This is a genomic window from Paraburkholderia sp. GAS42 (genome assembly GCF_050436565.1).
Classification (GTDB): Bacteria; Pseudomonadota; Gammaproteobacteria; order Burkholderiales; family Burkholderiaceae; genus Paraburkholderia.
Map to the genome: position 1 here is coordinate 115007 of NZ_JBNDML010000009.1, position 57671 is coordinate 172677.

At 61.0% G+C, this 57671-nt stretch carries 50 protein-coding genes and 1 pseudogene (2 of these 51 running past the window's edge); 29 read left to right on the forward strand and 22 right to left on the reverse strand.

The features are described 5' to 3' along the window. The 7 genes and pseudogenes from P3T16_RS15470 to P3T16_RS15500 form a co-directional block, all read right to left on the reverse strand. On the reverse strand, nucleotides 1–159 hold the 5' end (the start) of the coding sequence (locus tag P3T16_RS15470; protein WP_429255841.1) for a glyoxalase. It extends 777 nt beyond the left edge of the window; only the first 159 of its 936 coding nucleotides appear in the window; its start codon is at nucleotides 157–159; its stop codon lies off the left edge, out of view. Nucleotides 160–207: 48 nt separating this feature from the next. Beyond that, complete coding sequence (locus tag P3T16_RS15475; protein WP_429342936.1) at nucleotides 208–435, reverse strand: hypothetical protein; 228 nt, start codon at nucleotides 433–435, stop codon at nucleotides 208–210. After that, a pseudogene (locus P3T16_RS15480) lies at nucleotides 332–961 on the reverse strand (YoaK family protein); the annotation flags it as partial. The gene P3T16_RS15475 and the pseudogene P3T16_RS15480, both read right to left, overlap by 104 nt. Then, nucleotides 943–1179, reverse strand: coding sequence for a DUF1427 family protein (locus P3T16_RS15485; protein WP_429255843.1), 237 nt, complete (start codon nucleotides 1177–1179; stop codon nucleotides 943–945). The gene P3T16_RS15485 and the pseudogene P3T16_RS15480, both read right to left, overlap by 19 nt. After that, nucleotides 1167–1310, reverse strand: coding sequence for a hypothetical protein (locus tag P3T16_RS15490; RefSeq protein ID WP_429255844.1), 144 nt, complete (start codon nucleotides 1308–1310; stop codon nucleotides 1167–1169). Before P3T16_RS15490 ends, P3T16_RS15485 begins: the two co-directional genes overlap by 13 nt. Nucleotides 1311–1323: 13 nt before the next feature. Continuing rightward, complete coding sequence (locus P3T16_RS15495) at nucleotides 1324–3201, reverse strand: amidohydrolase (RefSeq protein ID WP_429342937.1); 1878 nt, start codon at nucleotides 3199–3201, stop codon at nucleotides 1324–1326. A 101-nt stretch (nucleotides 3202–3302) separates the two neighbouring features. Further along, nucleotides 3303–3938 carry a hydrolase gene (locus P3T16_RS15500; protein WP_429255846.1) on the reverse strand — a complete coding sequence of 212 codons (636 nt, stop codon included), beginning with the start codon at nucleotides 3936–3938 and terminating at the stop codon, nucleotides 3303–3305. Between the two features lie 442 nt (nucleotides 3939–4380). Here P3T16_RS15500 and P3T16_RS15505 point away from each other — a divergent pair, with 442 nt between their 5' ends. The 7 genes from P3T16_RS15505 to P3T16_RS15535 all read left to right on the forward strand — a co-directional run bounded on the left by P3T16_RS15505 (nucleotide 4381) and on the right by P3T16_RS15535 (nucleotide 14173). Further along, complete coding sequence (locus P3T16_RS15505; protein WP_429342938.1) at nucleotides 4381–4581, forward strand: hypothetical protein; 201 nt, start codon at nucleotides 4381–4383, stop codon at nucleotides 4579–4581. A 170-nt stretch (nucleotides 4582–4751) separates the two neighbouring features. Continuing rightward, nucleotides 4752–7097, forward strand: a complete 2346-nt coding sequence (locus P3T16_RS15510; RefSeq protein ID WP_429342939.1) for an FdhF/YdeP family oxidoreductase — start codon at nucleotides 4752–4754, stop codon at nucleotides 7095–7097. After that, nucleotides 7090–8502: a cytochrome ubiquinol oxidase subunit I gene (locus tag P3T16_RS15515; RefSeq protein ID WP_429342940.1), complete on the forward strand. Its 1413-nt coding sequence runs from the start codon at nucleotides 7090–7092 to the stop codon at nucleotides 8500–8502. Before P3T16_RS15510 ends, P3T16_RS15515 begins: the two co-directional genes overlap by 8 nt. 30 nt (nucleotides 8503–8532) lie before the next feature. Further along, entirely contained in the window at nucleotides 8533–9522 is a 990-nt protein-coding gene (locus tag P3T16_RS15520) for a cytochrome d ubiquinol oxidase subunit II (protein ID WP_429342941.1), read from the forward strand. Nucleotides 9523–10106: 584 nt separating this feature from the next. Beyond that, nucleotides 10107–11828 carry a ubiquinone-dependent pyruvate dehydrogenase gene (poxB, locus tag P3T16_RS15525; RefSeq protein WP_429342942.1) on the forward strand — a complete coding sequence of 574 codons (1722 nt, stop codon included), beginning with the start codon at nucleotides 10107–10109 and terminating at the stop codon, nucleotides 11826–11828. Between the two features lie 92 nt (nucleotides 11829–11920). After that, nucleotides 11921–13195 (forward strand): MFS transporter, encoded by a 1275-nt coding sequence (locus tag P3T16_RS15530; protein WP_429342943.1) that lies wholly within the window; start codon nucleotides 11921–11923, stop codon nucleotides 13193–13195. Between the two features lie 186 nt (nucleotides 13196–13381). Beyond that, nucleotides 13382–14173, forward strand: a complete 792-nt coding sequence (locus P3T16_RS15535; protein WP_429342944.1) for a phosphate/phosphite/phosphonate ABC transporter substrate-binding protein — start codon at nucleotides 13382–13384, stop codon at nucleotides 14171–14173. Nucleotides 14174–14186: 13 nt separating this feature from the next. Here P3T16_RS15535 and P3T16_RS15540 read toward each other — a convergent pair whose 3' ends face one another. From P3T16_RS15540 to P3T16_RS15555, 4 genes are all read right to left on the reverse strand, one after another. Further along, nucleotides 14187–16196, reverse strand: coding sequence for an acetyl/propionyl/methylcrotonyl-CoA carboxylase subunit alpha (locus P3T16_RS15540; protein WP_429342945.1), 2010 nt, complete (start codon nucleotides 16194–16196; stop codon nucleotides 14187–14189). A 71-nt stretch (nucleotides 16197–16267) separates the two neighbouring features. Then, entirely contained in the window at nucleotides 16268–17053 is a 786-nt protein-coding gene (locus P3T16_RS15545) for an enoyl-CoA hydratase/isomerase family protein (RefSeq protein ID WP_429342946.1), read from the reverse strand. Between the two features lie 23 nt (nucleotides 17054–17076). Next, nucleotides 17077–18684, reverse strand: a complete 1608-nt coding sequence (locus tag P3T16_RS15550) for a carboxyl transferase domain-containing protein (RefSeq protein WP_429255856.1) — start codon at nucleotides 18682–18684, stop codon at nucleotides 17077–17079. Between the two features lie 33 nt (nucleotides 18685–18717). After that, on the reverse strand, nucleotides 18718–19899 hold the full coding sequence (locus P3T16_RS15555; protein ID WP_429342947.1) for an isovaleryl-CoA dehydrogenase: 1182 nt from the start codon (nucleotides 19897–19899) through the stop codon (nucleotides 18718–18720). 263 nt (nucleotides 19900–20162) lie between these two features. Here P3T16_RS15555 and P3T16_RS15560 point away from each other — a divergent pair, with 263 nt between their 5' ends. After that, nucleotides 20163–20957, forward strand: coding sequence for a TetR/AcrR family transcriptional regulator (locus P3T16_RS15560; protein WP_429343018.1), 795 nt, complete (start codon nucleotides 20163–20165; stop codon nucleotides 20955–20957). 98 nt (nucleotides 20958–21055) lie between these two features. Further along, nucleotides 21056–21598 (forward strand): ankyrin repeat domain-containing protein, encoded by a 543-nt coding sequence (locus P3T16_RS15565; protein WP_429342948.1) that lies wholly within the window; start codon nucleotides 21056–21058, stop codon nucleotides 21596–21598. Nucleotides 21599–21731: 133 nt separating this feature from the next. Here the strand turns inward: P3T16_RS15565 and P3T16_RS15570 are convergent, their stop codons facing one another. After that, nucleotides 21732–22040, reverse strand: a complete 309-nt coding sequence (locus tag P3T16_RS15570) for a hypothetical protein (protein ID WP_429342949.1) — start codon at nucleotides 22038–22040, stop codon at nucleotides 21732–21734. A 172-nt stretch (nucleotides 22041–22212) separates the two neighbouring features. On the opposite strand from P3T16_RS15570, the gene P3T16_RS15575 reads away from it, so the two are divergent. The 3 genes from P3T16_RS15575 to P3T16_RS15585 all read left to right on the forward strand — a co-directional run bounded on the left by P3T16_RS15575 (nucleotide 22213) and on the right by P3T16_RS15585 (nucleotide 24891). Further along, on the forward strand, nucleotides 22213–23079 hold the full coding sequence (locus P3T16_RS15575; protein ID WP_429342950.1) for a sigma-70 family RNA polymerase sigma factor: 867 nt from the start codon (nucleotides 22213–22215) through the stop codon (nucleotides 23077–23079). A 91-nt stretch (nucleotides 23080–23170) separates the two neighbouring features. Beyond that, a complete protein-coding gene (locus P3T16_RS15580) occupies nucleotides 23171–23704 on the forward strand; it encodes a MarR family winged helix-turn-helix transcriptional regulator (RefSeq protein WP_429342951.1) in 534 nt (177 codons plus the stop codon). Further along, on the forward strand, nucleotides 23701–24891 hold the full coding sequence (locus P3T16_RS15585; protein WP_429342952.1) for an MFS transporter: 1191 nt from the start codon (nucleotides 23701–23703) through the stop codon (nucleotides 24889–24891). The genes P3T16_RS15580 and P3T16_RS15585 overlap by 4 nt, the downstream gene beginning before the upstream one ends. A 22-nt stretch (nucleotides 24892–24913) precedes the next feature. On the opposite strand, the gene speB is transcribed toward P3T16_RS15585, so the two are convergent. The 3 genes from speB to P3T16_RS15600 all read right to left on the reverse strand — a co-directional run bounded on the left by speB (nucleotide 24914) and on the right by P3T16_RS15600 (nucleotide 28139). Beyond that, a complete protein-coding gene (gene speB / locus P3T16_RS15590) occupies nucleotides 24914–25879 on the reverse strand; it encodes an agmatinase (RefSeq protein ID WP_429342953.1) in 966 nt (321 codons plus the stop codon). Between the two features lie 129 nt (nucleotides 25880–26008). Next, a complete protein-coding gene (locus P3T16_RS15595) occupies nucleotides 26009–27499 on the reverse strand; it encodes an aldehyde dehydrogenase (protein ID WP_429255864.1) in 1491 nt (496 codons plus the stop codon). A gap of 88 nt (nucleotides 27500–27587) precedes the next feature. Continuing rightward, entirely contained in the window at nucleotides 27588–28139 is a 552-nt protein-coding gene (locus P3T16_RS15600; RefSeq protein ID WP_429255865.1) for a cupin domain-containing protein, read from the reverse strand. A gap of 413 nt (nucleotides 28140–28552) precedes the next feature. Between P3T16_RS15600 and P3T16_RS15605 the strand changes: the two genes are divergently transcribed. The 12 genes from P3T16_RS15605 to P3T16_RS15660 all read left to right on the forward strand — a co-directional run bounded on the left by P3T16_RS15605 (nucleotide 28553) and on the right by P3T16_RS15660 (nucleotide 42541). After that, nucleotides 28553–28759, forward strand: coding sequence for a hypothetical protein (locus P3T16_RS15605; protein WP_429255936.1), 207 nt, complete (start codon nucleotides 28553–28555; stop codon nucleotides 28757–28759). A 313-nt stretch (nucleotides 28760–29072) separates the two neighbouring features. Further along, on the forward strand, nucleotides 29073–29861 hold the full coding sequence (locus P3T16_RS15610) for a gamma-glutamyl-gamma-aminobutyrate hydrolase family protein (protein ID WP_429342954.1): 789 nt from the start codon (nucleotides 29073–29075) through the stop codon (nucleotides 29859–29861). Between the two features lie 48 nt (nucleotides 29862–29909). Beyond that, the gene (locus tag P3T16_RS15615) at nucleotides 29910–31244 is read left to right on the forward strand and encodes a glutamine synthetase family protein (protein ID WP_429255867.1); all 1335 of its coding nucleotides are present in this window, start codon (nucleotides 29910–29912) and stop codon (nucleotides 31242–31244) included. A gap of 36 nt (nucleotides 31245–31280) precedes the next feature. After that, entirely contained in the window at nucleotides 31281–32705 is a 1425-nt protein-coding gene (locus P3T16_RS15620) for an aspartate aminotransferase family protein (protein ID WP_429342955.1), read from the forward strand. 73 nt (nucleotides 32706–32778) lie between these two features. Continuing rightward, nucleotides 32779–33900 carry a polyamine ABC transporter substrate-binding protein gene (locus P3T16_RS15625; RefSeq protein ID WP_429255869.1) on the forward strand — a complete coding sequence of 374 codons (1122 nt, stop codon included), beginning with the start codon at nucleotides 32779–32781 and terminating at the stop codon, nucleotides 33898–33900. 211 nt (nucleotides 33901–34111) lie between these two features. Continuing rightward, nucleotides 34112–35266: an ABC transporter ATP-binding protein gene (locus tag P3T16_RS15630; RefSeq protein ID WP_429255870.1), complete on the forward strand. Its 1155-nt coding sequence runs from the start codon at nucleotides 34112–34114 to the stop codon at nucleotides 35264–35266. After that, nucleotides 35263–36237: an ABC transporter permease subunit gene (locus P3T16_RS15635; RefSeq protein WP_429255871.1), complete on the forward strand. Its 975-nt coding sequence runs from the start codon at nucleotides 35263–35265 to the stop codon at nucleotides 36235–36237. The genes P3T16_RS15630 and P3T16_RS15635 overlap by 4 nt, the downstream gene beginning before the upstream one ends. Continuing rightward, on the forward strand, nucleotides 36234–37145 hold the full coding sequence (locus P3T16_RS15640; RefSeq protein WP_429255872.1) for an ABC transporter permease subunit: 912 nt from the start codon (nucleotides 36234–36236) through the stop codon (nucleotides 37143–37145). The genes P3T16_RS15635 and P3T16_RS15640 overlap by 4 nt, the downstream gene beginning before the upstream one ends. 37 nt (nucleotides 37146–37182) lie before the next feature. Continuing rightward, nucleotides 37183–38769: a DUF3138 family protein gene (locus tag P3T16_RS15645; protein ID WP_429342956.1), complete on the forward strand. Its 1587-nt coding sequence runs from the start codon at nucleotides 37183–37185 to the stop codon at nucleotides 38767–38769. Nucleotides 38770–38837: 68 nt separating this feature from the next. Further along, nucleotides 38838–40130, forward strand: a complete 1293-nt coding sequence (locus tag P3T16_RS15650; RefSeq protein WP_429342957.1) for an NAD(P)/FAD-dependent oxidoreductase — start codon at nucleotides 38838–38840, stop codon at nucleotides 40128–40130. Beyond that, nucleotides 40127–41434, forward strand: coding sequence for an NAD(P)/FAD-dependent oxidoreductase (locus tag P3T16_RS15655; protein ID WP_429342958.1), 1308 nt, complete (start codon nucleotides 40127–40129; stop codon nucleotides 41432–41434). The genes P3T16_RS15650 and P3T16_RS15655 overlap by 4 nt, the downstream gene beginning before the upstream one ends. Nucleotides 41435–41530: 96 nt before the next feature. After that, complete coding sequence (locus P3T16_RS15660; RefSeq protein ID WP_429342959.1) at nucleotides 41531–42541, forward strand: DUF2891 domain-containing protein; 1011 nt, start codon at nucleotides 41531–41533, stop codon at nucleotides 42539–42541. A 40-nt stretch (nucleotides 42542–42581) separates the two neighbouring features. On the opposite strand, the gene P3T16_RS15665 is transcribed toward P3T16_RS15660, so the two are convergent. Both P3T16_RS15665 and P3T16_RS15670 read right to left on the reverse strand, forming a co-directional pair. Next, nucleotides 42582–44021: an MFS transporter gene (locus P3T16_RS15665; RefSeq protein ID WP_429342960.1), complete on the reverse strand. Its 1440-nt coding sequence runs from the start codon at nucleotides 44019–44021 to the stop codon at nucleotides 42582–42584. A 180-nt stretch (nucleotides 44022–44201) separates the two neighbouring features. Beyond that, the gene (locus tag P3T16_RS15670; RefSeq protein ID WP_429342961.1) at nucleotides 44202–44555 is read right to left on the reverse strand and encodes a DUF1428 domain-containing protein; all 354 of its coding nucleotides are present in this window, start codon (nucleotides 44553–44555) and stop codon (nucleotides 44202–44204) included. 180 nt (nucleotides 44556–44735) lie between these two features. Between P3T16_RS15670 and P3T16_RS15675 the strand changes: the two genes are divergently transcribed. The 5 genes from P3T16_RS15675 (at nucleotide 44736) to P3T16_RS15695 (ending at nucleotide 51654) form a co-directional block, all read left to right on the forward strand. Further along, nucleotides 44736–47102: a DNA polymerase II gene (locus tag P3T16_RS15675; RefSeq protein ID WP_429342962.1), complete on the forward strand. Its 2367-nt coding sequence runs from the start codon at nucleotides 44736–44738 to the stop codon at nucleotides 47100–47102. Between the two features lie 395 nt (nucleotides 47103–47497). Further along, a complete protein-coding gene (locus P3T16_RS15680) occupies nucleotides 47498–48493 on the forward strand; it encodes a sugar ABC transporter substrate-binding protein (RefSeq protein ID WP_429342963.1) in 996 nt (331 codons plus the stop codon). Nucleotides 48494–48611: 118 nt separating this feature from the next. Beyond that, the gene (locus P3T16_RS15685) at nucleotides 48612–49589 is read left to right on the forward strand and encodes an ABC transporter permease (RefSeq protein ID WP_429255881.1); all 978 of its coding nucleotides are present in this window, start codon (nucleotides 48612–48614) and stop codon (nucleotides 49587–49589) included. 18 nt (nucleotides 49590–49607) lie between these two features. After that, nucleotides 49608–50405 carry an ATP-binding cassette domain-containing protein gene (locus P3T16_RS15690; protein ID WP_429255882.1) on the forward strand — a complete coding sequence of 266 codons (798 nt, stop codon included), beginning with the start codon at nucleotides 49608–49610 and terminating at the stop codon, nucleotides 50403–50405. Between the two features lie 28 nt (nucleotides 50406–50433). Then, nucleotides 50434–51654 (forward strand): ROK family transcriptional regulator, encoded by a 1221-nt coding sequence (locus P3T16_RS15695; RefSeq protein ID WP_429342964.1) that lies wholly within the window; start codon nucleotides 50434–50436, stop codon nucleotides 51652–51654. 33 nt (nucleotides 51655–51687) lie between these two features. Here P3T16_RS15695 and P3T16_RS15700 read toward each other — a convergent pair whose 3' ends face one another. The 5 genes from P3T16_RS15700 to P3T16_RS15720 all read right to left on the reverse strand — a co-directional run. Continuing rightward, nucleotides 51688–52539: a carbohydrate ABC transporter permease gene (locus P3T16_RS15700; RefSeq protein WP_429255884.1), complete on the reverse strand. Its 852-nt coding sequence runs from the start codon at nucleotides 52537–52539 to the stop codon at nucleotides 51688–51690. Nucleotides 52540–52550: 11 nt separating this feature from the next. Next, a complete protein-coding gene (locus tag P3T16_RS15705; protein ID WP_429343019.1) occupies nucleotides 52551–53462 on the reverse strand; it encodes a carbohydrate ABC transporter permease in 912 nt (303 codons plus the stop codon). A gap of 110 nt (nucleotides 53463–53572) precedes the next feature. Continuing rightward, nucleotides 53573–54835 (reverse strand): ABC transporter substrate-binding protein, encoded by a 1263-nt coding sequence (locus P3T16_RS15710; RefSeq protein WP_429342965.1) that lies wholly within the window; start codon nucleotides 54833–54835, stop codon nucleotides 53573–53575. 27 nt (nucleotides 54836–54862) lie between these two features. Then, on the reverse strand, nucleotides 54863–56824 hold the full coding sequence (locus P3T16_RS15715) for a beta-galactosidase (RefSeq protein ID WP_429342966.1): 1962 nt from the start codon (nucleotides 56822–56824) through the stop codon (nucleotides 54863–54865). Nucleotides 56825–56833: 9 nt separating this feature from the next. Then, nucleotides 56834–57671, reverse strand: the 3' portion of a protein-coding gene (locus P3T16_RS15720) for an ABC transporter ATP-binding protein (protein ID WP_429342967.1). The gene runs 350 nt beyond the window's last position; the window shows 838 of its 1188 coding nt (coding positions 351–1188); its start codon lies off the right edge, out of view; it ends in the stop codon at nucleotides 56834–56836.

Here is a 57671-nt window from a genome sequence, read left to right on the forward strand (position 1 = left end):
CGTGTCGTACTGCGGACCGACCGACACGACGGGCACGCTCTTGCCCGCGTTCTGATGCTCGGCATCGGCGAAAGCCGGCGAGCCGGCCAGCGCCACGCCGAGCGCCGCGATCGACACGACGGCGGCCCGTAACAATCGATACATCTTGACGGTACTCATAAAAACACTCCTTGCGGGTGATGGATGCCGCAGCTTCGCGCGATGCAATCAGATTCCGACTTGCGGCGTGCCCGTCTTGCGCGCCAGCACAGCGAGCAGGCATAACGTGGCGAGCGGCAGCAGCAGCGCCCAGAATGACGCGAGCAGATATCCCGCCGCGCCTGCACACGCGCCCATTGCAAAACCGGCGATGGGCGGCAGCGTGCGCAACAACCGGCTGCGCGCCGCGCGCCGCGCGCCGCGCTTCCAGGTCGCCGGATGAGAACAGCAGATCAAATGCGTCGATCACGGCCTGCGTGACGTTGCCCGTCATCACCGTGTTCGCGACGACAGAGCGCGCCGTCAAACGCCCATGCGCGTTTTGCACGCCCATCGCTGCTGCGCCGAGCAGGCCGCAGGCGATGGTCATCGGCGCGTCGGCATCGGTGACAGGCACAGCCAGCTCGCCCACAGCCATGTAGCCCGCCAGCAGCGCCGCCTGCAGCATATATAACGCGCATGCGCGCGCGCCATGTCCGCGATGAGGCAGCCTGTTGTCGAGCACGCGAGCGAACACGATTCCCGCGATGAATGCGGGAAACGCGAGCCACTTGATCAGCAGGCCATGCCCGGCGTTCGCGAGCTCCGAGCCGATGAGAATGAAGTTGCCCGTCACGTGCGCGGTGAGGAGACCGAACAGCGCAACGAAGCCGAACGTATCGACATAGCCCGCTGTCAAGGCCAGCCACGTGTCCTCGCCCGGGACGTGATCGAGCGGGTGCGCCGCGAGCCGCGCATCTGCGCCTACTGGTCGCTGCTGCATGACGAGGTCGGCTTGCCGCTGGCGACGGGCGGCGCGTTTTGAGTTTGCGCAACGGGCGGGCGTATCTGCGCCTGCACGAGCGGAATCGCATGCTCGCCGATGACGATGCCAAGCAGCCCCGCGAGCGCGATCAGCGGCGGCGCGGGCGATTGCACGCGCACGAAGTAATACAGCAGGCCGACCACGAGGCCCGCGCCCAGTGAAATCAGATATGGCATGGCTCACTCCTCATGCGCAGTTCAGGCCTGCCGTAGCCCGGACGCATGCGTCCATGCACGAGCAGCACGAGCACGCTCGCTGCGACGCGCAGGAACAGCAGCGCGGCGGCGGGGGCGGAAAGGCGGTTCATTGCCTGCTTGCGCCTAGAACGCGAAGCAGCTGCAACCGAGCGCGCCCCAGAACGTATTCGCGTCGCTGGCGGGCACGTTGCTGCGCCACGCCCACGCATGCGCATGACGATGCACGCCACACAGGTTCACACACGCGTCGTTGCACGACTGCTGCAGCGACGCCGTGGGACGATAGCGCGCATAGCCGCCGTACTCCGCGACGGGCGACCACGTCGGGCTGACGGGCAGCGCGGGCGGGCCGAACCTTTCGAACTCGTCGGCAGCGTAGACGACGCGGCCGTTGACCACCGTCAGCACCGAAGTCAGATGCTTGATGGCGCCTTCGTCGATCGTGAAATAGTCGTCGCTAAGCACCGCGAAATCGGCAAGCTGGCCAGGCACAAGCGCGCCCTTCTTCGTCTCGTCGTTCGAGAACCATGCGCTGCCCACCGTATATCGGCGCAGCGCCTCCATGCGATCCAGACGGTCCTGCGCCGCGTACATCGGCGTGCCGCCCACCGTGCGTCCCGAAACGAGCCAGTACAGCGAAACGAACGGATTGAAGCTCGCGACGCGCTTCGCGTCCGTCCCCGCGCCGACGGGCAGCCCTGCCGCGAGCATCTGCCGAACAGGCGGCGTGTGCGCGATGGCCTCGGCGCCATAGCGGGCGATGAAGTATTCGCCCTGATACGCCATCCGGTGCTGGACGGCGATGCCGCCGCCCAGCGCGGCAATGCGTTCGATATTGCGCGCAGAAATGGTTTCGCAGTGGTCGAAGAACCAGCGCAGGCCGTCGAAAGGTGTGCCCTGATTGACGCGCTCGAATACGTTGAGAAAGCGCTCGATCGACTCGTCGTAGGTTGCGTGCAATCTGAACGGCCAGCGGTTTTGCACCAGCAGTCGCACGACAGCTTCCAGTTCGCTCTCCATTGCGCCCGGCAGGTCGGGACGCGGCTCCAGAAAATCTTCGAAGTCGGCGGCGGAGAACACGAGCATTTCGCCCGCGCCGTTCATCTTCAGGAAATCGTCGCCGTCGCCGGGCTTTGTGAGCTTGACCCACTTCGCGAAGTCTTCGATTTCCTTCTTCGCGTTCTGCGTAAACAGGTTGTAGGCGATACGCACTGTCAGTTCGTTGCGCTTTGCGAGCTCCATGATGACCGCGTAGTCGTCGGGATACGCCTGATAGCCGCCGCCCGCATCGATAGCGCTCGTCACGCCGAGCCGGTTCAGTTCGCGCATGAACTGGCGTGACGAATTCAACTGGTCGTCGAACGGCAGCTTCGGTCCTTTTGCGAGCGTCGCGTACAGCAGGCCCGCATTCGGACGCGCGATCAGCATGCCCGTCGGATTTCCACGCCGATCGCGCTGAATCTCGCCGCCCGGCGGATTCGGCGTTTCGCGGTCATAGCCGACAGCGCGCAGCGCCGCGGCGTTGAGCAGTGCGCTGTCGTAGAGGTGCAGGATAAAGACAGGCGTATCCGGCGCGATCGCGTTGATCTCTTCAAGCGTCGGCCCTCGCTTCTCCGCGAACTGGAATTCGTTCCATCCGCCGACGACGCGCACCCATTGCGGCGCAGGCGTGCGCGCGACCTGCGCACGCAGCATCTCGAGTGCATCGCGCAGCGACGGCACGCCATCCCAGCGCAGTTCGAGATTGAAATTCAAACCGCCGCGAATGACGTGAAGATGCGAATCGTTGAGGCCCGGAACGACGGTGCGCCCCCTCAAATCGATGCGACGGGTGGACTCGTTCGCCCATTGCATCATGTCGTGATCGTTGCCGCTCGCGACGATCACGCCTTTCGCGACAGCGAGCGCAGTCACGAACGAACGCTTGTCGTTCTGCGTCGCGATCTTGCCGCTATAGATCACTATGTCCGCAATGCGGGTGGGCCGAATAGACGCGGTCATCGTCGCTCTCCCTGGTCGTGGTCAGGCGCATCTCACGCGCGACGACAGCGGCGTCGCGCGTGAAAGCATGGTGTGGGAATGCTTGGGGCGATCAGCCCCGATCAGCCCGCCTCGCTCGCGTGTTCGCCGAGAATCTGCTTCGCATAGCGCACGCCAATGCCATACGAGGTGTGCGCCTTGAAGATATCCATGGCGCCGTCGTACGTTTCGCCGCGCGCCCAGTCGCGTTGCAGTTCGCACATGAACTGCACCGACGTCATCGGCACGGCGCCTGCCTGGACGACGCGCTGCACGGCACGCTCATGGGCTTCTTCGGTGATGTCACCGCAGGCATCCGTCGGCACGTAGATCTCGAAGCCTTCGGCCAGCATCTGCACGGTCGGGAAAGCGACGCACACTTCCGTCCACAGACCGGCGATCACGATCTTCTTGCGGCCCGTGGCCTTGATCGCATCGCGAAAGCCCTTGTCTTCCCACGAGTTCATCGACGTGCGATCGATCGGTTTCGTCTCCGGAAACACCGACTGAACTTCCGGCAGCAGATGGCCGCTAAAAGAATCGGCGGCGACCGTCGTCAGAACGGTCGGCACCTTGAAGAGCTTCGCGCTCTTCGCGAGAATCTGGACGTTGTGCAGGATGGTCGAGCGCTCGTGCGAGTGCGTGCCGAAGAACATCTGCGGCTGGTGGTCGATAAGCGCGAGTGCGCATGTGTCGGGCGTCAACAGTTCATAGGCCATGAATAGCTCCATTTTGCGAGAATGCGAGGGACCCGCACGGTTTCATGAAGGCAACTGTGCCAGCGTCCGGTTAGTGGATGAGTTCAGTCGACGTTGCATCGGTGAGGCAAGCGTCCACGGAAACAACATATAACGTTGCGCTCGATCGAGACATTGCATGTTTATGTAATCGGAGGCACGTCCAGGTGCCTGGCCTCGTTGTTGAACAAGTGTCGAGCGCCGATAGCCTCGCTGGGCTGATTCCAGATTCATGTAATAGCCGTCCTTTGCCCCGACAACTATTATCAATAACATGGCACAACGAAACGTTCAGTTCAGTCACTACGGCTTGGTGATTGCACTGCGGACCTCGACGTGACCGCGGGCTAGCGAAACGCAACCGTCCGAATTCATCCATGCACTGGCTTTGATCTGCACGGACTGATCACAGGAGTATGCCGAGATGAAACTCGACGCGACTACTTTCCGGCAACTGCGTCGTCTTGCTCCAGTACTGGACGACGTACTCAACGCGGGCGAGGTTGAGTATCCACATCAGGCCGTGAATCTGGCTGCACTGGCAGCCTTGTGTTCGCAGCTATTCCAGACATACGAGCTCCGCAGGCCAGTCGGGATGGAGCAGGCACGCGTCGACGCGAAATAGGTTGGCCGTCGAATGCAATCCGCAGTCGGTGGAAAACACCGACGACAGCGCAAACGACGGGTAATCGGGTGACGCTATCGAACCGGCCGGCCTTGTGCAATTTGCGCGTAACAGTTCGCCGTGAAAGTAAGGCCCCTCGGGCTTTTTTGAACTGCCACAGGAAAACAGACATGGGCAAAAGGAAAGTAATCCGCGTCTACAGCGACCCTGCAGGCGGTTGGGGCGCGCTCAAGGCAACAGGCGAAGCGCTCGCGCTTCAAGGCATCGCGGTTTCCGGCGCGACGACACTATTGCATATGAATCAGCCGGAAGGCTTCGACTGTCCTGGCTGCGCGTGGCCCGACCCGAAGCACACGTCGTCGTTCGAGTTCTGCGAGAACGGCGCAAAGGCAGTCGCGTGGGAAGCGACGGCGAACCGCTGTACGCCGGAGTTCTTCGCCGCGCATAGCGTGTCCGAACTCACCGCATGGGATGACTACGACCTCGAAATGGTCGGACGCCTCACGCATCCGATGGTCTATGACCGCGCATCAGATCGCTATCTGCCCATCAGCTGGGAAGATGCATTCGCGCTCGTGGGCCGCCACCTGAATGCGCTAGATCATCCCGATCAGGCCGATTTCTACACGTCGGGCCGCGCGTCGAACGAAGCCGCGTTCCTCTATCAACTTTTTGTCCGTGAATTCGGCAGCAACAATTTCCCCGACTGCTCGAACATGTGCCACGAAGCAACGAGCGTCGGCCTGCCGCAATCGATCGGCGTCGGCAAAGGCACGGTCCTGCTCGAAGACTTCGAGCACGCCGACGCGATCTTCATCTTCGGACAAAACCCCGGCACCAACAGTCCACGGATGATGAGCGACCTTCATTCGGCCTCGCGGCGCGGCGCGAAGATCGTGTCGCTCAATCCGTTTCGCGAACGCGCGCTGGAACGGTTCGCTTCGCCGCAGAATCCGATCGAAATGGCGACGCTTGGTTATACCCCCATCAGCACCTTCCTGTACCAGGTACGTGTCGGCGGCGACGTCGCGGTGCTCAAGGGAATGATGAAGGCCATCGTCGAAGCCGACGACGCCGCGCTTGCCGCCGACGTGCCACGCATCCTCGACATTGAATTCATTCAGGGCCACACGCAGGGCGTCGAAGCGCTGCTGGACGACCTGCGCGCGACATCGTGGGACGCCATCGAGCGGCACTCGGGTCTCCCGCGCGCCGACATCGAGAACGCGGCACAGATCTACATGCAGGCGAAGAACGCGATCCTCGTCTACGGAATGGGCATTACGCAGCATCATCGCGGCACGGAGAACGTGCAGCAGATCGCGAACCTGGCGCTGCTGCGCGGCAACGTTGGGCGACTGGGCGCCGGCATTTGCCCCGTGCGCGGACATTCGAACGTGCAGGGCAACCGCACGGTCGGCATCACGGAAAAACCGTCGGCGCAGCTGATCGAAGGGATCGAGCGCGCCTTCGGGTTCCGCGCGCCGGAAGGCCACGGCCACGATGTGATTGCAACGATCGACTCGATGATGCGTGGCGACGCAAAGGTTTTCATCGCGCTGGGCGGCAATTTCGCAGCGGCGATTCCCGACTGGTTCCGTGTGCAGGCGGCGATCCGCAAGCTCGACCTGACAGTGCACATTGCGACGAAACTCAACCGCAGCCATCTCGTGCACGGCAAGGATGCGCTGATCCTGCCATGCCTCGGCCGCACGGAGATCGACATTCAGGCGGAGGGTCCGCAATCGATCACCGTCGAAGATTCGATGTCGATGGTGCACGCGTCCGCAGGCCGCAACGAACCCGCTTCGCCGCATCTGCTCAGCGAACCGGCCATCGTCGCGGGCATCGCGCGCGCGACGCTCGGCAAAAAATCCCGCGTGCCCTGGGAACACATGGTCGCGAACTACGACCGTATCCGCGATGCGATCGAAATCGTGTTCCCCATCTTCCAGGCGTTCAACGAGCGCATCCGCGTGCCGGGCGGCTTTCATCTCGCATCGACGGCGCGCGAACGCGTGTGGGCCACGCCGACGGGCCGTGCCAATTTCCTCCTCTTCAAGGGGCTCGACGAGAACCCCTGGCACAACGACCCCGAAGCGCTCTGCCTCACGACGATGCGCAGCCACGATCAGTACAACACCACGCTCTATTCGCACTCGGACCGCTATCGCGGCGTGTTCGGACAACGCGACGTCGTGTTCATGAACCAGCGCGAACTGGAAAAGCGCGGACTGCATCCGGGCGAGCGCGTCGATATCGTCGCGCTTTCGACGGATGGCATCGAGCGCATCATCCGCAGCTTCAAGGTGGTCGAGTATTCGCTGCCCGACGGCTGTTGCGGCGCGTACTACCCCGAAGCGAATCCTCTCGTGCCGCTCTACGCGTTCGACCCGAATAGCCGCACGCCGTCATACAAATCTTTGCCGGTGAAAGTGGTGCGTGCCGCCGCCGTGGGCCCGGATTCCGCGACGCGTGCAGTCGCCCTGCAACGCGAGGAGCCCCACCATGCCTGATCATGTTCTCGACCTGTCGCGCGCGCAGTTCGCGATGACGGCAGTCTTTCACATCCTCTGGCCGATCCTGACGATCAGCCTCTCCGCGTTCCTCCTGCTGATCGAAGCGCTGTGGATCAAGACAGGCGACGTGATGTACTACCGGCACGCGCGTTTCTGGAGCAAGCTGCTGGCGCTGAACTTCGCGGTCGGCGTGGTCAGCGGCATTCCGATGGAGTTTCAGTTCGGCACCAACTGGGCGGGCTTCTCGCAGTACAGCGGCCAGTTCATCGGCAATATTCTCGGCTTCGAAGGCGCGATGGCCTTCATGCTCGAAGCGGGGTTCGTCGGTGTCATGCTGCTCGGCTGGGGACGCGTGCCGCGCGGCGTCCATCTGTTTGCGACGGCGATGGTCGCGCTCGGTTCGAGCATCTCGGCTTTCTGGATCATGGTCGCCAATTCGTGGATGCAGACGCCGGCGGGCTATGCCGTCGTCAACGGCAAGATCGAGGTGACCGACTATGTCGCCGCGATCTTCAACCCCGACATGGTGTGGGGCGTGTCGCACATGTGGGTCGCGGCAATCGAAACAGGCATGTTCGTGATCGCAGGCATCTCGGCATGGAGCCTCTTTCGCAAGCGCCAGCCCGAGTTCTTCGCGCGTTCATTCAAGATCGCGCTCACCTTGCTCGTCTTTGTTGCGCCGCTACAGATCTGGCTCGGCGATTCGAGCGGCGTGAGCGTGTTCGAATCGCAGCCCGCGAAGGGCGCGGCAATCGAAGGCCACTGGCACACCAACCCGCCGGGCACGGGCGCATCGTGGTCGCTGCTCGCATGGCCAGATCAGAAGGCGCAGCGCAACGACTGGTCGCTGGAAATCCCCGGCATGCTGAGCGTCCTCGGCACGCACTCGCTGCACGGTCACGTAAAGGGTCTCACCGACTTCAAGCCCGAAGACCAGCCGCCGATGATTCCGCTCCTCTACTACGCCTTCCGCGTGATGGCGGGGATCGGCTTCGCTTTCATGTTGCTCGCGTTCTGGACGGCGTACGCGTTGCGCAAGACGCGCGGCAGCCTATATGCGCTGCTTGCGCAACGCAAGCTGTTGCTTGCCTGGGTGCTGTGCATACCGCTGCCTTATGTCGCCGTCGAGGCGGGATGGATCGTCCGCGAAGTGGGACGTCAGCCGTGGGTGGTCTATGGGCTGCTGCGCACGAATCAGGCGGTATCGAGCGTGGCCGCGACGTCAGTCTCGCTCAGCATGGCGATGTTCTTCGCGTTCTATGTCGTGCTGCTCGTCACGTTCTTCGTCCTCGCGCGCCGCTGGCTGCGCAAAGGCCCCGATCTGACCAGTGTGCCGCCCGCCAACGTCACCGCACGCGGCGCTTCCGCCACGACCACCCCGCCCCCCACTTCCGGCTATTGATGCCGCTTACCCAGCTCACGAGGTTGCCTCATGGATAGCTCTGCCCATTCGCTGCTGGCCTATATCTGGTTTGGCCTGCTCGGCCTGATGCTGGTGTTCTACGTTGTCGCAGACGGCTTCGATCTCGGCATCGGCATTCTCAGTCTGCTGCGCTCGCGGCGCACGGATCGCGACGTCATGGTCCAGTCAATCGGGCATGTATGGGACGCCAACGAAACATGGCTGGTCGTGCTTGGCGGCGGGCTGTTTGGTGCATTTCCCATCGCGTACGCACAGCTGATGCAGGACCTCTATCTGCCCATCATGGCGCTGATCGCCGGGCTCATCATGCGCGGAGCCACGATCGAATTCCGTCATAGCGTCGAGCACGGTCCGCTGTGGGACAAGGTGTTCGGCTTTGGCAGCCTGATCGCGGCGCTCGCGCAGGGCGTCGTGCTCGGCAAGGTCATCACGGGTTTCGTGCCGGGCGAGTTGAACAGGGCGTTCATCGTCGTGGCAGCGATCGGCGTCGTCGCGGGCTATGCGTTGCTGGGCGCGACGTATCTGGTGGCAAAAACTGTCGGCATGATTGAGCAATGGGCGCGGCGCATAGCGTTGCTGAGCGCGGTCCTGACGGTTGTCGCCGCAGTGCTGCTGACGGCTGCGACCCGGTTCTTCGGTGGCGTCGGCCTCGAACGCTGGTCGCAGCCGGGCGTCATGCATGTGCTGATCGCGCTCGGCCTCGCAGCAGCGCTTGCGTTCGCCTTCATCATGACATCGCTCTATCTTGGCGCGGCGCGCGGTCCGTTCCGCGGCGCGGTGGCCCTCTTCATCGTGTCGTTCGTCGGTCTAGCGGTGAGCCTGTTCCCGGACTTCGTGCCCGGCAAGCTGGGCATCATCGAGGCCGCTTCCGATTCTCGGACACTCGCGTTCATGCTCGCCGGTATCGGGCTGATCTTTCCCGTGATGATCGGCTATAACCTGTACCAGTACTACATCTTTCGCGGCAAGGTGGTTGGCGAAGCACATGCGGGCGATTGATCTGCGCCATCCCTTATTAGACAACTTTATCGGCTGCGGTAGTGACAGTCCAACCACGCGATACGGCGAAGCATTCCTGGAGTACGGCACGATTGCACGCCGCGTTCATATGATGTCTGGACAACGCGAAGTACTGCCGGATCGTGCCGAACCATGAGAGAAATGCCTGCGTGCCTCACCGGCCCGCTGATATACCCTGTCACGCCTGGCGCGAGCAGTTGAAAGGCTGGCTACTGGAAGACCTCGCGACGTCAGCCTGGATATGGTCACGCCTCGCCCTTTGATCAAGCGTCCGGAGAAACAACATATACCGTTGTGCCCGGCCGAGACATTGCATGTTTATGTAATCCGGGGCACGTCCAGGTGCCTGATCTCTGCTCAACAAGCGCCGAGCGCCAATAGCCCCGCTGGGCCGATTCCAGATTCATGTAATAGCCGTCCTTCGCCCCGCCAACTATCCTCAAGAACATTCAGGTTTTCATCGTCCCATCTCAAAGGACGACGCGCTCACGCGGGATGTGTCTCTTTTGTCTCTCAGGGAAGCATCCGGCTTGTAGTAATTTTCTAATCTATGGAGATATGAAATGGCAACGATAGCTGCCGACTACATGGTTGGTGCACTGGTAAATGCGGGAGTGAAGCGTGTGTTCGGTGTGGCGGGGGATTCGCTTAATGGATTCACGGATTCTCTGCGCCGGGATGGTTCGATTGAATGGGTTCACATGCGGCACGAGGAAAGCGCGGCTTTCGCCGCTGGCGCCGAGGCTCATCTCACGGGGCAACTCGCAGTCTGCTGTGGGAGCTGCGGTCCGGGGAATCTGCACCTGATCAACGGCTTGTTCGACTGCCATCGCAGCGGTGTTCCTGTTCTCGCGATCGCCGCGCATATCCCAAGTACGGAAATCGGCACCGACTATTTTCAGGCTACGCACCCCGAAGTGCTGTTCAAGGAATGTAGTCACTACGTCGAACTCGTTCACAGTCCCGACCAGCTACCGCAAATTCTGGGCCGCGCCATCCGGACGGCAGTTGCGCGTAACGGCGTCGCTGTCGTCGTCGTACCTGGAAATGTGGCACTCGGGTCTCTCGCAAAACCTGTGCCGAACTGGAGCGCGCCTGCCGCTCCTGTGATTCGCCCATCGAACGACGACGTCGCGGAACTCGCACGTCTCTTGAACCGGTCGTCGCGAGTGACGTTGCTTTGTGGGGCGGGTTGCAAGGATTCCCACGCGGAAGTCGTAGAACTCGCCCGCAAGCTGCAAGCGCCAATCGTGCACTCGCTGCGAGGAAAGGAGTACATCGAATACGATAACCCGTTCGATGTGGGAATGACGGGCCTCATCGGTTTCGCCTCCGGTTATGCCGCGATGAAGAGTTGCGACATGCTCCTGATGTTGGGTACCGACTTCCCTTATCGACAGTTCTACCCTGAGGGGGTGACCATCGCGCAAGTCGATACAAGGGCGGAAGCGCTCGGCAATCGATGCCCGATAGAGCTCGGCGTATTGGGAACAGTCAAGGATACGCTCAATGAACTTCTTCCAATGATTCAGGAGAAAGCGGACAGCAGCTTCCTGAATCACGCGCTCGACGACTATCGCAAGGCTCGCAAGAGTCTGGATGCGCTGGCGGAGCCGGAAGCGGGCAGCAGCATCATCCATCCGCAGTACGTAACCCGGCTCGTCAGCGAACTCGCAGACGAGGATGCCATCTTCTCCTGCGACGTCGGCACCCCCGTCGCATGGGCAGCCAGATATCTGAAGATGAACGGCAAACGACGACTGGTTGGTTCGTTCAATCACGGCTCGATGGCCAACTCGCTGTTGCACTCGATTGGCGCGCAGGCGACTTTCAGGGACCGACAGGTGATCTCGATGTCAGGTGACGGCGGCTTCAGCATGATGATGGGTGAATTTCTCACGCTGATTCAGACAGGTTTGCCGGTCAAAGTCGTCGTGCTTAACAATGGAACGCTGGGTTTCGTGGAAATGGAGATGAAGGCCAGTGGGTTCATTGATACGGGATGTGACCTGAAAAATCCGAACTTCGCCGCAATGGCCAATGCGATCGGAATCAAAGGCGTGCGCGTCGAGCACCCTGCGGAGCTGGAAGGAGCCCTACGCGAAGCATTCGCCCATCCGGGTCCGGCTCTCGTCGACGTAGTGAGTGCACGCCAGGAGCTCGTGATGCCTCCTGCGACCACCGCTGACCAGACTTATCACTTTGGGCTGTTTATGCTTCGTGCCGTCATGGACGGTCGAGGCCAGCAGCTCATCGATCTCGCGAAGGTCAATCTGTTCCGGTAGTGCAGTCCGTAAGTGTGCAGGGACCGTTATCCAAACCCCTCACTTGTTACGTCACCCGTCCCGAAGATCGGCAACTCAAAGGGAATCGAACCATGTCCAGCAAGGTCGTAAGCACGGTAAATATTCCATCAGACCGCGAGCCCATACACATGGGTTTCGTCATCGCCTGGCTTTTCTGTGCCGCGTTCTACTTCATGCAGTACATGCTGCGTTCCGCGCCGGGCGTGATGATTCCCGAGTTGAGTGCGGCGTTCGCCCTCGATACGCTGGGCGTGGGCGCGCTCGTTGGCCTGTACTACTACACCTATGCGCTGTTCTCGATCGTTTGCGGTGCGTTGCTCGATCGGCTCGGCGGCAAGGCCGTCATTCCGGCCGGCATCGTTCTCGTTGCCGTCGGGGCGGCACTGTTCGGCCTGGGCAGCGTGGAGGCCGCGCAGATCGGCCGCCTGCTGCAAGGTGCGGGTTCGGCGTGTGGGTTCATCGGCGCGGTGTATCTCGCCACGCACGGCTTTCCCCCGCGTTCTCTCGCGACGGCGGTCGGTTTCACTCAATGCTTCGGCATGCTGGGCGGCTCCGCGGGTCAGTTCGCCGTTGCGCCGCTCATTCACGGCCTCATCACGTGGCAGCAGTTCTGGTGGTTGTCCGGCCTCGTCATCTTTTTGATCGCCGTGCTGGTGCTCATCGCGACGCCGGCAGCCCATGACGACAGCCCAGCCAGCCAGGGCTCGTGGATGAAGATGTTCGCGCCGTACAAGGAAGTGCTGTCCAATCCGCAGTCGTACCTTTGCGGTTTCTGCGCCGGCCTGCTGTTCTTGCCGACTACGGTAGGCGACATGATCTGGGGCATTCCGTTCCTGCGCAACGGTCTCGACGTCAGCTATGCGGAGGCCGTCAATCGCGCGAGCATGGTGCCGCTCGGCTGGGTGATCGGCTGCCCACTGTTAGGCTACCTGTCTGACCGTCTGGGCCGCCGCAAGCCGGTGTTGATCGCCGGCGCACTGCTCATGCTTGCGTCGGGCGCGGGCATTTTCTATCTGCCGGCCGGCGTGGCGCCGCCTTACGTGCTCGGCCTGCTGCTTGGCATCGGCTCCGGCGCGGCAATGCTGCCTTACACAGTGATCAAGGAAGTCAATCCGGACAACGTGAAGGGCAGCGCCACCGGCGGGATCAATTTCATGGTGTTCGCGTTCAGCGCGTTGCTCGCGCCCGCGTACGGCAAGCTGCTCACCCACTTCGCGAACGGCGGCGCAATGAGCCTGCTGGTGTTCCGCGCAGCCGGCTCGTGGCTGCTCGGTGGCATCGTGCTCGCGATGGTGCTTGCGATGTTCATGCGCGAGACCGGACCGCGCGGACGCGCTAACGCGTGAGGCTGTACATTCAGGCCAGCAGGTTCGCAAGAGATTTCAAAACCTGTCGCGCACGTCGTGCATCCGTTTGCCGACGGCGTGCCGGCTCGCACCGTCTTCGCGACGCCGTTGCCGATCGATGCCATCGGCGCTGTCAGTAACGATGAAAACGCGCGGCTTGCCGGCTGATATGCCAGAATCTGCGACATGAACTGGATCACAGCGCTTCCGATGTACAACGTGACGCCCGCCCTGGCCGCTGACTGGCGCGCGTTTCTCGCCGACGTCCTGCGTAAAGCGGCACCGCAGGCACTTATCGTCGATCCCGATAATTCGCTGCACGCATTCTGGCGTCGCCCCGATCTCCTGATTTCGCAAACATGTGGTTATCCGCTGATGCATGGCCTGCGCGACCATGTGCAGTTGATTGCCACACCGCATTTCGATGCGCCGGGTTGCGTCGGTGCGGACTATTCGAGCGTGATCGTGACGCGCGCAGAGGGGCCCGTTCACTCGCTTGAAGCATCGCGCGGCCTGCGCGTCGCATTCAATCAGGATGATTCGAACAGCGGGATGAATGCGCTGCGGCACGCGATCGCGCCACTTTCACGCGACGGCTCGTTCTTTGCGGACGTGGTTCAGACCGGCTCGCATATCGGCTCACTCACGGCACTCGCAGAAAATCGGGCTGATGTTGCCGCGATCGATTGCGTGACAATGGCATTCGTACGGGATACGCTGCCGCAGCTCGCGCAAGCGGTGCGGGATATTGGCTGGACACAGGCGTCGCCGGGACTGCCGCTGATTGCCAGCGGGCATGTGCCAGTGCCCGTGGTGGAGGCGCTTCGCAGCGCACTGGATCATGCCGGGCGTAGCGATCCCATCCGTGCAAAACGCCTGCGTTTAAAGGGCTTTTCGACGCTGTCGCTGGCGGACTACGCCCGCATCGAACAACTGGAGAGCGAGGCGCTGTCCTTCGGTTATCCACACCTCGCCTGAAGCGCGTGCGAGGTCAGCCCACTTCCATCACCAGCAACTGGGCGCCATCGGCGACCTGATCGCCGACCGCGTACAACACTTCGGCGACCTTTCCAGCTGCGGGCGCGCCGATCGTGTGCTCCATCTTCATTGCTTCCATCACGATGAGCGGCGCCCCCTTTTCCACTACCGCTCCCGGTTCGACCAGCACCGCGATCACCTTGCCCGGCATCGGCGCGGTGAGTCTGCCTTCGCCGTGCTCGGCGTCCGCCGCATGCGCAAGCAGGTTCTGCCATTCGAACGCAACCGCCGACCCGCGGCAGAAAACGTGAAACGTATCGTCATCGATAAATACGCGGCCTGTGACGCGCGAATCGCCGATGGTCGCACCGAACTCATGCGCGTCTTCGCCGCTCCACCACGTGAAGCTGTCGCGACGGCCCGCGTAGTCGAGCGTTTGCGTTGCGCCGTCGCGCTCGAATGTGACGGCAATCGCCGTTTCGCTATCGATCTCGCGCCATGAAAGCGCCTGCGTATAGCCGCCATTCAGTCGCCAGTGCGATAGCGCGTCCCATGGCGAAGCACCATGCGCCGTACCGCCTTCGCGCGTCAGCAACGCGGCGCACGCAAGCGCGAGCGCTTCCCTGGAGGGCTTTTGCATCGGCGCAAAGAGCGCATCATGATGGCGCTCGATCAGGCCCGTATCGAGATCCGCCGACGAAAACGGTTCGCTGGTCACGATCCGCTGCAGGAATTCCACGTTCGTGTGCGGCCCGACGACTTCGCATTCGCGCAGCGCACGATTCATCCTTGCGAGCGCTTCGTCGCGTGTCGCGCCGTGCACAATCAGCTTCGCGATCATCGGATCGTAGAACGGCGTGATCGTGTCGCCCTCGCGCACCCCACTATCGATCCGCACCGGCGCGCGCACACCCGCATCACCCAGTGTAAATTCGACGCCTTCCGGCATGCGCAGATGCTTGAGCGTGCCCGTCGACGGCAGAAAGCCCCGTGCTGGATTTTCAGCGTAAATACGCGCTTCGATCGCGTGACCGTCGACGCGTAGTTCGTCCTGCGTCAGCGGCAACGGTTCATCGGCGGCAACACGCAACTGCCACTCGACGAGATCGAGACCCGTCACCATCTCCGTCACCGGATGCTCGACCTGCAGACGCGTATTCATTTCCATGAAGTAGAACGCGTCCCCGGTCATGATGAATTCGACGGTGCCCGCGCCCACGTACTCCACCGCGCGTGCCGCTGCAACAGCCGCTTCGCCCATCGCGATACGCAACGATGTATCAAGGCCAGGCGCGGGCGCTTCTTCCAGCACCTTCTGATGCCGACGCTGCACCGAGCAGTCGCGATCGAACAGCCACACCGCGCCGCCATGACGGTCCGCGAACACCTGCACTTCGACGTGACGCGGCCGCGTCAGATACTTTTCGATCAGCACGCGATCGTTGCCAAAGCTGCTTGCCGCTTCGCGCTTGCATGAAGCGAGCGCAGCCGCGAAATGTTCGCTACGCTCGACCACGCGCATGCCCTTTCCGCCGCCCCCCGCGCTCGCTTTCAGCAGCACGGGATAGCCGATTGCGTCCGCTTCACGATGGAGCAACGTCGCGTCCTGATCGTCGCCGTGGTAGCCGGGCACGAGCGGCACTGCAGCCGAATGCATCAACGCCTTGGCTGCCGCCTTCGAGCCCATCGCGGCAATCGCGCTGACCGGCGGGCCGATAAAGACAATGCCCGCCTTTTCGCACGCATGCGCGAAATCCTCGTTTTCCGACAGGAAGCCGTAGCCCGGATGCACGGCCTGCGCACCGGTGGCACGCGCGGCCTCGATGATGCGTTCGATGCGCAGATAGCTCTCCGCCACCGTCGATCCGCCGATATGGACCGCCTCATCGCACGCGGCGACGTGCTTCGCACGCGCGTCCGCGTCCGAATACACGGCGACGCTCGCAATGCCAAGGCGCTTGCACGTGGCCGCGACGCGGCACGCAATCTCGCCCCGGTTCGCAATCAGGATCTTGTTGAACATGAGGTGTCTCGCTCTCAGGCTGTTCTTTCTGCTGGGTGTCGTTGGATGCGCGCCGCGTTACTTGCGGCGCATCAGGTACGCCATGCGGGCGCGCGTTTTTCAAGGAACGACGCGACGCCTTCGCGACCTTCCACGCTCGCGCGCACGCGCGCGATTCGCGCTGCGGTGTCCTCGATCAGCGCGGCGTCGAGCGTGCGGCCTGCTACGTCCTGCACGAGCTGTTTGCATTCGCGCACAGCATGTGGACTGTTTTCAGACAACGTTTCGGCAAGTTGCTGTACGGTGGCATCGAGTTGATCAGCGTTGATCATTTCGCTGACGAGACCCAGTCGCAAAGCAGTCGCGCAATCGAACTGCTCGGCCGTGGTGAAATAGCGGCGCGAGGCCTGCTCGCCGAGCGCGCGAATTACGTACGGCGCGATCGTCGCGGGAATCAGGCCCAGACGTGCTTCGGACAGACAGAAGCGCGCGGTATCGACGGATATCACGATATCGCAGGCGGAAACCAGCCCCATGCCACCCGCGTACACATCGCCATTCACGCGCGCGATCACAGGCTTGTTGCAGCGGTAGATCGCGCTCAGCATGTTCGCAAGACGCATCGCGTCGGCGCGGTTTTCCTCGTCGGAGAAACCGGCCATTTTCTTCATCCAGTTCAGGTCCGCGCCCGCGCAGAACGCCTTGCCGTTCGCGGCCAGCACGACGACACGCACATCGTCGCGTTCGTTCAGCGATTCGAACGCGGCCGTCAGTTCAGCGATCATTGCCTCGTTGAATGCGTTGCGTACGTCGGGTCGATTCAGCGTCACGGTCGCTATCTGACCGGCAAACGCGACGTCCACGTTTTCGTATTGCATGATGCTGGACTCCTTCGCGTGCGTCACATTCTGAACACGCCGAACCGCGTGTCTTCGATCGGCGCATTCATCGACGCCGACAAACCCAGACCCAATACGTCGCGCGTCTGCGCCGGATCGATCACGCCGTCATCCCAGAGGCGCGCGCTCGCGTAATACGGATGCCCCTGATGCTCGTACTGATCGCGGATCGGCTGCTTGAATGCTTCTTCCTGTTCCGCAGTCCACGTGCCGCCCTTGCCTTCGATGCCATCACGCTTGACAGTCGCCAGCACCGACGCAGCCTGCTCACCGCCCATCACCGAAATGCGCGCGTTCGGCCACATCCACAGGAAACGCGGCGAATACGCACGGCCACACATGCCGTAGTTACCGGCGCCAAACGACCCGCCGATGATCACCGTGAACTTCGGCACCTTCGCGGTCGCGACGGCTGTCACCATCTTCGCGCCGTTGCGTGCAATGCCTTCGTTCTCGTACTTGCGGCCCACCATGAAGCCGGTGATGTTCTGCAGGAACACGAGCGGAATCTTGCGCTGACAGCACAGTTCGATAAAGTGCGCGCCCTTGAGGGCGGATTCGGAAAAGAGAATGCCGTTGTTCGCGATGATACCGACCGGGTGACCCCAGATATGAGCGAAACCGCAGACGAGCGTCGTGCCATAACGGGCCTTGAATTCATCGAACGCGGAATCGTCGACGACACGCGCGATCACCTCGCGGATATCAAACGGCTTGCGCGTATCGACGGGAATCACGCCATATATGCTCTTGACGTCATGGCGCGGCGGCTTCGGTTCGCGCAGCGCGAGTGGCGCCTGCTTCGTGCGATTCAGATTACCAACGATGCTGCGCGCAATTGCGAGCGCATGCGCGTCGTTCTGCGCGAGATGATCAACGACGCCTGACAGACGCGTATGCACGTCGCCACCGCCGAGATCTTCAGCGCTCACCACTTCACCCGTCGCGGCTTTCACAAGCGGCGGGCCGCCGAGAAAAATGGTGCCCTGGTTCTTGACGATGATCGACTCGTCGCTCATCGCGGGCACGTATGCGCCGCCGGCGGTACACGAGCCCATCACAACCGCGATCTGCGGAATACCTTCAGCCGACAGGTTCGCCTGGTTGTAGAAAATGCGACCGAAGTGATCACGATCGGGAAACACGTCGTCCTGATTCGGCAGATTCGCGCCGCCCGAATCGACGAGATACACACACGGCAAGCGGTTTTCCGCAGCGATTTCCTGCGCACGCACGTGCTTCTTCACCGTTATCGGGTAGTAAGTGCCACCCTTGACGGTCGCATCATTGCAAACGATCACGCATTCCTGACCCGCAATGCGCCCAATGCCCGTGATGACGCCCGCGCCCGGCGCGTCGTTGCCGTACATACCGAATGCCGCGAGTTGCGACAGTTCGAGAAACGGCGTGCCTGGGTCGAGCAGTTGCGCGATGCGGTCGCGCGGGAGCAGCTTGCCGCGCGACACGTGCTTGTCACGCGCCGCTTCTCCACCGCCCAGCGACAGTTTTTCGATCTTCGTTTTCAGATCGGCAACCAGCGCTTCGAGCGCGGCCGCGTTTGCGCGGAAATCATCCGAGCGTGGATTCAGCTTTGTTTCAATGATCGGCATCGCGTGGCTCTCCGTTTCGCCGGGTAGTCCAACTTACATCGTCTCCGCGAACAGTTCGCGGCCGATCAACATGCGACGGATTTCGCTCGTGCCTGCGCCGATCTCATACAGCTTGGCGTCGCGCCACAGACGCCCCACCGGGTACTCGTTGATGTAGCCATTGCCGCCCAGAATCTGGATCGCTTCACCCGCCATCCACGTCGCCTTTTCGGCCGTGTAAAGAATCACGCCCGCGCAATCCTTGCGCACCTGGCGCACATGCTCCCCTCCGATGGTGTCGAGCTGACGGCCGACCGCGTACAGATACGCGCGACACGCCTGCAACGTGGTGTACATATCCGCGACCTTGCCCTGAATCAGCTGGAATTCGCCGATCGACTGGCCGAACTGCTTGCGGTCGTGGATATACGGCACGACCGAATCCATGACGGCGACCATGATGCCCGTCGGGCCGCCAGCCAGCACCGCGCGCTCGTAATCGAGCCCGCTCATGAGCACTTTCACGCCGCCGTTCAGCTGGCCAAGAATGTTTTCTTCAGGCACTTCGACGTTTTCGAACACGAGTTCTCCGGTGTGCGAACCGCGCATGCCGAGCTTGTCGAGCTTCTGTGCGACTGAAAAGCCCTTCATGCCTTTCTCGACGATGAACGCGGTGATGCCGCGCGGGCCGGCTTCGATATCGGTCTTTGTGTAGACGACGAGCGTGTCGCAGTCCGGCCCGTTCGTGATCCACATCTTGGTGCCGTTCAGCACATAACGGTCGCCTTTCTTTTCGGCGCGCAGCTTCATGCTAACCACGTCCGAGCCGGCATTAGGTTCGCTCATCGCGAGCGCGCCGATGTGTTCGCCCGACACCAGCTTAGGCAGATATTTCTGCTTCTGCGCTTCGGTGCCGTTGCGGTGGATCTGGTTCACGCACAGGTTGGAGTGCGCGCCATATGACAGACCGACTGACGCCGACGCACGCGAGATCTCTTCCATCGCGACCATGTGCGCGGTGTAGCCCATGTTTGCGCCGCCGTACTCTTCGGAAACCGTCATGCCAAGCACGCCCAGGTCGCCGAATTTGCGCCACAGGTCCATCGGGAATTGATCGGTGCGGTCTATTTCCGCGGCACGAGGGGCGATTTCTTTGGCAGCAAACCCTGAAATGCTGTCCCGCAGCATCTCGATCTCTTCACCAAGCGGAAATTGCAAACCGGGCAGATTAGTCATTGATGTCTCCTGGAATTCTATGGCGGCCGTCCTGCTGGGCGGGCCGGCTTTCTGAGCGAGGCTCAGCGATCCTGTCAGGCCGCCCCCATCATGATCCATGAGGCTCAGCCGCTCAAGGCGAATTTCACGCCACATTTACGTATACGTCAACAGTTTTTTTGAGTATGGCTCAGTTATCTCCGATACGCCCTTCAAGGCTTCGTAGCCGTGCTAACATGGTTTTCATCGGGCGCATTGAGCGCACAAAACTGAACTGGACTCAAATCATGGCCGCCCTGAAGGCCGAACTGCCTCCGTCGCGCCGCCAGCCGGCCGGGCGCAAGTCGCAACAGCGTGTGAAGGAAATCCTTCAGACGGGGCGCGACGTCTTCTCTGAAAAAGGTTACGAGCGGGCGACGACGTCTGAAATCGCGCAGCGTCTCGGCATTTCCGAGGCTACTGTATTCAGCTATTTCCGCGGGAAGCGTGAACTGTGCGCACGCGTGATCGGCGACTGGTATGACGAGATCATCGATGCCATCGAATCCGGCCTGCCGCGCGACGGCACTGTTCGTCAGCAGTTTGCGTTCATCGTGCGGATGCATCTGCGGCTGATGCTCGTCAACGGCACGGGGCTGTGTTCGCTCGTGCTGTCGGAAGGCCGCGCACGTCAGCACGAACTCAGTGAAGCGCTAGTTGACCTGCAGCGTCGGTACACGGCGCCGCTGATGCGAGTGCTCGCGCAAGGGCAGGAAACGGGGCAGATCCGGCAGGATGTGCCGCTGAGGTTGCTGCGCTCGATGGTGTTCGGGCCAATGGAACATGTGCTTTGGGACGCCACGCTGGTCAATCGCCGGATCGATATCGACGCCACCGCTGATCGTCTGATCGACGTGTTGTGGTCGGCGCTGCAGCCGCCCGATGCTTCGCTTGGCGCGCTGCTGCAGTTTCGCCATGTCGTCGGCGAGGCGACGCGGCAGCTCGAAGCGGCAGAAGCGGCGCAGAAGGTGGGAAATGCGGGCAATGCGGCACCCACCGCCCGGCGTACGCGCAAGGCATCGGGCGCGGGCGCAGCCTGACGACGAAGTAGGCCCGTGCGCGCCTTTCACACAAAATGAGTATCCTGACCGAAGTCCTGACGCCGCCTGACGGCGGGTCGCAACGGAAGGAGCCCACTTTGACTGATCACCGCAACCCATCCGCAACACCGCAGCCTTCTACTGAAGTTGATCCTGACCTCATCGAGGTGGCGCGCGAAGTCTTCGAACTCGCGCGACGCGGCGACGCGGCCACGCTCGCCGTTGTCATTGAGAAAGGCGTGCCGCCGAATCTTCGCAATGAGAAAGGCGACAGCCTGCTGATGCTCGCGGCGTATCACGGCCACGTCGACGCGGTGCGCACGCTCGCGGAACGCGGCGCGGACCCGAATCTGCGTAACGACAACGGGCAGACACCGATTGCGGGCGCGGCGTTCAAAGGGTTCAAAGGCGTTGTCGAAACGTTGCTCGCTCATGGTGCGGATGTCGAAGGCGCCTCGCCCGATGGCCGCACGGCGCTCATGATCGCCGCGATGTTCAATCGCACGGAGATCGTCGATCTGCTGATCGCAAACGGTGCTAACCCCAACGCGCGCGATGCCGGCGGGTTTACGCCGCTGGATGCGGCGAACAAGATGGGCGCGCCTGATACGCCAGCGATTCTTGCGAAGGCTAAGTCCTGAAAGGGGATGTGGGCCAGGACAGATGACTTCGTCGTGATACGGGTGGCGCTTGCGTAAAGGCTTCGCCCTGGTTCTGCATCCTTCACGCTGACGCCGCCACGTCAGCCGAAGCGGTGAACTCCTCGCAGACGGCTTAACTGGCCACCCCATAAGAATCCACCAGCGAGAGACTAAAACGCGTGACCTCCGCTGGCGCTTCGCAACGCGCGGCGATATCTTTCGAATACGCCTTGAACGCTGGAAGCTCTGTGACCGCGGTGGAATCGTCCGCGCCAAGATTCACGAAGACATGCACGAATTCCAGATCCTTCCTGAACAATGCATAGGCAAGGTGTTCAGGCGCCGAAGCCCGGAGCGCGTCAAACACCGCGCGCGCTAGCGCCTCGTTTTCTGCCCCCTTTTCCGGTTTGACGACATAGCGCACCAGAGCGATACGTTGCATGGTCTTTCTCCTGTCATGATGGGCGGCACAGATATGCGCCGTCTATCAGACAGACGACCGTCACGTATCGAAGGATGCCCGGTCACGAAAAATTTTCTGTGAGGCGCATCCTTCCACTCACATCAAACGTCTATTCGATATTGACCGGTAGCGCCAAAGGGAGCCCGACGCCTTGGATCTGGACGGATTAACCCAACTGATGGAAGCGATGCGGCCGCGTCTGCACCGCTATTGCACTCGCATGATCGGATCGCCGTTCGAGGGCGAAGACATCGTTCAGGACGCGCTCGCCAGTGCGGTAGCGGCGTTTCCCGTCACGGGAGAAATCGAACGCCCGGAAAGCTGGCTCCTGCGCATCGCCCACAATGCCGCGCTGGACGCGCTGCGCCGCCGCAAACGGCACGGACTGGAGCCGCTTGATGATCTGCTTCCCGAACCGGTAGATCACAGCGCACACGCCGATGCGCGAGTGGTGGCGACGGCCAGCCTGGCGGCCTTTCTGCATCTATCCGTGATCGAGCGATCAAGTGTGGTGCTCGTCGATGTGCTCGGCTACTCGCTTACGGAAACCGCGCATATCCTTGGCGTTAGCGTGCCGGCGGTCAAGGCCGGCCTGCACCGGGGGCGGATCCGGCTTCGCGAACTCGTGGATGCCCCGGCCAACCCGCCGCCCCCGCTTGCTTCAGTGGACCGCGAGCGACTGCGTGCATACGCGGACCGTTTCAATGCCCGCGACTTTGACGCACTGCGCGATCTGCTTTCCGAAGAAGTACGCCTCGATCTCGTGAGCAGGACCCGCCTCAGGGGTCGCAAGGATGTCTCGGTCTATTTCACGCGCTACCAGCAGGTTCATGGCTGCCGGTTGATCCCTGGCTGGGCAGAGAACTATCCGGCCCTGCTGGCGTGCGATCCGGAAATCTCAGCCACGCCCGTCGCCTATATCATCCTGCTCGACTGGGCCGACGATCACATCGTTTCGATCCGCGATTTTCGACATGCTTCGTACGTCATGGCAAGTCTCACCACGCGCCTCGATTAACGCCTGCGCAAAATTAGCAGCCGAACCTTGAATTTCCACTTCGATGTGTGCATACTGCATATATGCACGACGCACATATCGAGGTGCTTTCATGACGCAGCGCACAGAGAATCTGCTGGGCGTACTTGCCCTTCTCGTCACTGACGAAATGAATGCTCAGGACGCTCATGAGGCGCTAGCCGGCCCCACGTCCCGCGCGATGCTCAATGCGATCGGCATGTATCCGGATTCGTCGATCGAGTTGCTGCGCGATGCCGTTGAGCTTTCGCACCCGGCTGCGGTGCGCGCGGTTGCCGGCCTTGTCGACGCGGGTCTCGTTGACAAGAAACCGGGGCCTGATAAACGGTCCGTCGCGCTTGCCCTCACGTCCACAGGTAAACGCGAGGCAAATCGCTTGCGGCTTGTGCGCGAACGCGTGCTGAAGCGTATTGTGGGCCGGCTTGAAGATAACGAGCGCCAGATCTTCGAAGACCTTCTCATCAAGATTCTCTGGCACGAAACCCGCGACGCGTCGCACGCCATGCAGTTGTGTCGCCTGTGCGACGACGGTCCTTGCCTCAAGGCAGGGTGCCCAGTCGAATGTCGCGACCTGGGCTTACCGATGCCTGCGCGGAGTCAATCGTGACCTTGCGTCAGACCACGCCATGGCGCGCCATCGCTGCGCTCAATGTCGTGTCGATGCTCTCGCAGATCGGCCAGTTCGGCATGGGCTTTATCGTGCTGCCGGTATGGCTCGTGCATCAAGGAATCGACGCGCCGCGCGCCGGGCTGTTCTCGGCCGCGCAATGGGCAGGCATTCTGGCCGGCCTGCTTGCGGCTCCTCCGCTCGTTGAGCGGTTTGGCCCGCGATCGACGGTACTCACCGGCCTTGCTTCGAGCATCGTCGCATTCGCCACGATGGGTATGCTGAGCTGGCCGTTGTGGATGGCGCCGGGCGCACTGATCGGCTTCGGCATCGGCCTGCGCTGGATCGCCAACGAAACATGGCTCTACAGCCTGGTGCCGGCCGAATCGAGTGGACGTGTCGTCGGTTTTCATGAAACGCTGATCGCAACTGCCGGTGTCATCGCGCCGGCATTCGCGGCATGGTGCGGCGTCGATGGACGTATGACGTTTATTGCGGGCGCGGCCTTCACATGCGCCGCTGCCATTCCGCTTTGCCTGACGGGAAGTGCATGGTCGTCTGCGTCAGCACAAAAGGCAGTGCCGCGTCTCGCAGACAAGCCCTCGGCACGCATCGGCACGCTCGTTTCGTTTGGCATGCTGGTCGGTGTGGTCGCGGGTCTGAGCGATGGCACACTCTATGGGCTGTTTCCACTCTTCGCGGCGGGACGTGGACTGGGTAACACGCAGACGGCAACCCTGCTCATGCTCTTTGGCGTCGGCGCAATGGCATTCCAGTATCCGGTTGGATGGCTCGCCGATCGCGCAGGCCTGACCGCATCGGTGATCGCGTTCGGCGCTGCCGATACGCTGGCCATCATTGCGTTTGGCTTTGCCGCGCCGTCGTCCGCGTCGCAGCTGATTTGCGCGATCCTGCTTGGCGGCATGAGCACCGCGCTTCTCACGCTAAGCATGTATGCGGTTGCGGCGGGTGATACCGCGACGCTCGCCCGCAGCATGCGGCTGGTTTCGCTCGCCTTTACCGCGAGTTCGATCGCCGGGCCGCTGGTGGCGGGCGTTGTCATGCAGGCGCTTGGCAGCGACAGTTTGATGTGGCAGCTTGCAATCACCAGCGGCGCGCTGGCCGTCTATGCGCTGGGTATCTGGCAAGGTCGGCGTCAGCCTGCACAATCGCCATCCGCAGGCTGAGCCGACCTGTGATGCCTCTACTTTAGCGGGAAGCCTTCATCTTGCGTTGCCGCCACATGCACAAAAGATCGCACGCGATATGCGCCGCCGCGAGCGCCGTGATCTCGCTCTGGTCATAGGCCGGCGAGACTTCCACCACGTCTGCGCCTACGATATTCACCGCGCCGAGACCGCGCACGATCGCGAGACCCTGCGCGGATGACAGTCCGCCCGCAACCGGCGTGCCCGTTCCCGGTGCAAACGCCGGGTCAAGGCAGTCGATATCGAACGTCAAATACGTGGGCCGATCACCGACGATCGACACAATACGCTCGACTGCAGCGCGCGGACCATGCTCATGCACCCACGCTGCATCGAGGATATTCATGCCCAGAAAATCCTCGTTCCAGGTGCGGATGCCGATCTGCACCGAGGTTTTCGGATCGATCAGGCCTTCTTTCACCGCCTTGTAGAACATCGTGCCGTGATTCAGGCTGTCGGGATTGTCGTCGGCCCAGGTGTCGCAGTGCGCATCGAAGTGGATCAATGAAAGCGGCTTGCCGTATTTCTCGACGTGCGCGATCAGCAACGGATACGTGATGTAGTGATCGCCACCGAAAGTCAGCATCCTGGCTTCGGAGCGCAGGATCGTGCGGGCGTGTTCGATGATGGCGGGCTTGATCGACAGCGGATTGTGCGCGTCGAACCAGCAGTCGCCATAGTCGGTAACAGCAAGATGGTCGAACGGGTTAAAGCCCCACGGGTAAGGATGCAGCTCGGCGAGTTGCACGCTTGCCGCGCGTACCGCTGAAGGGCCAAGCCGTGCGCCTGAGCGAAACGTTGTCGCGACATCGAGCGGAACACCCGACACGACGACATCGACGCCATCGAGTTCGCGCGTGTATTTGCGTCGCATGAACGACAGCACGCCCGCGTAAGTGTTTTCGATCGATGAACCGTAAAGGGACGGACGACGGATCGCGCCGTCGCCATAAAGGACTTCAGTCATCGGATGACCTGATGGAACATGCCGTCAACGCACGCGGAGTTTCCGGGTTGTGCGCGCGCTTCCGGCGTCGGATTCATTGGGAACGCGGCAGCGCACGCAGTGTGCGCGCCGCGCTGGCTTGCGAATCCTTTAGCGCAGCCGAACCAAGGTGGACTTCAACTCGGTGTACTTCTCCAGTGCGTGCAACGACTTGTCGCGGCCGTTGCCCGATTGTTTGTAGCCGCCAAACGGGAAGTTCATGTCACCTCCCTCGTCGTAGCAGTTGACCCACACAGTGCCCGCACGCAGGCTGCGTGCAACTTCGTGCGCCGTCGTCAGGTTGGAGGTCCAGACAGCAGCGGCGAGGCCATAGTCGCTGTCATTGGCGATGCTGATAGCTTCCTCGACGGTGTCGAACGTGATGACCGATAGCACCGGGCCAAAAATCTCTTCGCGTGCGATGCGCGAATCGGGCCGCGTATCGAAGATTGTCGGCTCGATGTAAAAGCCGCCGGCTTCCGCTTCCACACGTGCACCGCCAAGCAGGAGCTTTGCTTCAGCACGCCCTGCTTCGATATAGCCCAGCACACGTTCGAGCTGGACCTCGTCGACGATGGCACCCATCGACGTCGCCGGATCGAGCGGATTGCCCGGTTTGTAACCCCTTGCGGCCGCAACCAGTTTGTCGAGGAACACGTCCTTGATGTCGCGATGCACGAGCAGCCGCGAGCCGGCCGTACACATCTCGCCCATGTTGTAGAAAATCGCGCCGGCAGCAGCATTGGCTGCACGATCCATATCCGGACAATCCGGCATGACGATGTTCGGCGACTTTCCGCCAAGCTCAAGCCACACGCGCTTCAGGTTCGACTGGCCCGCGTACTGCATGATCAGCTTGCCGACGTTCGTCGAACCGGTGAACGCGAGACAGTCGACGTCCTGGTGCAGCGCGAGCTGCTTGCCCGGCTCGCCACCACCCGGTACGACATTGAACACGCCCGCAGGAATACCTGCATCGAGCGCGAGTTGTGCAAGGCGGATGGCCGTTAACGGCGATTTTTCCGAAGGCTTCAGCACAACACTGTTGCCCGCTGCCAGCGCAGGACCGAACTTCCAGGACGCCATCAGGATCGGAAAATTCCATGGCACGACAGCAGCGACGACGCCGATCGGCTCGCGCGTCACGAGGCCGACGAGATGGTGATCGCCCGGCACCACTTCGCCACCCGTTTTGTCGATCGCCTCGGCGAACCACTCGACGCAATACGCGGCGCCCGGAACATCGACCGTGGTCGTGTCGCCAATGGGCTTGCCGGCATCGAGCGTTTCCAGCAGCGAAAGCTCATCGAGATGCTCGCGCATCAATGCGGCCCAGCGCAAGAGGATCGCCTTGCGTGCACGCGGATTCAGCCCGGCCCACACGCGCGCATCGAATGCACGCCGCGCTGCCGCGACTGCTGCATCGACGTCCGCAGCCGCGCTATCCGCGACTTTGGCGAGCACCTTGCCATCGATCGGGCTCACGCAGTCAAACGTGCGACCGGACAATGCATGACGATATTCGCCATCGATAAACGCGCGGCCCTCGATCGAGAGCGTTGCGGCTTTGTCTTTCCAGTAAGCAAACGACTTCTTGTCCATCAGGATGCCTCAATGTTGAGCGTTCCGACGTTCGATACGTTGCGTGGAAACGAACGTATCGCAAACGCCGGAACGCGTTGACGTGGCGTCAGAAGCTGGGAGGGGAATTCGCTGAAACGACCTCGCAGATCTGCTTCGCGCCTGGATTGCGAAAACGATGCGGGAGACGGCTCTCGAAGTAGTAACTGTCGCCGGGGTCGAGCAGCCACGTAGTGCCGTCGACCGTCAATTCAAGCTGGCCGCTGACCACCACGCCGCCCTCATGCCCGCTGTGCTGAAGCATTTCAGTGCCCGTATCGGCAAGCGGCTGATAGACCTCGCGCATGATGCACATGTTGCGATCCTTCACGCTCGAGCCCGCCAGATAAAACTCGATCGCCTCATTACCGAGGTTCGGCATCTCCGCGCGACGCGAGACGACCGACCGGTCCTCTTCGAGTTCGAACGTGAAGAACTCAGCGAGACTCATCGGTATGGATTCGAGCAGTTTCTTCAGCGATCCAACCGAAGGGCTCACACGGTTCTGCTCGATCAGCGAGATCGTTCCGTTCGTGACACCCGCGCGCTTTGCGAGCTCGCGCTGAGAGAGGCCATTCTTCTTGCGGATGTACTGAAGACGGGTTGCAACTTCGATGGACATCGATCGGCTCTCGAAACAGGGATGGAAGGTCAGCGCGAGTGTTGAATATTCTAATCACTTTAATGCCAGCGCTGCTCGGGAAAACCCTGAAAGGAATTCGAAATAATACTTTTAGCAGGACACATTCCCGATAGATGCACTTTTGCACACGACTCAGGGAAAGCCCTCATGAAGCTTTTTTAAAAATGATTTGACGCCGATATTGGCTCGTATATCCTGAACTAGAGGTCAGCGTCATGCAGGTGTTACGGGCCACAACGAGGTGGGCCGCCAACCCGCGAACTACGGTTCGCAACTGCTTGCACGAATGACCGGCGTCCTGTTTCTTTAAACGCTGTTGGGTTTGATAGAGCAAGGCGTTCAATAATTTCAACGCCGTCCAGTCGAGTGTAATCGTGAGAGTCCGAGGCCCTTTGGTGAGGTGGGATCGAAGTCAGCGTGCGAGAGTTTCTCGCGCTGACCGTACCATCGCCGACGGCAGCAACGGCAGGTCCACGCTTCGCCGTTTTCTGTCCGTCTTCACGATCCTTTCCCGCCGTTCAGTTCGACGTCACAACGCTATCTCCGCACGCGCATTTATCGCAGTTCGCACCGACGAAGTCGCGTCGCTGCTGCCGTAGCGCCTCTCTGCATTTAATCGTTCGATTCATTCGTTCGCGTCAGCGGGTTTTGCTCTCGTGGCATTGGCTCGCGTTCGGCCGGGTGTCGCCCGCGCAATCTGCATCGTCTGCGCCTGCCGCCCTTCGCAACGAACCGGATCGAACGGTTTCCTGAATGACACGCGCGGCGCGGTCCGCTCACGACCGTCGCCCCATGTACTACCAGCGGCTTTGCGCTCTGCGCACGGCTGCGGAATCGTGCCGCGCCTGCTCAACGTTGTTTTCGCCGCGTCCCGCGGTAACCCGAAACACGACTGTCAGCACACTGTTAGTCATGCAAACCAGGCCACTCGTCGGCATTATCGCCGACAGAACCATGATGGGCTCGCACCCGTCGCATGTGACCGGCGAGAAGTACATCGCCGCGATCGTAGATGGATCGGACGCGCTGGCCCTGCTTCTGCCGGCGCTCGGCACGCGCCAGGCCTTCAGCGATGTACTGGCCACCGTCGACGGACTGCTTTTCACAGGCAGCTATTCCAACGTCGAGCCACATCACTATGGCGGCGATACCAGCGCGCCTGGCACGCTGCACGACGCCGCACGCGATGCGACGACGTTGCCGTTGATGCGCGCTGCTATCGAAGCCGGCGTGCCGGTTCTGGCCATCTGCCGTGGCTTTCAGGAAATGAACGTCGTGTTTGGCGGGACGCTGCATCAAAGCGTTCACGCAGTGGACGGTCTCAACGACCACCGCGAGAACAAAGACGACGAGCTTGCCCTGCAATACGCACCGTCCCATTCGATCCGTCTGACAAAAGGCGGCCTGTTACAGCGCCTCGCATCCGGCGCGAATGAGGCACGAGTGAATTCATTGCATGGGCAAGGCGTCGAGCGGCTGGGCGTCGGTCTTACGGCCGAAGCTGTCGCGTCTGATGGATTGATCGAAGCGATGAGCGTCAAGGAGGCGCGCGCGTTTGCGCTGGGTGTGCAATGGCACCCGGAGTGGAAGCACGCGGACGACGCGCTTTCTACCGCGATCTTTCAGGCCTTCGGCGCCGCCTGCCGCGATCGAATGCGCATCAAGGCCGGTCTTGCAGCGGCATCCGCCGCAGCAACCTGAGCAGCAGGCAACGCTCAACCGGCCGCGCAAACAAATAGAGAGAAAATCATGCATGACATCGATGAGTTCCTGAAGAAGCACCGCATCACCGAGATCGAAGCAATCATTCCCGACATGGCTGGGACCGCGCGCGGCAAGATCATTCCGCGAAGCAAGTTCGAATCCGGCGAGTCCATGCGTCTGCCGCAGGCGGTCATGATCCAGACCGTGACAGGCGAGTACCCGGAAGACGGGACCCTGACCGGCGTGACCGATCCCGACATGGTGTGCGTCCCCGATCCTTCGACGATCCGCATCATTCCGTGGGCGGTCGACCCCACGGCTCAGGTTATCCACGATTGCGTCCACTTCGACGGCACACCCGTTGCAATTTCGCCGCGCCGCGTGCTGCGCCGCGTGCTCGAACTCTATAAGGCCAAGGGCTGGAAGCCGGTCATCGCACCGGAACTCGAGTTCTATCTGGTCGACATGAACAAGGATCCGGATCTGCCGCTGCAACCGCCTATCGGCCGTACGGGTCGTCCGGAAACGGGGCGTCAGGCATATTCGATCGAGGCGGTGAACGAGTTCGACCCGTTGTTCGAAGACATTTACGAGTATTGCGACATTCAGGAACTGGAAGTCGATACGCTGATTCATGAGGTCGGCGCCGCGCAGATGGAAATCAACTTCATGCACGGCGACCCGCTCAAACTCGCCGACAGCGTGTTCCTGTTCAAGCGTACGGTGCGCGAAGCTGCGTTGCGTCACAAGATGTACGCAACCTTCATGGCCAAGCCGATGGAAGGCGAACCGGGCTCCGCGATGCACATGCACCAGAGCATCATCGACGAAGAGACTGGCCAGAACATCTTCACCGGGCCGGACGGCAAGTCGACCGCATTGTTCGACGGCTATATCGCCGGCCTGCAGAAGTACACGCCTGCGCTGATGCCGATCTTTGCGCCGTATATCAATTCGTATCGCCGCCTGTCGCGCTTCATGGCTGCTCCGATCAACGTGCAGTGGGGTTACGACAACCGTACGGTCGGTTTCCGCATTCCGCACTCGGGGCCCGCCGCACGGCGTATCGAGAACCGCATCCCGGGCGTCGACTGCAATCCGTATCTTGCGATCGCGGCCACGCTTGCTGCCGGTTACCTCGGCATGACGCAGCGCCTCACGCCGACCGAACCGCTGTCGAGTGACGGCTATGAGTTGCCCTATCAGTTGCCACGCAACCTCGAAGAGGGACTCACGCTGATGGGAGCCTGCGAACCGCTCTCCGAAATTCTCGGCGAGAAGTTCGTGAAAGCGTTCCTCGCGCTAAAGGAAACCGAATACGAAGCGTTCTTCCGCGTCATCAGTTCGTGGGAACGCAGGCATTTGTTGCTGCACGTTTAAGACGTCGATCGCAACGGTCAAGCATCTGGAGGCAACATGAGTTACAGAACAGAAGAAGTCGCATACGTGCAACCCGCCGCTGGAGCACAGGCTTCGCAGCAACGCAGCACCGCTGAATATCGTGCGCTCGACGCCGCACATCACATCCATCCGTTCTCGGATATGGGATCGCTAAACCGCGCCGGTAGCCGCGTGATCGTGAAAGCAAAAGGCGTCTATCTGTGGGATTCCGACGGAAACAAGATCATCGACGGTATGGCGGGCCTGTGGTGCGTGAACGTGGGCTACGGCCGACGCGAGCTTGCAGACGCTGCATATAAGCAGATGCAGGAACTGCCGTTCTACAACACGTTCTTCAAGACGACGCATCCGCCGGTCATCGAGCTGTCCGCGTTGCTGGCAGAGCTTGCGCCCGCGCCGTTCAATCACTTCTTTTACTGCAATAGCGGTTCGGAAGGTAACGACACCGTGCTGCGTATCGTCCACCACTACTGGGCGACGCAGGGCAAGAAGCAGAAGAAGTACGTGATTTCGCGCAAGAACGGCTACCACGGTTCGACGATCGCAGGCGGCACGCTTGGCGGCATGGGCTACATGCATGAGCAGATGCCCTCGCAGGTCGAGCACATCGTTCATATCGACCAGCCTTACTGGTTTGGCGAAGGCGGCGACATGACGCCGGAGGAATTCGGTCTGGAACGCGCCCGTCAGCTTGAAACCGAGATTCTCGAACTCGGCGCGGAGAACGTTGCGGCGTTTATCGGTGAGCCTTTCCAGGGGGCGGGTGGCGTGATTTTCCCGCCGTCTACCTACTGGCCGGAAATCCAGCGTATCTGCCGCAAGTACGACATCCTGCTCGTCGCAGACGAGGTGATCGGCGGTTTTGGTCGTACGGGCGAATGGTTCGCTCATCAGCACTTCGGCTTTGAGCCGGACCTGATCACGCTTGCCAAGGGCCTGACCAGCGGTTATGTGCCGATGGGCGCCGTCGGTCTGCATGACCGCGTGGCGAAAGCGATCATCGAAAACGGCGACTTTAATCACGGCCTCACTTACTCGGGTCATCCGGTGGCCGCTGCGGTTGCGGTCGCGAACCTGAAACTGCTGCGCGACGACAAGATCATCGAGCGCGTCAAGAACGATACAGGTCCTTACTTCCAGAAGCTGCTGCGCGAGACTTTCGCAAATCATCCGATCGTCGGCGACATCTCGGGTGCAGGACTCGTGGCTGGCATTCAGCTCGCGCAGGATCCGAAAACGCGCAAGCGTTTCGAAAACGGCGGCGACGTGGGCACGATCTGCCGCGACTTCTGTTTCAACAGCGGCCTGATCATGCGCGCAACGGGCGACCGGATGCTCCTGTCGCCGCCGCTTGTGATCACGAGGGAAGAAATCGACGAACTCGTATCGAAGGCCAAAAAAGCCATCGACGCGACCGCACGACAACTGGGTCTTTTGTAACGGCAGTCCAATCCGGTATGAGTGCGTCGGGATACACGCTCGTGCCGGACATCACCTTAAAAGGGAAAAAACCATGAGCGTTTGTCATCTTCGTCATGCGGTCGCGGGGGCCGCGCTTCTCGCCGCTTCGGGTCTGTCGTTATTGTCGGCCACGCCTGCGGTGGCGGCCGATACCGAACTGAACGTCTACAACTGGTCGGACTACATCGCTAAAGACACGATTCCGAACTTCGAGAAGCAGACCGGCATCCACGTGAAGTACGACAACTATGACAGCGACGATACATTGCAGGCCAAGCTGCTCGCAGGCAGTTCCGGCTATGACATCGTCGTGCCGACGTCGAACTACATGGCCAAGCAGATTCAGGCAGGCGTGTACCAGAAGCTCGACAAATCGAAGATGCCGAATCTGTCGAATCTGAATCCGGTTCTGATGAAGATGATCGCCGACGCGGATCCGGGTAATCAGTACGGTGTGCCCTGGGCTTACGGCACCGACGGCATCGGCTACAACGTGCAGGCAGTTCAGAAGGCGCTTGGCGCCAACGCGCCGGTGGACAGCTGGTCGCTCGTGTTCGATCCGGCCAATCTGTCGAAGCTGAAGAGCTGCGGCGTGTCGTTCCTCGATCAGGCCGTGGACGTGTTCGCAGCCACGCTGCAATACATGCACAAGGATCCGAACAGCACCAACCCAGGCGACTATCAGGCCGCCTTCGAAGTGCTGAAGAAAATCCGCCCGTACATCACCCAGTTCAATTCGTCGGGCTACATCAACGACCTCGCCAATAACGACGTCTGTGTGGTGGTCGGCTGGTCGGGTGACGTCGGTATTGCACGACGCCGCACGATGGAAGCGAAGCGCTCGTATGAAGTCAAATTCTCGAACGTGAAAGAAGGCGGCCTGCTGTGGTTCGACGTGATGGTCGTGCCTAAGGATGCACCGCATCCGGAAGCCGCGATGAAGTGGATCAACTACATCTCGGACGCGAAGGTCAACGCCGCAATCACCAACGAAGTGTTCTATCCGACGGCCAACCTCGCCGCGCGACAGTTCGTGACCCCGTCCGTCGCACAGGACCAGACCGTCTACCCGCCGGATGACGTCCTCGCGAAGATGACGCTGATGAGGCCGATGCCGACCGACATCCTGCGCCTTGAAAACCGTCTCTGGGCGCAGCTGAAAACCGGTCACTAACCGCGATCAATCAATCGATTTGACAACACGCTGATATCCCCGGTGCAGGGGTCGCTTGACCCCTGCCCGAAAGAAGCACGCAGTACGGCAGTCAGCCTGCGCCGTTAAACGCGCAGTCCCCATGTTTCCCGATCGCTGCATACCCTGTGAGCCGCTTTTGTGCCTCGCACGGGGACGCTTACGCCCGCGATCCGCAACGAATGGCACCATCATGAAATCGACGCCCTCACTTAGCACCACTCCGGTGGCGCGCAACTCGGTCGCGACGCAGACGAAGCAGGACGAATTCGTTCGCATTGAAAACGTCGTGAAGAAGTTCGGCGACAGCACCGCTGTCGACAACGTCAACCTGACGATCGCAAAGAACGAGCTCTTTGCGCTGCTCGGCAGTTCCGGCTGCGGCAAGTCCACGCTGCTGCGCATGCTTGCGGGCCTGGAAACCGTCACCTCGGGCCGGATCTTCGTCGACGGCGAAGACCTCGCCACGCTCCCGCCCTACCGCAGGCCCGTGAACATGATGTTCCAGTCGTACGCGCTCTTTCCGCACATGTCGGTCGAAGCGAACGTCGCGTTCGGGCTCAAGCAGGAAGGCACGCCAAAGAACGAGATCAAGGAACGCGTCGCCGATGCGCTTCACCTCGTGCAGATGAGCAAATACGCGCAGCGCAAGCCGCATCAGCTTTCAGGCGGCCAGCAGCAACGCGTGGCGCTCGCGCGCTCGCTCGTCAAGCGGCCCAAGCTGCTGCTGCTCGACGAACCGATGTCCGCGCTCGACAAGAAAATCCGCCAGAAAACCCAGCTTGAACTCGTGAACATCATCGAGAAGGTCGGTGTCACCGTTGTGATGGTGACGCACGATCAGGAAGAAGCGATGACGATGGCGAGCCGCCTTGCCGTAATGAGCGAAGGTCGCATCGTGCAGATCGGCTCGCCGAGCCAGGTCTACGAATTCCCGAACAGCCGCTTCTCGGCCGAGTTTATCGGCTCGACCAACCTGTTCGAAGGGTTCGTCGTCGAAGACGAGCCGGACCATATCTTCGTCGAGAGCGAAGAACTCGAAGCACGCATGCACGTGAGCCACGGCATCACCGGTCCGCTCGGCATGCCGGTCGGTATCTCCGTGCGCCCCGAACGCGTCAGGGTTTCGCGCGACAAGCCTTCCACGCCGCACAACTGGGCGCGTGGCGTCGTATCGGATGTGGCCTACATGGGCAGCTATTCGCTGTACCACGTGCGTCTGCCGAGCGGCAAGACGGTCGTGTCGAATCTTCCCAGCTCGTACCTGATGAACGACGGTGCGCCGGTCTACAACGACGACGTGTTCGTCTCATGGTCGCCTGCAAGCGGCGTGGTGCTGACACAATGAGAACTCCCGCCCCCACCTCTTCCGCGCCGCTTGCCGGCGCCTCCGCGAATCTTCGCTTCGTCGCGTTGCGCAAGCTCGTTTCGCCTTTCGTGCCGTCCGGCCGCAGCACGGTAATCGGTATTCCGTTCCTGTGGCTCACGGTGTTCTTTGCGCTGCCGTTCGTGCTGGTGCTCAAGATCAGCTTTGCCGATCTGCGCATGGGTATTCCGCCCTATACGGAACTCGTGACCGTCAAGGACGGCGTCGTGCACTTCGCCATGCAGCTCGGGCACTACGCGTTCCTGCTGCAGGACAGCCTGTATGCGGCGACCTACATCAGCTCGCTCAAGATGGCGGCCGTATCGACAATCTGCTGTCTTCTGATCGGCTTTCCGATTGCGTACTACATCGCGCGTTCGGATCCGGATAAGCGCAACCTGCTGATGATGGGCGTGATGCTGCCCTTCTGGACGTCGTTTCTGATCCGCGTCTACGCGTGGATCGGCATTCTGAAGGACGACGGTCTGCTCAATCACACGCTGATCGCGCTTGGCGTCATCCACTCGCCACTGCGGCTGTATCACACGGATATCGGTGTCTATATCGGCATGGTTTATTCGTATCTGCCGTTCATGGTGATGCCGCTATACGCCCACCTCGTCAAGATGGACCTGACGCTGCTCGAAGCGGCTTACGACCTCGGCGCAAAGCCGTGGACCGCCTTTACGCGCATCACGTTGCCCCTGTCAAAGAACGGAATCATCGCGGGCAGCCTGCTCGTGTTCATTCCCGCGGTTGGCGAATACGTGATTCCAGAACTGCTCGGTGGCGCCGACACGTTGATGATCGGCCGCGTGATGTGGGACGAGTTCTTCAACGATATGGACTGGCCGATGGCGTCTGCCGTCACGGTCGCGATGGTACTGCTGCTGCTCGTGCCGATGGCCGTCTTCCAGTACTACCAGGTCAAGGAACTGGAGGGCACGAAATGATCAAGCCAAACAAACCCCTTTCCGCCAGCGTACTCACGTTCGGGTTCCTGTTCCTCTATATCCCGATCATCAGTCTCGTGGTGTTTTCGTTTAACGAGTCGAAGCTCGTGACCGTCTGGTCCGGTTTCTCGCTCAAGTGGTATGCCGCGTTGCTGCAGGACGGAGAACTGCTCACCGCCGCGTGGCTCTCGCTGAAGATCGGCTTGATGACGGCGTGTGCTTCCGTTGTGATCGGAACATGGGCCGGCTTCGTGCTCGCCCGGATGGGGCGCTTTCGCGGCTTCACGCTCTTTACCGGGATGATCAATGCGCCGCTCGTGATTCCCGAAGTGATCCAGGGCATTTCGCTGCTGCTGCTCTTCGTCGCGCTCGAACAGATGCTCGGCTGGCCAAAGGGCCGCGGCGTGATGACGATCTGGATCGGTCACGTGATGCTGTGCGTGTCCTACGTCGCGATCATCGTGCAGTCGCGCGTCAAGGAACTGAACCGTTCACTCGAAGAAGCCGCACTCGATCTTGGCGCAACGCCGGTCAAGGTGTTCTTCCTGATCACGCTACCGCTGATCTCGCAGGCACTGATGTCGGGCTGGCTGCTGTCGTTCACGCTCTCCATTGACGACCTCGTGCTGTCCGCGTTTCTTTCCGGCCCGGGCTCGACGACGCTGCCGCTCGTCGTGTTCTCACGTGTTCGTCTGGGCTTAAACCCGGAGATGAATGCGCTCGCAACGATCTTCATCACAGCCGTCACCATCGGCGTCATCGCGGTCAACAAATGGATGATGTCGCGCGAACGCAGGCGCATGCGTGACATGCAAATGGCGTTTGCCGTGGCTGAAGCCGCTGATAGCACGCCCGTAGCACCACAACCAGCCACCGTACGGAAGTCTCTCGATACGGCCAGAGCATAAGAAGTTCTTGCAATACGACCAATAAGGAGAAATTTGCATGAGAAAGAAGCTCATCTGTCTGCTGGTCGCGGGAGCCCTTCCGGGCGTCGCGCTAGCCGACTCGACCAGCTCGCAGATCAAGGCTCTGCAGGCGCAGCTCAACGCACTGCAAAAAGAGGTGAAGGAATTGCGCGCGCAGGTTGCGCCGAAGCAGGCTGGGGTGCCTGCTGGAGCGCCGTCAAAGCCGGTTGTCGCGGCAGCGCCGGTGGACATCACCTCGCCTGACTATGGCAAGGCACAGGCCACACTGACGAACGACGAAGTCACGACGATGAAGCAGCAGATCGCGAATCAGCAGTTGAAGGTCGATTCGCTTGAAGATGCGGCCAACACGGGTCCGATCGCGGGGCTGTCGGTCACGGGTTATATCGATCCGACTTATCTGTACAACCGGGCGGCGAGCAGCTCGTCGTTCCTGTTCGCGAACCACGAAAGCAGCTACAACTACTTCAACAGCACGTTCGGGGACCTGTACCTCGACATCAAGAAGACGTTCGGCGTTGGCCCGATGGCGCCTTCGGCTGAAATCACGCTCATGCCGAACCGTGGCAACGGCATTACGCTGCTGCAGAACTCGCATGGCAACATCGGCAACAACATCCTGAATACCGCCGTCGTCAACGTGCCGATGACAGCGGAAGCCACGTTCGTGGCCGGTTTGATTCCGAGCTTCGGCGGTTATGAAGTGCAGCAGTCGAACCAGATGCTGACGCTTACGCACAACCTGCTCTATGACTTCTCGGATCCGGGTAGCTATATCGGCGCGGGTGTGAACTATACAAAGGGCAACTGGGCCTCGAAGTTCTTCCTCGGCAACGAACAGTACCGCACGTTCGGCGCGATCACGCAGACCGGCACGAACGCGTTCGGCGATCCGATCACGACGAGCAACAAGATACCGTCGTTTACGGCTCGCACGGACTACACCTGGTCGAGCGCACTCGATATCGGCGGGTCGTTCAACATTGGCCGCCAGACGCTGCCTTCCGCACAGGCGGTCGACGCCAATGGCAACCCGATTCCGGGTTCGTTTGTCTACGGCGCAGGCGGCGCGTCACCGAGTTCGGGCGGCACGTTCTTCTTCGGCGAAGTGGACATGACGTACCTGCTCGCCGACGTTCAGTACAACGCCGAAGTCGATTACGGTCAGCAGCAGAATGCCGCATTCAACGGCGGTCAGGCACAGTGGTACGGTATCTCGCTGCTTGCACACCGCAAGTTCAACCTGCCCGCGGTCGGCCGGATGGGCGCGACGCTGCGCTATGACCTGCTTGTCGACAGCAAGAATGGCGGCGGTGGCGGTGGCATCGCGCTGAATGGGAACGGCATGGATCCGGCGGACGGCTTCGGCATTGGTGCGGACTGTCTGGCAAACTCCAAGGCCAACGGTGGCGTCGGTTTCGAGTGCAAGGGCGCAACCCGTCAGGACGTTGCCCTCGATCTGTTGTTCTATCCGACCCAGCAGATCACCGTCAAGGTCGAATACCGGCACGACTGGGCCAACAAACAGGTCTTCCTGCGTAACGATGGCTCGTACGGCAAGTCCAACGATCTGCTCGCCACGCAGTTCATCTACTCGTTCTAACGCTGCGGGCCGAAGCGCGTACCCTGCAGCCGGGTGTTTCGCTTCGGCCATTTCTTTTACTGCTGCCTATGCCCAGCTTCTCAAACCAGCCGCATGCCGCGTCGTACTATGCGGCCACGGCAAACGATACAACCCGTCACGCGCCGCTTGATGGCGCGATCATTGTCGACGTCTGCGTGATCGGAGCCGGCCTGACCGGCGTCTCTGCGGCGCTGAACCTCGCCGAACGCGGCCATTCGGTCGCGGTGCTCGAAGCATCGAAAGTGGGCTGGGCCGCGAGCGGTCGCAACGGCGGCCAGTTGATTGGCGGCTTCGCGTGCGACATCGATACATTCGGCAAATACATGCCCGCCGACGACGTCAGACGCATCTGGCGCATGGGTCTGGAAACACTTGATATCGTCAAGGACCGGGTCGCAAAACATCAGATCGATTGCGACCTCACATTCGGCTACCTCACCGCAGCGAACAAACCGCGCGATGTAGACGCGCTGCGTCAATGGCGCGACGAGGCCGCCCAACGCTTTGGCTATGACCGTTTCCGCTACGTCGAGCGTGACGAAATGGGGCAATACCTACAATCGTCACGATACCCCGGCGGCCTGTTCGATTCCGATAGCGGCCATCTTCACCCGCTTAACTACACATTAGGGCTCGCTCGCGCAGCGATTGCGGCCGGCGCGCAGATCTTTGAAGACAGTTGCGTCACGTCGCTTCAATCGGAAGGTGGACGGCATGTCATCAAAACGGCGCGTGGCACGGTAAACGCACGCTTTGTCGTGCTCGCGTGCAATACATATCTCGGTGCGCTTGCGCCCGCTGTATCGCGCAAGATCATGCCGGTCGGCACGTACGTCGTAGCAACGGAGCCACTCGATGAAGCACGCGCCAGGGCGCTGATGCCAGCCCACGCGGCCGTCTGCGACTCGCGCTTCGCACTCGACTATTTCCGGCCATCGCGCGACAACCGGCTGATCTGGGGCGGCAAGGTCAGCTATTCGACATTCGCACCGCGCAATCTCGCGCAGGCCATGCGCAGCGACATGCTCAAAACCTTTCCGCAACTCGCCGATGTCAAAATCGACTATGCGTGGGGTGGCTATGTCGATATCACAATGAATCGCGCGCCGCATTTTGGCCGTCTTTCGCCCACGGTTTATTTCGCGCAGGGGTTCTCCGGACACGGCGTCAACACCACCGGCCTCGCGGGCAAGCTCATCGCTGAAGCGATTGCGGGCCAGGCCGCACGTTTCGATCTGTTCGGCAAGATCCGCCACCACGATTTCCCTGGCGGCGATACACTGCGCACCCCTGCCCTCGTGCTCGCGATGGCGTGGTATCGAATGAAGGATATGCTTTGACCGCTGATACGCTCGACCAGCGCGCCGACGCACTAGCGCGCAATTCCTACTATGAAGCAACGGCGACGCGGCCGCCCGCCGACGACCCCACGCTCGAAGGTATTCACGAAGCCGACGTCTGTGTCATCGGCGCGGGCTTTGCTGGTTTGTCCGTCGCACTCGAATGCCGGGCGCGTGGTTTGTCAGTGATTGTGCTCGACGCGCATCGTCCTCGCTGGGGCGCATCCGGACGCAATGGCGGCCAGACGCTTGCCGGCTTCGCTAAAGACGAAATCATCGAACAGCAACTCGGTCTCGAAGGTGCACGTGCCGCATGGGCGATGTCGATCGAAGGCGTCGCGCTCGTGCGCGAACGGATCGAACGATATGGAATCGATTGCGATTTCACGCAGGGATATCTGACCGTCGCGACGAAACCGAAACGCGTGCCGGATCTGCGTGCGTGGATGGATGCTGTGTCGTCGCGCTGGGGCTATGAGCATCTCTCCTGGCTCGACACGGATGCGATACATGCACGCGTCGCCTCGCCGCGCTATCTTGCGGGCGTCTACGATCCATTTTCGGGTCACCTGCATCCACTCAAATACTGCCTGGGTCTCGCGCAGGCCGCGCGACGCGAAGGCGCCTCGCTGTTCGCGCACTCGCCTGTGCTGAAGGTCGTGCGCGGTACACGGCCCGTTGTGCACACTGCCACGGGCGAAGTACGTTGCCGGTTTGTCGCGGCATGCGGCAATGCAACGCTTGGCGATGTGTTGCCCTCTGTCGTTGCCTCACGCATCGCGCCAATTGCGTCCTACATCGTCGCCACCGAACCGCTGGGCAAGGCGCGTGCCGACGCACTGATAGCGGGCCGCGCAGCCGTGTGCGACAACAACTTCTTTCTCGACTACTTCCGCGTTTCTGCCGACCATCGCGTTCTGTTCGGCGGCCGTGCCAGTTCGACGGGCGCCTCACCTGGGCAGCTCACGGAAGAGATCCGCCAGCGGATGGTCAGCGTATTTCCGCAGCTATCGGATGTGCGCGTCGAATTTGCGTGGGGCGGCTTCGTCGATGTGACGCGCAATCGGGCACCCGATTTCGGCGCAATCGATCCGAACTATTACTACGTGCAGGGCTTTTCCGGGCATGGCGTGGCGCTCACGGGCATCGCGGGACGTGTCGTTGCGCAGGCGATGGCCGGTGAAAGCGCTGCCTTCGATCTGTTCGCCGCGCTGCGCCACAAACGCTTTCCAGGCGGTCCAGCCTTGCGCGGGCCGGCGCTCGAACTGGGCATGCTTTATCACCGGATTCGTGAGTTGCTGTAAGCGCCAGAGGATGTGACACGAGACACAAACGGCGTATTCGAGGCACAATAAATACGTGCCTGCGCGACGCAGGCTAACGCTTTCGCCGATACGCCGATGACCACTCAACTCACCTCCGCTATAGCATCGAAATTCGCAATGCTGGCGCTCGATCACCTGACGCGCGAATACCCGAACAAGCTGACGCATTCGCTTGCCGGTCCGCAGGATGTGCAAGGGCCCCGCGCGCTTCATCCGATCTTCTACGGCAGCTACGACTGGCATTCGTGCGTGCACGGCTACTGGCTCGTGCTGCGATTGATCGACCGCTTTCCTGATCTGCCGGAAGCGAATCGCGTCATCGCTGTCGTCGATGAGCATTTCACTGACGCCAACGTCGCGGGTGAGCGCGCCTATCTCGACCTGCCGCTCAATCGCGGCTTCGAACGTCCATATGGCTGGGCCTGGCTGCTTGCCCTCGCAGCACAGGTGCAATCGATGAAGCTGCCGCAGGCCGCGCGATGGACCAAAACGATCGCCCCGTTGACAGAGGCCTTTGTCGAGCGCTTTGAGGAATTTCTGCCTAAGGCAACCTATACGCTACGTGTCGGCACGCATTTCAACATGGCATTTGCGCTTTCGCTTGCGGTCGATTTCGCGCGTCAGACATCACGTGAATCGCTCGCCGACCTGGTCGTCGAAACATCGAAGCGGTGGTATCTGAATGACGCTGCTTGCCAGGCGTGGGAACCTGCGGGTGACGAGTTCCTGTCGCCCTCGTTGATGGAAGCGGAGTTAATGCGGCGCGTGTTGCCATCGGCGGAATTTGTTGAATGGTTCACACGCTTCCTGCCGGATGTTGCCACGCGCAAGCCGGCGACGTTGTTCGTGCCGGCAACGGTGACCGATCGCACCGACGGCAAGATCGCGCATCTTGACGGTTTGAATCTTAGCCGCGCGTGGTGTCAGCGCTCGATCGCGCGGGCGCTGCCGTCAGGCGATGCGCGCGCCGCCGCGCTTTACGAGGCGGCGGATACGCATCTGGACGCCGCGCTGGCACACGTAGCAGGCGACTATATGGGGGAGCACTGGCTCGCAACGTTCGCATTGCTCGCGCTAGAGGCTTAAGCAATGCAACACCGGGACGATCCCATCGGGATTGTCCCGGTCAGCGCGAAATCGTTTCGAGCGCACGACCTTTCGTGCGCGGCCCCATGAATCCAATCGCCGCCATAACGATCAGCATTGCGCCAGCGATCAGCACAAAGACGCCCGTCGAGCCAAACTGCTTCAACGCGGCAGCAATCAAAAACGCCGTGAAGATTGCGGAGAAGCGGCTCCACGAATAGACAAAGCCGACTGCACGGGCACGGACGCTCGTCGGGAACAGCTCAGTTTGATAAGCGTGAAAGCTGTACGACATGATGTTGCTCGCGAGCGTCAGACACACGCCAAGACTCACCAGCAAAACCGCATTCGATATCTGGCTGAACCACAACCCGCAGACAATAATCGCACCTGCCATCACGACAATTACACTCTTGCGCTCAAAGCGGTCCGCAATAAAGAGACCGATCACCGGACCCAGTGGCGCAGCAATTGCGATGATGCTCGAGTAAAGCAGGCTCGTCGTGATCGTGATGCCCTGCTTGATCAGCAGCGTCGGCACCCAGTTCGCAAAGCCGTAAAAACCGACCGTCTGGAATATGTTGAAGATCACCATCATCAACGTACGCGACCGATACGGCGGCACCCACATGTCGCTAAAGCTGCCTCGTTCAGGCACCGCGACGGCCTGCTCGGGTGGCGGCAGAGGGCGGCCGTACTCAGCCTGCACTTTTGCTTCAAGCGCCGCCATGACGCGATCCGCTTCGTCGAGACGCCCCTGTTGCGCGAGCCAGCGCGGGCTCTCGGGCAACGCGCGGCGAATCCACCAGACGAACAGCGCGCCGTGCGCGCCAATCAGGACCACCCAGCGCCAGCCATCAAGCCCGAGCGGTGCGTCGGGCACCAGCAGATACGCGAGAAACGCGACCACAGGTACTGCCGTAAAACCAACCGCCTGCTCGCAGGCGAACGCGCGACCCCGAATCTGCTTCGGCACCAGCTCGGAAATATACGTGCCGATCGTGACGAGCTCGACGCCGATACCGACACCCGCGATAAAGCGCCAGATATTCAGCCCAGCCGCTGTGTCCTGGAACGCCATGATGACGTTGGCCACCGTGTACCACAGCAGCGAATACGTGAAGATCGCGCGGCGACCAAAGCGGTCGGCAAGAAAGCCACACGCGATCGTACCGACGAAAAGCCCGGCAAAAAGCGCGGCGATAAAACTTGCGATGCCTGTCGTACCGAACAGGCCACGCGTTGTCGCGGTGAGCAGACCGCTCTTGACGAGACCCGGCGCAATGTAGCCGGTATAGAGCAGGTCATAAAGTTCGAAGAAAAATCCGAGGCTCAACAGGACGACGAGCTTCCAGATGGAACGCGTGGCGGGCAGACGGTCCAGACGCGCGGAAATGGCGCCGGCGTCGATTGCCATGGCGGCGGATCCGCGGGAGGCCGTCGCGCGCACCGCGGCCTGGTCCTGTTCAGGTGTTGCCATGCTTGTCTCCAGTGTGAGGCCGGTCTTGCGCCGGCTTTTTCGCTTCACACACGTGCCATCAGCACGTACACCCGCGGGCGCAAGGTCCGGCAGCATTCTAGCGGTGAGCGCGCCCGAATTGTTCGAACGTCGTGATTTTTCCCACACATGCCACCGGTCTGGCTCCGCACACAGCCAACCTCAAACGTCCACGATCACTTCGAATCCGCCGTAAATCATCCGCTTGCCGTCAAAAGGCATCGGGTTTGTCTCGGGCTGCAATCGCGGGTCCGCCATCGCGGCCTGCATACCCTTGTCACGCGTCTGACGCGACGGCCAGAGAATCCATGAGAATACGACCGTCTCGTCATCCTTGCGTTTGACCGCCATTGGAAACGAGGTCAACGTCCCTTCTGGCACATCATCGCCCCAACATTCGACCACCTGCAACGCACCCTGCTCCTTAAACACGGCCGCAGCGATTTCAGCATGGCGTCTGAACGCTTCACGCTTGTCCGTAGGCACCGCTATGACAACACCGTCGACGTAAGTCATCAATATGCTCCTTTCGGTTAGACAGGAAATGAGGGCGGGAAGCCGCATCGCTCGAACCAGCCGGACGTCGCGTTTTCCCCGTCCTGCATTTACGACGAACGGCGCGCCGCACAATCGACAACGCAGCGCACGCGTAGACAGTAAAATTACGCCAAAAGATGAGCATTGAAAGGCGAACGTTTGACTGAGCAACATCAGGGGTTTCTTCTGACCCGTCACTGGCGCGATACGGCTACCGGCACGGAAGTCGAGTTCTGGCTGGCGACGGACAATGGCCCGCGTCATATCCGCCTGCGTCCGCAGCCTTCGGTGGCGTTCATTCCCGCTGAACAGCGCGAGCGCGCCGAGACCGTATTGCGTCGTGAATCGCAGGCCGAACTGCGTCCACTCGGTCTGGTCGACTTCCATCACCGCCCCGTGCTGGGGCTCTACTGTCAGCACTATCGGCAGCTCACCGGGCTGGAGAAACGGCTAAGACAGGGCGGCGTCGATGTCTATGAAGCGGACGTCTTTCCGCCCGAGCGCTACATGATGGAACGATTCATCACGGCGCCCGTCTGGTTCAGCGGCGAGACGGGCGAAAACGGCATCTTGCTGAATGCCGAGATGAAACCCGCCACGGTTTATCGCCCGCAGTTAAAGCTCGTTTCGCTCGACATCGAAACCAGCGCTCACGGAGATCTCTATTCCATCGCGCTGGAAGGCTGTGGTCAGCGGCAGGTTTATATGCTGGGCCCCGCGAATGGCGACAACAGCGTGGTCGACTTTCAGCTTGAGTATTGCGAAAGCCGGCCGCAACTGCTGGAGAAGCTTAATGAATGGCTCGCCGTTCACGATCCCGACGCGATTATCGGCTGGAACCTGGTTCAGTTCGATCTGCGTGTACTGCAGGAACACGCTGAACGTCATCGTGTTCCGCTCAAACTGGGCCGCGGCGGGAGCGTCATGGAATGGCGTGAGCACGGTCACCAGAAGAACCATTTCTTTGCAGGTGCGGCCGGGCGCCTGATCATCGACGGCATCGAGGCGCTGAAGTCCGCTACGTGGAGTTTTCCGTCGTTCAGTCTTGAATACGTCGCGCAGTCTGTTCTGGGCGAAGGAAAATCCATCGACAATCCGTATCAGCGTATGGAAGAAATCCAGCGCCGCTTCGACGAAGACAAGCCCGCTCTCGCGAAGTACAACCTCAAAGATTGCGAACTGGTCACGCGAATCTTTGCGAAGACAGAGTTGCTAACGTTCCTGCTCGAACGCGCGACGGTCACGGGACTCGCAGCAGATCGCAGTGGCGGATCGGTGGCTGCGTTCACGCATCTCTACATGCCACGGATGCATCGCCAGGGGTTCGTTGCGCCGAATCCTGGCGACGTGAGCGCGCAGGCGAGCCCAGGCGGCCTTGTGATGGACTCGCGTCCGGGTCTGTACGATTCGGTGCTCGTGCTGGATTACAAGAGTCTGTATCCGTCGATCATTCGCACGTTTCTGATCGACCCGGTCGGCCTCGTCGAAGGCATACAGCATCCTGGTGATGACGATTCAGTGCCGGGCTTCCTTGGCGCGCGCTTCTCGCGCAGCAAACACTGCCTGCCGGCCATCGTCAGCCAGGTCTGGGATGGACGCGAAGCCGCTAAACGCGAGCAAAACAAGCCGCTGTCGCAAGCGTTGAAAATCATCATGAACGCGTTCTATGGCGTGCTGGGTTCCACCGGATGCCGCTTCTTCGACCCACGCCTCGCGTCGTCGATTACGATGCGCGGGCACGAAATCATGCGCAGAACGCGCGAACTCATCGAAGCTCAAGGCTACGAAGTCATCTACGGAGATACTGATTCGACGTTCGTCTGGTTAAAGCACGCACACACGGAAGAACAGGCTGCGCAGATCGGTCGTCAGCTCGTTGCGCACATCAACCAGTGGTGGCGACATCATGTGCAAGCGCGTTTTGGTCTGGAAAGCGCGCTGGAACTTCAGTTCGAAAGACATTACCGCCGCTTTTTCATGCCGACCATCCGCGGCGCGGAGGAAGGCAGCAAGAAGCGCTACGCCGGATTGACAGTTTTGCCGGACGGCAGCGAAGACGTCATCTATAAAGGGCTGGAAACAGTGCGGACTGACTGGACGCCGCTGGCGCAGCGGTTTCAGCAGCAGCTCTATCTGCGCATCTTCAAGCAGCAGCCCTACCAGGATTACATCCGCGACTACGTTCGTCGCACGCTAAGCGGTGAGTTCGATGACCTGCTGGTGTATCGCAAGCGGCTTCGCCGCCCGCTTGGCGACTATCAGCGCAATGTCCCGCCTCACGTCCGCGCTGCGCGCCTGGCTGACGAAGTCAACCGCGAAAAGGGTCGACCGCTGCAATATCAGGGCGGCGGCTGGATCAGCTACGTGATGACGGGCGCGGGGCCGGAACCGCTGGAAACCTTGCGCTCCGACATCGATTACGAACACTATCTGACGCGCCAGTTGCAGCCGGTAGCGGATGCCATCCTTCCTTTGCTGGGCGACGATTTCGAAACGCTGATGTCAGGGCAGAAAGCGCTGTTCTGACGCCACGCATCCCGCCGCTCTGCTTTCCGCCTACGGAATTACCCTTATTGATGCCGCGCGATGCTGCACTGCGCCAACACCTTAAAACGCTTGCTGGGCGGGCTTCCGGGCGTTTCACGAGGCATTTCTCAAGACGTACGGCAACTTTACCCCCGCCTTGACTTTCAACTCTCCAGGGTACTAAATCACATCAAGTGATTTAGTTTCTGCCGCGTTCAACGCTCATGTTTTTGACGGACCGCGCGCTGTTACAGGCGCCTGCAGAATAGCTGTCGATCACAGCAGCGAGCGGCCAGTCCCGAGCCCATATTCAAAGAGGCGCACCCAGCGCCCGCAAGCCATTGAATCGACCTTGAAGTCGAAACGTCGTTGCCAATAACCCGGAGGAGCGATCCATGAATTCCAGCAAGCATCCCGTTGCGAAGCGCATTGCGTCGATGTGCGTAGCCGCCAGCGCCCTATGGTGCGTAAGTGTGACCCACGCCGCCGATCAACCCGTCGTCGGCCTGATCACGAAGACCGACACCAATCCCTTCTTCGTGAAGATGAGACAGGGCGCCGACGCCGAAGCGCAGAAAGACGGCGCGAAACTGATCACGGCCGCCGGCAAGTTCGACGGCGATAACGCGAGCCAGGTCACCGCCATCGAAAACATGCTGACGGCCGGCGCCAAAGCGATCCTCATCACGCCAAGCGACACGAAGGCGATTGTGCCGAGCATCAAGAAAGCGCGCGCGGCTGGCGCGCTTGTGATTGCGCTCGATACGCCAACCGATCCGCAGGATGCCACTGACGCCCTCTTCGCCACCGACAACTTCAAGGCAGGCGTCTTCATCGGTGAATACGCAAAGGCGGCGCTCGCCGGCAAGCCCGCAAAGATCGCGACGCTCGATCTCGCGCCCGGCGTATCGGTCGGCATTCTCCGTCATAACGGCTTCTTGCAAGGCATGGGCATCAAGGCGGGGGACCCGTCCATCGTCTGCAGTCAGGACACACGTGGCGATCAGGGCAAGGGCCAGACAGCGATGGAAAACTGCCTGCAGAAATCGCCGGACATCAACGTGGTCTACACGATCAATGAACCGGCTGCCGCTGGCGCGTATCGCGCGCTAAAGGCCGCAGGCAAGGAAAAGAACGTGATGATCGTGTCGATCGACGGTGGCTGCGAAGGCGTCCGCGCAGTGAAGGACGGTGCAATCGCCGCGACCTCGCAACAGTATCCGCTCAAGATGGCGTCGCTTGGCGTGAGCGCCGGCGTCGATTATGCAAAGACCGGCAAGAAGGCCACCGGCTATCACGACACGGGCGTCACGCTCATCACCGACAAGGCGATGTCTGGCGTCGACAGCAAGGACTCGAAGTTCGGTCTCGACAATTGCTGGGGCAAGTAACGCGCGATAACGCCACGTAGCAGGCGTACGCATCGTTTATGTAGCAGGGGATCCGCGCCCGCGGGTCCCAGCGGATTCGCGCGTGCAACCGTCACGCGATCGTATCGAGGAACACATCATGTCTACTCCATCGGCTCCCGGCGCCCGCCGCTTCGGCGAACACCTGCCCTCTCTCGCCGAAATCGGCCCGCTGCTCGCGCTGCTGCTCGCATGCGCCTTCTTTATCTCGCAGAGCAGCCGCTTCCTGTCGTTCCAGAACCTGTCGCTGATTCTTCAGCAGACGATGGTTGTCGCCGTCATTGCGATTGGCCAGACCTTGATCGTGCTCACCGGCGGCATCGATCTGTCGTGCGGGATGGTGATGGCGTTCGGCTCCATCGTGATGACCAAGTTCGCCGTCGTGCTGGGCGTGCCGCCTGCGATTGCGATTATTTGCGGCATCGGCGCGAGTACGCTGTTCGGTTTGCTCAACGGTCTGCTGATCACGCGCATCAAACTGCCCGCTTTCATCGTGACACTCGGCACATTGAACATCGCGTTCGCACTCACGCAGCTCTACTCGAACGCCGAGAGCGTGACGAATCTGCCCAATGCGATCATGTTCTTTGGCAACACGTTCAGCATCGGGCCTGCAGAAGTGACATACGGCACGGTTCTCACATTGCTGATGTATCTGGCGACGTGGTTCGTGCTGCGCGATACGGTTCCGGGTCGACATCTCTACGCGCTTGGCAATAACGCGGAAGCGGCGCGCCTGATGGGCCTGAAGTCGCAACGTATCCTCGTCACAGTGTATTCGCTGGCTGGCGTGTTCTATGGCATCGCCGCGCTGCTTTCGGTATCGCGTACCGGTGTCGGCGATCCGCAGGCCGGACAGACCGAGAATCTCGACAGCATTACGGCAGTCGTGCTCGGTGGAACGAGTCTCTTCGGCGGACGCGGATCCATCGTCGGCACTTTGCTTGGCGCGCTGATCGTCGGTGTATTCCGAAACGGACTGACTTTGATCGGTGTCTCTTCGGTGTATCAGGTGCTGATCACGGGCATTCTCGTGATTCTCGCCGTTGCCGCCGACAAACTGTCACATCGCCGCTAACGCGACCAGGAGCCTGCCATGTCGATCCCTCAATCTGCTTCGGCCGCCACGCCTGTTCTGCAGGCGCGCGGACTCATCAAGCGCTACGGCTCGGTTACCGCACTCGACGGTTGCGATTTCGAAGTGCTGCCCGGTGAAATTCTTGCCGTTATCGGCGACAACGGTGCCGGAAAATCCTCGCTGATCAAGGCGCTTTCAGGCGCGACCATCCCTGACGAAGGCGAGATGCTGCTCGACGGTGTGCCCGTCAAGTTCCGCAGCCCGCTCGATGCACGCGCGCAAGGCATCGAAACGGTCTATCAGGATCTCGCTGTCGCGCCTGCAATGAGCATTGCGGAGAATCTCTTCCTTGCACGCGAACTGGTCAAGCCGGGCTGGCGCGGCTCGATCTTCAAGATGATCGACAAACGCCGTATGCTCGAAGAAGCAACCGCACACATGAAAGGCCTGCAGATCGGCATCCGCTCGATGCGGCAGGCAGTCGAAACGCTATCTGGCGGACAGCGTCAGGGGGTGGCCGTGGCGCGTAGTGCGGCGTTTGCACGGCACGTCGTGATTCTCGATGAACCGACCGCGGCGCTCGGCGTGAAGGAAGGCAACATGGTGCTCGAACTGATCCGGCGCGTGCGGGATCGCGGGCTGCCCGTTATCCTGATCAGCCACAACATGCCACACGTGTTCGAGGTCGCCGACCGCATCCATATCCAGCGGCTTGGACGGCGCGCCGCGCTCGTGAACCGGGCGGATATCCATATGTCGGAAGCAGTCGCGATCATGACGGGCGCAAAAGAAGCTGATGTGAAGGCCATCGCATGACGTCGATCCTGACAGCCGGTGCGTGACGATGGATAACGCCCCACGTTCGCCGCTCAAGCGCCCGGTCGGGTCGAACCAGGTCGGCATGCGGCAGTTCAACGAACGGATCGTGCTGCAGGCGATACGGCTGCACGGTCCGTTGCCGAAAGCCGATGTGGGACGTCTGACGCGTCTGTCGATGCAGACGGTATCGATGATCGTCGACCGTCTGATCGACGACGGTCTGCTGGCCAAACAACCCCGTGTACGCGGGCGTATCGGGCAACCCTCTGTGCCGATCGCGTTGCGTCCAGACGGCGCATTCACGATCGGCATCAAGGTCGGGCGGCGTAGCCTCGATGTGCTGGCAATGGATTTCATGGGGAATGTGTGTAGCCGCGACGTGTTCGAGTACACGTATCCGGATCCAGCGATGCTCTTCCCCGCGCTGGAAGCCCGACTCGCGCGGACCAACGCGGCCCTTGGCGCACACGCGAAAAAGATCGTGGGTGTCGGCGTTGCGGCGCCGTTGTGGCTAGGGGGATGGCGTGACTTTTTAGGCGCGCCGCCTGAGGCGCTCGAAGCATGGAACGACATCGATATCCGTGCGCGCATCGAAGCGATGACGGGCCTGCCCGTCGAGTTCGCTAAAGACACAACCGCGGCCTGTGCTGCCGAACTCGTGATGGGCCAGGGCCGGGGTATTCACAGTTTCCTGTATCTGTTCGTCGGTACGTTTATCGGCGGCGGGCTCGTCATAGATGGCCGTCTGCACGGCGGTCCACATGGCAACGCAGGTGCAGTGGGATCGATTCCGCTTGCGCGCACGGAGACGCAACCTGCGCGTCAGTTATTGCATGCGGCTTCGGGCTTTGTTCTCGAACAGATCTTCAGCGACGCAGGCGCGCCACCTGCAGCCGCACACGATCATCGCGCACTGGGCCCGGACCTCTGGCGATTGACGGAACAGTGGCTCGACTCGGCATGCCCCGCCATCGCGTCAGCGCTAACGAACGCGTCGGCACTGCTCGATCTCGAAGCGGTGGTCATAGACGGCGAACTCGACAGGCAACTCCTGCGCGAAATCATCCGTCGCACGGAGCGTGTGCTCGATCGCTTCGAGTGGGAAGGCATGGTGCGACCGCAACTGCTGGAAGGCGCAATCGGTGCCGACGCGCGTGCGATGGGCGGTGCCATTCTGCCGCTCTATGCGCATTTCGCGCCGATGCATGAGCTGTTTCTCAAGCCGGCGGCGGAAGTCAATTATTAATCGACTTCCTTTAGCCGCTTCGGCACAGCTTCATCAGCCCTTGGTCGCGCCGAACGTCAGCCCGGCAACGAACTGCCGCTGCATCGCAAAGAACATCGCCACCGAAGGCAAGGCCGCGAGTATCGAACCTGCGGATACGAGATTCCACGCGGTCGTCCATTGGCCCTTTAGCGCTGCAACGCCGACTGTGATCGGCGCGGCCTCATCGCCTTGCGTCAGACACAGTGCCCAGAAATAATCGTTCCACACGAACGTGAACACGAGAATGCCAAGCGCCGCGAGTGCCGGACGAATCAAGGGCAACACGATGCGGAAAAACACCGTCCACTCGCCTGCCCCTTCGATACGCGCGGCTTCCACGAGTTCGAACGGCAGTTGCTTGATGAAGTTGCGCAGGAAAAGCGCGCAAAAACCGGTCTGAAACGCGATATGAAACAGGATCAGCGCACTGACCGTGTTGAACAGGCCAAGCTGCAACGAGAGATCGCGCACCGGAATCATCAGGATCTGGATCGGTACGAAGTTGCCCGCAACAAAGGTGCCGAACAGCAGCATGTTGCCGCGAAATCGATAGATCGCCAGCGCGAAACCGGCCATCGACGCGAGCGCGATCGAACCCGCCACCGCGGGAACGGTGATCAGCACGCTATTCCAGAAGTAATGCAGCATCGGCGAGGTGGTCAACGCCTCGCGATAGTTGGCAAGCAGTGTGATGTGTTCGGGCCAGCCCCAATAGTTACCGCGGGAGAGTTCGTCGGTCGAGCGCACCGAGGTGACGAGCACGGCGATCATCGGTAGCAGCCAGATCACAAGCGCAACCGGCAGCGACATCTTGTACAGCGCCCGGTTGGCCGGTTTCCATTTTTCGACGGGAAGCGGATACATGGCGATCTCCTTTACTGCTCTTCGCGCACCATGCGGCGCAACTGGAAGACGATATAGACGAGCACGATCGCGAACAGCACCACTGCAATCGCCGCTGAATAGCCGAGGCGGTAGTACTTGATCGCCTGGTCATACATGTAATAGGCCAGCACGGTCGAGCTTTCGAATGGACCGCCGCCGCTCATCACGGCGATCAGATCGAAACTGCGCAGCGCGCCGATCACCGTGACGACGATTGCCATGAACGTCGTAGGCCGCAGCTGCGGCAGCACGACGTGCCACAGCATCGCCCAGCCTTTCGCGCCTTCCATCCGCGCGGCTTCCAGCTGCTCCGCGTTAAGCGATGTGAGACCCGTCAGATAAAGGATCATGCAGTAGGCGGTCTGCGGCCACAGCGCAGCGAAGATAATGCCGAGGGTCACGTAACGCGGATCGCCCAGCACGGGCACCCCGTGCCCAATGATCACCTTGAGCAGACCAAAGGTCGGATCGTAAAACCAGCTAAAGATCAGTCCAACCACGACACCAGACAGCACAAAGGGCGCGAAAAACAGCGACTTCACGAAACGGATGCCACGCACCGCCTGGTTCAGATACAGCGCGATCGCGAGCCCCATCGGCGGCGAGAGCATGAACAGTACGAGCCACAGCAAGTTGTTCTTGAGCGCCGTATAGAAAGTCGGCGCATGGAACAGTTCGACGTAGTTCGCAAGGCCAATGAAGGTCTTTTCCGTCATGCCGTCCCAGTTGTAGAGACTCAGCGACAGCGACGAAACGATCGGCCACACGACGTAGATGGCCACCATGACGCAGGCGGGCGTGAGAAACAGAAACGCGGCGCGCCGCTGTTGCCGCGCACTCGGCGACGCTCGATGCGGTTTCGCGCGACGCGGCACGACAGCCTGCGGCACGTCGACGTCCATACGATGGGTCGGGACAGTTTTCATGACGGATTACCTCTACGGCCTCTTCAATTTGCAGCGGTGCCGGCATGCGCAACACACGCGCATGCCGGTACCGTTCAATGCTCCGCTTACTTCTTGTAGATCCGCTTCCGGGTCTGCTCGAGTTGCGCGAGGATCTCGTCGATCTTCGTCGGATCCGACATGAACTGCTGCATACCCTTCATGCCTTCGTCGGCCATTTCCTTGGTCATGTCGCGATCGTAGAACTGCGCAATGCCGCCCTTCGTATTCGACAGGATCTGGAAGCCGATCTTCGAAATCGGATCTTCCGGTTCCGGCGACTTGCTGTTAGCCGGCAGTGAACCCAGCCCCTGCGCGAGCTTCGAGCTGATATCCGGCGTTTCCATGAAGGCAAGGAAGGTATGCGCGTCAGCCTTGTTCTTCGCTTTCGACGGAATATGCAGCGATTCGACCGGACCATCTTCGGCCGTCGGCACCTTCGCATCGATGATCGGGAACTGGAAGTAGCCCATCTTCGGTTTCACGTCCGCCGGAAAACCGCCGGTAATGAACGTGCCCATCAGCATCATCGCGGCCTTGCCCTGGAACAGGAACGGCTGCGCCGCATCCAGATCGTATGAAAGCGAGTTGTCGATAAAGACCTTATCGTCGATCAGCTGCTTCCACGTCGTGTAGACCTTCTTCACGCGCGGATCGGTGTACGGCACTTCACCCGCCATCAGCTTCTGGTGAAACGCGTTACCGTTGATGCGCAGGTCGAGATAGTCGAACCATCCTGCGAGCGTCCACGCATCGCGGCCAGCCACTGCGACCGGCGTGATGCCTGCGGCTTTCAGCTTCTTGCACGCGTCGAGGAATTCATCCCACGTCTTCGGCTCGGCCGCGATGCCGGCCTTCTGGAACAGGTCCTTGCGATAGAACATGCCCCACGAGTAGTACACGGTCGGCGCGGCGTACTGCTTGCCGCTATACGACGAAGCTTCCTTCGTCGACGCGTACATGCTGTTCCAGTTGTTCTTGTTCCAGTCATTGGTGAGATCTTCCAGGAGACCACGACGCGCGTAATACGCCATCCGTTCGCCGTCATGCCAGTTCACCACATCAGGCGCGACCGTCGAGAGCCAACCTGGCAACTGCACCTTGTACGCTTCTTCATCGACGAACGACACCTTCACGTCGATATCCGGATGCGCCTTCTTGAAGTCGTCGATGGCCGATTGCCAGACGGCTCGCTGGCTCGCGCCCTTGAACGCGATGTTGACCGCGAGCGTGCCAGCCTGCGCGATGTTGCCGACGACTGTCGTCAGTCCGGCGGCAGCCAGCGCGATGCCGATCAGCCCCTTGCGTACCGCACTTTTCGTGCTTGTCATACCTGTCTCCTGATGGGTGATGGAATGTTATACGGCGCGATAAACCGCCACGCCCTGCGGTTCGACCGACGACGACCCGATCACGAAAGCATCCGCACGGACGCCGTCGATCGTATAAGCGGTATCGCCGTAGTTGAAAACGTATTTGAGCGCGCCACGCTGGCTCACGCGCACCGTATCTGCCAGAGGCACTGGGTCGAGCTTTGCGGCCTGTGCAACCTGCTGGAAGATGCGTTGCGTCAGTGCATCGTCGAAGAGGCTTGCGCAGTAATGTAGCGTGCCATGGCGCACCACCGCCGGATGACCGTCGTTAAAGCGCGCGAGTACGTCCATATTCGCGGGCACGTCGAGCAGGTCACGCCAGTGACGAGACTCGCCCCGTAGCGCCGCGTTATCGCTTTCGACCGCCACAGTCACGTTCGGACGCATCGAGTCGACACGCCATACGCGGACCGGCAGCACATCGGCCATGGCGCCCGGCGGCAGATTCGCGGGAATCTGCAGATCGCGCGTCTTGGACCCGGTGCGCGGACCGAGGACAACCTGCGCGCCGCTTGCCACGAGCCTTGCGCCGAAATCATCGGACACCACCGGCAGCGGCGGCACGACGATCATGCGATAGCCTTCAAACGAAGCATCTGACGGAATCACGTCCACGTCGAGACCGAGCGAACGAAGCGCCGAGTAATACTCGAACGCAAAACGCGGATAGTGGAAGTCAGCGGCCTGCGGATGAATCTCGAAGAGCCACTTCGCCTCGTAGTCATAGACGAGCGCGACTTTCGCACGCACCTGCGGTTCACCATCGGCGGACACCACGTCGCGGATTTCCTTCGCGACGCGTGCGGCCTCTTCGCCGCCGATATCGAGCCGGTTGTCGGGCGTATTGAGCCCGGCATGCATCTGTTCCTGCGCGAACGGCGCCTGACGCCAGCGGAAATACGACACGCAGCCCGCGCCGTGCGCAAACGCTTCCCAGCTCCACAGACGCACCATGCCCGGTAGCGGAGCCGGATTCCACAATGCCCAGTTCACCGGGCCCGGTTGCTGCTCCATCACCCAGAACGGTTGCTTCGACATGCCGCGATAGACATCGTGGTTGAACGACGCAAAATCCGGGTGACCGGTGCGCAGGAAGCGCGCCTTGATGTCAGGCGCAAACCACTGTTCTTCGAGCGCGCCGAGCGGATAGCTGTCCCACGTCGCGATATCGAGATCGGCCGCTACCTTGTAGTGATCGAACTCGGTGAAGAGCTGCATGAAGTTGTGCGCGATCGGGCGACCCGGTGAATGCTCGCGCAGAATCTCCGTCTGCATGCGATTGAAGCGCACCAGCTCGTCGGAAGCGAAACGGCGATAGTCGAGACGGTGCGACGGATGCGCCTCCGTCACCGTTCCGATCGGCGGATCGATTTCGTCGAAGCTGCGATATTCCATGCTCCAAAACACGGTGCCCCACGCCGTATTCAGCGCCTCGATGCTGCCGTAGCGTTGCGCGAGCCAGCCGCGAAAGCGCTTCGCCGCCGCAGGCGAATAACTGACAACGGTGTGGTGACAACCATATTCGTTATCGGTTTGCCAGAATTCAACTGCCGGATGCGAACCGTAACGGCGCGCCACCGCCTCGCAGATACGTCGCGATGCTTCGAAATACGACGGCGAAGAAAAATCGTAGTGACGTCGTGAGCCGAACGCACGCGGACGGCCGTCCGCGCCTACCGCGAGAATGTCCGGATGCTGGTCGATCAGCCACTTGGGTGGCGTGGCAGTCGGCGTACACATGACGACCTTCAATCCAGCTGAACCGAGCACATCGATGGCGTGATCGAGCCAGTCCCATTGATACACGCCCGGCTCCGGTTCGATGCGGCTCCACGCGAATTCGCCGATGCGCACGCGCTCGATGCCAAGCGCCTTCATGCGCGCAGCGTCGTCGCTCCACATATCCGACGACCAGTGTTCCGGGTAATAGCAGACTCCTAAACGCATGCAGCGCTCCTACGCGACCTGAGTGATGGGATGAGTCGAGGCACTCGCACGATGTGGCAGCGCGAAACCGTCCTCGGTGAAGAGATGACACGAAGCGGCGGGCACGTTGAGCGTCAGACGTTCGCCCGTGCGCACATTGATATCGCCCGGCGCTTTCGCGACCAGCACGTCGCCGCCAGGTTGATCAAGATGCAGATAACTGTGCTCGCCCAGCTGTTCGATCAGGGTGACGCTTCGCTGAATCGATTGCGAAGACACTTTAGAGGAGGTCTCACTGGTTGTACCCGCAACGATGCTGACTTCAAGATGTTCGGGCCGGATGCCAAGCGTCACGACCTGGCCGACCGTCAGCGTGTCCGCCACAACCGCTACATCGAGCGTTTCACCCGTGTGCGCAAGCGTGATCTGAGCGTATTGAGCGTTGAGCCCCGCGACGGTGGCAGGCAGAAAATTCATGCGCGGCGAGCCGATAAAGCCTGCAACGAAACGGCTCCTGGGGCGGTGATACAGTTCGAGCGGCGAGCCGACCTGTGCAATGCTGCCGTAGCGCTCTGTGTCCTTACCCGCGTGCAGCAATACGATACGATCCGCGAGCGTCATCGCTTCGATCTGGTCATGCGTCACGTACACGACGCTCGCCTTCGCAAACTGCTTGTGCAGACGTGCGATTTCGATGCGGGTCTGGCCACGCAACGTGGCGTCGAGATTCGACAGCGGCTCATCGAAAAGAAACACGCCCGGTTCGCGGACAATCGCCCGGCCAATCGCGACCCGCTGCCGCTGACCGCCGGAAAGGGCGCGGGGTTTGCGGTCCAGCAGCGCTTCGAGCTGCAGCACGCGTGCGGCT

Bases quoted from the DNA above. Each gene is read 5' to 3' on its own strand.
- P3T16_RS15485 (WP_429255843.1), bottom strand. From the start codon at position 1,179: ATGCCATATCTGATTTCACTGGGCGCGGGCCTCGTGGTCGGCCTGCTG.
- P3T16_RS15490 (WP_429255844.1), bottom strand. From the start codon at position 1,310: ATGAACCGCCTTTCCGCCCCCGCCGCCGCGCTGCTGTTCCTGCGCGTC.
- P3T16_RS15495 (WP_429342937.1), bottom strand. From the start codon at position 3,201: ATGACCGCGTCTATTCGGCCCACCCGCATTGCGGACATAGTGATCTAT.
- P3T16_RS15500 (WP_429255846.1), bottom strand. From the start codon at position 3,938: ATGGCCTATGAACTGTTGACGCCCGACACATGCGCACTCGCGCTTATC.
- P3T16_RS15505 (WP_429342938.1), top strand. From the start codon at position 4,381: ATGAAACTCGACGCGACTACTTTCCGGCAACTGCGTCGTCTTGCTCCA.
- P3T16_RS15510 (WP_429342939.1), top strand. From the start codon at position 4,752: ATGGGCAAAAGGAAAGTAATCCGCGTCTACAGCGACCCTGCAGGCGGT.
- P3T16_RS15515 (WP_429342940.1), top strand. From the start codon at position 7,090: ATGCCTGATCATGTTCTCGACCTGTCGCGCGCGCAGTTCGCGATGACG.
- P3T16_RS15520 (WP_429342941.1), top strand. From the start codon at position 8,533: ATGGATAGCTCTGCCCATTCGCTGCTGGCCTATATCTGGTTTGGCCTG.
- poxB (WP_429342942.1), top strand. From the start codon at position 10,107: ATGGCAACGATAGCTGCCGACTACATGGTTGGTGCACTGGTAAATGCG.
- P3T16_RS15530 (WP_429342943.1), top strand. From the start codon at position 11,921: ATGTCCAGCAAGGTCGTAAGCACGGTAAATATTCCATCAGACCGCGAG.
- P3T16_RS15535 (WP_429342944.1), top strand. From the start codon at position 13,382: ATGAACTGGATCACAGCGCTTCCGATGTACAACGTGACGCCCGCCCTG.
- P3T16_RS15540 (WP_429342945.1), bottom strand. From the start codon at position 16,196: ATGTTCAACAAGATCCTGATTGCGAACCGGGGCGAGATTGCGTGCCGC.
- P3T16_RS15545 (WP_429342946.1), bottom strand. From the start codon at position 17,053: ATGCAATACGAAAACGTGGACGTCGCGTTTGCCGGTCAGATAGCGACC.
- P3T16_RS15550 (WP_429255856.1), bottom strand. From the start codon at position 18,684: ATGCCGATCATTGAAACAAAGCTGAATCCACGCTCGGATGATTTCCGC.
- P3T16_RS15555 (WP_429342947.1), bottom strand. From the start codon at position 19,899: ATGACTAATCTGCCCGGTTTGCAATTTCCGCTTGGTGAAGAGATCGAG.
- P3T16_RS15570 (WP_429342949.1), bottom strand. From the start codon at position 22,040: ATGCAACGTATCGCTCTGGTGCGCTATGTCGTCAAACCGGAAAAGGGG.
- P3T16_RS15580 (WP_429342951.1), top strand. From the start codon at position 23,171: ATGACGCAGCGCACAGAGAATCTGCTGGGCGTACTTGCCCTTCTCGTC.
- speB (WP_429342953.1), bottom strand. From the start codon at position 25,879: ATGACTGAAGTCCTTTATGGCGACGGCGCGATCCGTCGTCCGTCCCTT.
- P3T16_RS15595 (WP_429255864.1), bottom strand. From the start codon at position 27,499: ATGGACAAGAAGTCGTTTGCTTACTGGAAAGACAAAGCCGCAACGCTC.
- P3T16_RS15600 (WP_429255865.1), bottom strand. From the start codon at position 28,139: ATGTCCATCGAAGTTGCAACCCGTCTTCAGTACATCCGCAAGAAGAAT.
- P3T16_RS15610 (WP_429342954.1), top strand. From the start codon at position 29,073: ATGCAAACCAGGCCACTCGTCGGCATTATCGCCGACAGAACCATGATG.
- P3T16_RS15615 (WP_429255867.1), top strand. From the start codon at position 29,910: ATGCATGACATCGATGAGTTCCTGAAGAAGCACCGCATCACCGAGATC.
- P3T16_RS15620 (WP_429342955.1), top strand. From the start codon at position 31,281: ATGAGTTACAGAACAGAAGAAGTCGCATACGTGCAACCCGCCGCTGGA.
- P3T16_RS15625 (WP_429255869.1), top strand. From the start codon at position 32,779: ATGAGCGTTTGTCATCTTCGTCATGCGGTCGCGGGGGCCGCGCTTCTC.
- P3T16_RS15630 (WP_429255870.1), top strand. From the start codon at position 34,112: ATGAAATCGACGCCCTCACTTAGCACCACTCCGGTGGCGCGCAACTCG.
- P3T16_RS15635 (WP_429255871.1), top strand. From the start codon at position 35,263: ATGAGAACTCCCGCCCCCACCTCTTCCGCGCCGCTTGCCGGCGCCTCC.
- P3T16_RS15640 (WP_429255872.1), top strand. From the start codon at position 36,234: ATGATCAAGCCAAACAAACCCCTTTCCGCCAGCGTACTCACGTTCGGG.
- P3T16_RS15645 (WP_429342956.1), top strand. From the start codon at position 37,183: ATGAGAAAGAAGCTCATCTGTCTGCTGGTCGCGGGAGCCCTTCCGGGC.
- P3T16_RS15650 (WP_429342957.1), top strand. From the start codon at position 38,838: ATGCCCAGCTTCTCAAACCAGCCGCATGCCGCGTCGTACTATGCGGCC.
- P3T16_RS15660 (WP_429342959.1), top strand. From the start codon at position 41,531: ATGACCACTCAACTCACCTCCGCTATAGCATCGAAATTCGCAATGCTG.
- P3T16_RS15665 (WP_429342960.1), bottom strand. From the start codon at position 44,021: ATGGCAACACCTGAACAGGACCAGGCCGCGGTGCGCGCGACGGCCTCC.
- P3T16_RS15670 (WP_429342961.1), bottom strand. From the start codon at position 44,555: ATGACTTACGTCGACGGTGTTGTCATAGCGGTGCCTACGGACAAGCGT.
- P3T16_RS15680 (WP_429342963.1), top strand. From the start codon at position 47,498: ATGAATTCCAGCAAGCATCCCGTTGCGAAGCGCATTGCGTCGATGTGC.
- P3T16_RS15685 (WP_429255881.1), top strand. From the start codon at position 48,612: ATGTCTACTCCATCGGCTCCCGGCGCCCGCCGCTTCGGCGAACACCTG.
- P3T16_RS15690 (WP_429255882.1), top strand. From the start codon at position 49,608: ATGTCGATCCCTCAATCTGCTTCGGCCGCCACGCCTGTTCTGCAGGCG.
- P3T16_RS15695 (WP_429342964.1), top strand. From the start codon at position 50,434: ATGGATAACGCCCCACGTTCGCCGCTCAAGCGCCCGGTCGGGTCGAAC.
- P3T16_RS15700 (WP_429255884.1), bottom strand. From the start codon at position 52,539: ATGTATCCGCTTCCCGTCGAAAAATGGAAACCGGCCAACCGGGCGCTG.
- P3T16_RS15705 (WP_429343019.1), bottom strand. From the start codon at position 53,462: ATGGACGTCGACGTGCCGCAGGCTGTCGTGCCGCGTCGCGCGAAACCG.
- P3T16_RS15710 (WP_429342965.1), bottom strand. From the start codon at position 54,835: ATGACAAGCACGAAAAGTGCGGTACGCAAGGGGCTGATCGGCATCGCG.
- P3T16_RS15715 (WP_429342966.1), bottom strand. From the start codon at position 56,824: ATGCGTTTAGGAGTCTGCTATTACCCGGAACACTGGTCGTCGGATATG.